42 protein-coding genes and 1 pseudogene are annotated in these 46,447 nt (G+C 62.1%); 19 read left to right on the top strand and 24 right to left on the bottom strand.

The annotated features are described in order from the left end of the window. The 3 genes and pseudogenes from ACIOMR_RS25965 to ACIOMR_RS25955 all read right to left on the bottom strand — a co-directional run. Positions 1–270 (bottom strand): annotated as a pseudogene (locus tag ACIOMR_RS25965) (thiazole synthase); the annotation flags it as partial. Between the two features lie 65 nt (positions 271–335). Further along, the gene (thiS, locus tag ACIOMR_RS25960; protein WP_008434168.1) at positions 336–536 is read right to left on the bottom strand and encodes a sulfur carrier protein ThiS; all 201 of its coding nucleotides are present in this window, start codon (positions 534–536) and stop codon (positions 336–338) included. A gap of 71 nt (positions 537–607) precedes the next feature. Next, positions 608–985, bottom strand: a complete 378-nt coding sequence (locus ACIOMR_RS25955) for a DUF423 domain-containing protein (protein ID WP_003213781.1) — start codon at positions 983–985, stop codon at positions 608–610. Between the two features lie 74 nt (positions 986–1,059). Here ACIOMR_RS25955 and mtgA point away from each other — a divergent pair, with 74 nt between their 5' ends. Continuing rightward, the gene (mtgA, locus tag ACIOMR_RS25950) at positions 1,060–1,782 is read left to right on the top strand and encodes a monofunctional biosynthetic peptidoglycan transglycosylase (RefSeq protein WP_102370102.1); all 723 of its coding nucleotides are present in this window, start codon (positions 1,060–1,062) and stop codon (positions 1,780–1,782) included. 135 nt (positions 1,783–1,917) lie between these two features. On the opposite strand, the gene rpoH is transcribed toward mtgA, so the two are convergent. From rpoH to ftsY, 4 genes are all read right to left on the bottom strand, one after another. Then, positions 1,918–2,772 carry an RNA polymerase sigma factor RpoH gene (gene rpoH / locus ACIOMR_RS25945; protein WP_003176698.1) on the bottom strand — a complete coding sequence of 285 codons (855 nt, stop codon included), beginning with the start codon at positions 2,770–2,772 and terminating at the stop codon, positions 1,918–1,920. A 129-nt stretch (positions 2,773–2,901) separates the two neighbouring features. Further along, entirely contained in the window at positions 2,902–3,924 is a 1,023-nt protein-coding gene (gene ftsX / locus ACIOMR_RS25940) for a permease-like cell division protein FtsX (RefSeq protein ID WP_003213783.1), read from the bottom strand. After that, the gene (gene ftsE, locus ACIOMR_RS25935; protein ID WP_003213784.1) at positions 3,921–4,592 is read right to left on the bottom strand and encodes a cell division ATP-binding protein FtsE; all 672 of its coding nucleotides are present in this window, start codon (positions 4,590–4,592) and stop codon (positions 3,921–3,923) included. Before ftsE ends, ftsX begins: the two co-directional genes overlap by 4 nt. Further along, entirely contained in the window at positions 4,589–6,016 is a 1,428-nt protein-coding gene (gene ftsY, locus ACIOMR_RS25930; RefSeq protein WP_401197124.1) for a signal recognition particle-docking protein FtsY, read from the bottom strand. Before ftsY ends, ftsE begins: the two co-directional genes overlap by 4 nt. Before the next feature lie 232 nt (positions 6,017–6,248). Here ftsY and ACIOMR_RS25925 point away from each other — a divergent pair, with 232 nt between their 5' ends. The 4 genes from ACIOMR_RS25925 to ACIOMR_RS25910 all read left to right on the top strand — a co-directional run bounded on the left by ACIOMR_RS25925 (position 6,249) and on the right by ACIOMR_RS25910 (position 10,818). Beyond that, positions 6,249–7,604 (top strand): pitrilysin family protein, encoded by a 1,356-nt coding sequence (locus ACIOMR_RS25925; protein ID WP_226475463.1) that lies wholly within the window; start codon positions 6,249–6,251, stop codon positions 7,602–7,604. After that, positions 7,597–9,087 carry a pitrilysin family protein gene (locus ACIOMR_RS25920; RefSeq protein ID WP_178966234.1) on the top strand — a complete coding sequence of 497 codons (1,491 nt, stop codon included), beginning with the start codon at positions 7,597–7,599 and terminating at the stop codon, positions 9,085–9,087. The genes ACIOMR_RS25925 and ACIOMR_RS25920 overlap by 8 nt, the downstream gene beginning before the upstream one ends. Further along, the gene (rsmD, locus tag ACIOMR_RS25915; protein WP_003213788.1) at positions 9,087–9,692 is read left to right on the top strand and encodes a 16S rRNA (guanine(966)-N(2))-methyltransferase RsmD; all 606 of its coding nucleotides are present in this window, start codon (positions 9,087–9,089) and stop codon (positions 9,690–9,692) included. The genes ACIOMR_RS25920 and rsmD overlap by 1 nt, the downstream gene beginning before the upstream one ends. A 130-nt stretch (positions 9,693–9,822) precedes the next feature. Then, entirely contained in the window at positions 9,823–10,818 is a 996-nt protein-coding gene (locus ACIOMR_RS25910; RefSeq protein ID WP_401197119.1) for a hydrolase, read from the top strand. A gap of 47 nt (positions 10,819–10,865) precedes the next feature. Here the strand turns inward: ACIOMR_RS25910 and ACIOMR_RS25905 are convergent, their stop codons facing one another. Together ACIOMR_RS25905 and ACIOMR_RS25900 are read right to left on the bottom strand one after the other, a co-directional pair. Further along, positions 10,866–11,720, bottom strand: coding sequence for a sulfurtransferase (locus tag ACIOMR_RS25905; protein WP_087693253.1), 855 nt, complete (start codon positions 11,718–11,720; stop codon positions 10,866–10,868). Between the two features lie 39 nt (positions 11,721–11,759). Beyond that, a complete protein-coding gene (locus ACIOMR_RS25900; protein ID WP_003213791.1) occupies positions 11,760–12,431 on the bottom strand; it encodes a TetR/AcrR family transcriptional regulator in 672 nt (223 codons plus the stop codon). A 147-nt stretch (positions 12,432–12,578) separates the two neighbouring features. Here ACIOMR_RS25900 and ACIOMR_RS25895 point away from each other — a divergent pair, with 147 nt between their 5' ends. The 5 genes from ACIOMR_RS25895 to ACIOMR_RS25875 all read left to right on the top strand — a co-directional run bounded on the left by ACIOMR_RS25895 (position 12,579) and on the right by ACIOMR_RS25875 (position 17,299). Beyond that, entirely contained in the window at positions 12,579–14,006 is a 1,428-nt protein-coding gene (locus tag ACIOMR_RS25895; RefSeq protein ID WP_177035301.1) for a coniferyl aldehyde dehydrogenase, read from the top strand. A gap of 28 nt (positions 14,007–14,034) precedes the next feature. Next, positions 14,035–14,580 (top strand): twin-arginine translocation pathway signal protein, encoded by a 546-nt coding sequence (locus ACIOMR_RS25890; RefSeq protein ID WP_401197114.1) that lies wholly within the window; start codon positions 14,035–14,037, stop codon positions 14,578–14,580. A 33-nt stretch (positions 14,581–14,613) separates the two neighbouring features. Continuing rightward, positions 14,614–16,209, top strand: a complete 1,596-nt coding sequence (locus ACIOMR_RS25885; RefSeq protein WP_003213795.1) for a GMC family oxidoreductase — start codon at positions 14,614–14,616, stop codon at positions 16,207–16,209. Between the two features lie 114 nt (positions 16,210–16,323). Then, positions 16,324–16,803, top strand: coding sequence for a pantetheine-phosphate adenylyltransferase (gene coaD / locus ACIOMR_RS25880; protein ID WP_003176711.1), 480 nt, complete (start codon positions 16,324–16,326; stop codon positions 16,801–16,803). 244 nt (positions 16,804–17,047) lie between these two features. Further along, positions 17,048–17,299, top strand: coding sequence for a YfhL family 4Fe-4S dicluster ferredoxin (locus ACIOMR_RS25875; RefSeq protein ID WP_003213796.1), 252 nt, complete (start codon positions 17,048–17,050; stop codon positions 17,297–17,299). Positions 17,300–17,432: 133 nt separating this feature from the next. Here ACIOMR_RS25875 and mutM read toward each other — a convergent pair whose 3' ends face one another. Then, positions 17,433–18,245, bottom strand: a complete 813-nt coding sequence (gene mutM / locus ACIOMR_RS25870; RefSeq protein WP_008438968.1) for a bifunctional DNA-formamidopyrimidine glycosylase/DNA-(apurinic or apyrimidinic site) lyase — start codon at positions 18,243–18,245, stop codon at positions 17,433–17,435. A gap of 21 nt (positions 18,246–18,266) precedes the next feature. Continuing rightward, complete coding sequence (locus ACIOMR_RS25865) at positions 18,267–19,079, bottom strand: HDOD domain-containing protein (protein WP_177009126.1); 813 nt, start codon at positions 19,077–19,079, stop codon at positions 18,267–18,269. A 209-nt stretch (positions 19,080–19,288) separates the two neighbouring features. Between ACIOMR_RS25865 and ACIOMR_RS25860 the strand changes: the two genes are divergently transcribed. The 4 genes from ACIOMR_RS25860 to ilvD all read left to right on the top strand — a co-directional run bounded on the left by ACIOMR_RS25860 (position 19,289) and on the right by ilvD (position 24,763). Next, positions 19,289–20,485, top strand: coding sequence for a class I SAM-dependent rRNA methyltransferase (locus ACIOMR_RS25860; protein WP_003213799.1), 1,197 nt, complete (start codon positions 19,289–19,291; stop codon positions 20,483–20,485). A gap of 232 nt (positions 20,486–20,717) precedes the next feature. Continuing rightward, the gene (locus tag ACIOMR_RS25855; protein WP_003213800.1) at positions 20,718–21,914 is read left to right on the top strand and encodes an MFS transporter; all 1,197 of its coding nucleotides are present in this window, start codon (positions 20,718–20,720) and stop codon (positions 21,912–21,914) included. Positions 21,915–22,132: 218 nt separating this feature from the next. Continuing rightward, positions 22,133–22,591, top strand: coding sequence for an REP-associated tyrosine transposase (locus ACIOMR_RS25850; protein WP_003213801.1), 459 nt, complete (start codon positions 22,133–22,135; stop codon positions 22,589–22,591). A gap of 330 nt (positions 22,592–22,921) precedes the next feature. Then, positions 22,922–24,763 (top strand): dihydroxy-acid dehydratase, encoded by a 1,842-nt coding sequence (ilvD, locus tag ACIOMR_RS25845; protein WP_401197107.1) that lies wholly within the window; start codon positions 22,922–22,924, stop codon positions 24,761–24,763. Between the two features lie 193 nt (positions 24,764–24,956). Here the strand turns inward: ilvD and ACIOMR_RS25840 are convergent, their stop codons facing one another. Continuing rightward, positions 24,957–26,015 carry a phosphorylcholine phosphatase gene (locus tag ACIOMR_RS25840; protein WP_003213803.1) on the bottom strand — a complete coding sequence of 353 codons (1,059 nt, stop codon included), beginning with the start codon at positions 26,013–26,015 and terminating at the stop codon, positions 24,957–24,959. A 241-nt stretch (positions 26,016–26,256) separates the two neighbouring features. Between ACIOMR_RS25840 and ACIOMR_RS25835 the strand changes: the two genes are divergently transcribed. Then, positions 26,257–27,648, top strand: a complete 1,392-nt coding sequence (locus ACIOMR_RS25835) for an L-cystine transporter (RefSeq protein WP_003213804.1) — start codon at positions 26,257–26,259, stop codon at positions 27,646–27,648. A 94-nt stretch (positions 27,649–27,742) separates the two neighbouring features. On the opposite strand, the gene ACIOMR_RS25830 is transcribed toward ACIOMR_RS25835, so the two are convergent. Further along, complete coding sequence (locus tag ACIOMR_RS25830) at positions 27,743–28,255, bottom strand: dihydrofolate reductase (protein ID WP_401197104.1); 513 nt, start codon at positions 28,253–28,255, stop codon at positions 27,743–27,745. Positions 28,256–28,345: 90 nt separating this feature from the next. Here ACIOMR_RS25830 and ACIOMR_RS25825 point away from each other — a divergent pair, with 90 nt between their 5' ends. Both ACIOMR_RS25825 and ACIOMR_RS25820 read left to right on the top strand, forming a co-directional pair. Next, on the top strand, positions 28,346–29,725 hold the full coding sequence (locus tag ACIOMR_RS25825) for a DUF2868 domain-containing protein (RefSeq protein WP_401197101.1): 1,380 nt from the start codon (positions 28,346–28,348) through the stop codon (positions 29,723–29,725). Further along, on the top strand, positions 29,718–31,091 hold the full coding sequence (locus ACIOMR_RS25820) for a DUF3482 domain-containing protein (protein ID WP_134327481.1): 1,374 nt from the start codon (positions 29,718–29,720) through the stop codon (positions 31,089–31,091). The genes ACIOMR_RS25825 and ACIOMR_RS25820 overlap by 8 nt, the downstream gene beginning before the upstream one ends. On the opposite strand, the gene ACIOMR_RS25815 is transcribed toward ACIOMR_RS25820, so the two are convergent. From ACIOMR_RS25815 to ACIOMR_RS25785, 7 genes are all read right to left on the bottom strand, one after another. Beyond that, the gene (locus tag ACIOMR_RS25815; RefSeq protein WP_401197098.1) at positions 31,088–31,642 is read right to left on the bottom strand and encodes a phosphonate degradation HD-domain oxygenase; all 555 of its coding nucleotides are present in this window, start codon (positions 31,640–31,642) and stop codon (positions 31,088–31,090) included. The genes ACIOMR_RS25820 and ACIOMR_RS25815 overlap by 4 nt on opposite strands. After that, positions 31,642–32,766, bottom strand: a complete 1,125-nt coding sequence (locus ACIOMR_RS25810; protein WP_401197095.1) for a TIGR03364 family FAD-dependent oxidoreductase — start codon at positions 32,764–32,766, stop codon at positions 31,642–31,644. The genes ACIOMR_RS25815 and ACIOMR_RS25810 overlap by 1 nt, the downstream gene beginning before the upstream one ends. Positions 32,767–32,891: 125 nt before the next feature. Further along, positions 32,892–33,908 carry a putative 2-aminoethylphosphonate ABC transporter substrate-binding protein gene (locus ACIOMR_RS25805; protein ID WP_003213811.1) on the bottom strand — a complete coding sequence of 339 codons (1,017 nt, stop codon included), beginning with the start codon at positions 33,906–33,908 and terminating at the stop codon, positions 32,892–32,894. A gap of 23 nt (positions 33,909–33,931) precedes the next feature. Beyond that, on the bottom strand, positions 33,932–35,656 hold the full coding sequence (locus ACIOMR_RS25800; protein ID WP_401197092.1) for a putative 2-aminoethylphosphonate ABC transporter permease subunit: 1,725 nt from the start codon (positions 35,654–35,656) through the stop codon (positions 33,932–33,934). Position 35,657: 1 nt separating this feature from the next. Next, the gene (locus ACIOMR_RS25795; protein ID WP_134327485.1) at positions 35,658–36,722 is read right to left on the bottom strand and encodes a putative 2-aminoethylphosphonate ABC transporter ATP-binding protein; all 1,065 of its coding nucleotides are present in this window, start codon (positions 36,720–36,722) and stop codon (positions 35,658–35,660) included. Between the two features lie 225 nt (positions 36,723–36,947). Continuing rightward, positions 36,948–37,811: a LysR family transcriptional regulator gene (locus ACIOMR_RS25790; RefSeq protein WP_008438952.1), complete on the bottom strand. Its 864-nt coding sequence runs from the start codon at positions 37,809–37,811 to the stop codon at positions 36,948–36,950. Between the two features lie 16 nt (positions 37,812–37,827). After that, on the bottom strand, positions 37,828–40,098 hold the full coding sequence (locus ACIOMR_RS25785) for a heavy metal translocating P-type ATPase (protein ID WP_003213817.1): 2,271 nt from the start codon (positions 40,096–40,098) through the stop codon (positions 37,828–37,830). Positions 40,099–40,183: 85 nt separating this feature from the next. Here ACIOMR_RS25785 and cadR point away from each other — a divergent pair, with 85 nt between their 5' ends. After that, positions 40,184–40,633 carry a Cd(II)/Pb(II)-responsive transcriptional regulator gene (cadR, locus tag ACIOMR_RS25780; RefSeq protein ID WP_017476559.1) on the top strand — a complete coding sequence of 150 codons (450 nt, stop codon included), beginning with the start codon at positions 40,184–40,186 and terminating at the stop codon, positions 40,631–40,633. Between the two features lie 124 nt (positions 40,634–40,757). On the opposite strand, the gene ACIOMR_RS25775 is transcribed toward cadR, so the two are convergent. From ACIOMR_RS25775 to ACIOMR_RS25765, 3 genes are all read right to left on the bottom strand, one after another. Then, complete coding sequence (locus ACIOMR_RS25775) at positions 40,758–41,591, bottom strand: thymidylate synthase (protein WP_003213821.1); 834 nt, start codon at positions 41,589–41,591, stop codon at positions 40,758–40,760. Between the two features lie 51 nt (positions 41,592–41,642). Next, the gene (lgt, locus tag ACIOMR_RS25770; RefSeq protein ID WP_003213823.1) at positions 41,643–42,455 is read right to left on the bottom strand and encodes a prolipoprotein diacylglyceryl transferase; all 813 of its coding nucleotides are present in this window, start codon (positions 42,453–42,455) and stop codon (positions 41,643–41,645) included. Between the two features lie 66 nt (positions 42,456–42,521). Further along, positions 42,522–43,304, bottom strand: coding sequence for a sulfite exporter TauE/SafE family protein (locus ACIOMR_RS25765; protein WP_003213825.1), 783 nt, complete (start codon positions 43,302–43,304; stop codon positions 42,522–42,524). Positions 43,305–43,393: 89 nt separating this feature from the next. Between ACIOMR_RS25765 and ACIOMR_RS25760 the strand changes: the two genes are divergently transcribed. Beyond that, positions 43,394–44,140 carry an NRDE family protein gene (locus ACIOMR_RS25760; protein ID WP_401197086.1) on the top strand — a complete coding sequence of 249 codons (747 nt, stop codon included), beginning with the start codon at positions 43,394–43,396 and terminating at the stop codon, positions 44,138–44,140. A gap of 137 nt (positions 44,141–44,277) precedes the next feature. Here ACIOMR_RS25760 and ptsP read toward each other — a convergent pair. Next, positions 44,278–46,447: phosphoenolpyruvate--protein phosphotransferase (ptsP, locus tag ACIOMR_RS25755; RefSeq protein ID WP_401197083.1), on the bottom strand; the 2,170-nt coding region annotated here is incomplete at its 5' end.

Below are 46,447 nucleotides of genomic sequence, written 5' to 3'. Positions count from 1 at the left end.
GCGCACTGATTCGATGGCGTCGTAGCAACCGGCGGTGTTCGGCAGGAAGGTGTAGCGATCCGGCGACAGCACTTCGAGCAGGTTCGGCTCGCCCTCGATCTGGCCGAGGTTGGTGCGGCGCACGGCGAAAGTAACGATCTCGGCGCCCGAGGCTTCGATGGCCAGGCGGGTTTCTTCCATGTCGCGGTACTTGCCGGTGCCGACCAGCAGACGCGACTGGAAGGTACGACCGGCCAGGACGAAAGGCTTGTCGCTACGAACGATGCTCATGGGAAATCCTCGAGTTGGGGTGAGGTTCTGCAGAATGCGGGTTGGCGCCCTGGAGCGCCGGACGGCTAGCCGCCGCCGATGGCGTGGACCACTTCGACCTGGTCACCCTCGGTGAGCGCGGTCTCGACGTGCTGGCTACGCGGGACGATATCCTGGTTGAGCTCCACTGCGACGCGGCGTCCGGTCAAGTCCAGACGGGTCAGCAGGGCCGCAACGGTTTCACCGTCGGGCAGTTCAAAGGGTTCGCCGTTCAACTGAATGCGCATGCCACGGGCCGCCATCGTTTTTAGGGGCCAGCATTCTAGCGTGATTGGCGTTGCTGGCCCAAGCCCCTTGGTCAGGCAGCCTGTAGACGCCACGCCGCCAAACCGAGGAAGAACCAGCCCAGCAGGAACGCCAGGCCACCAAACGGGGTGATGATGCCGAGCTTGCTGATGCCGGTCATGGTCAGCACATACAGGCTGCCGGAGAACAGCAGGATGCCCACGGCAAAGGACACCCCCGCCCACGTCACCAGCCTGCCCGGAATGTGCGCCGCCAACAGTGCCACGCCGAACAGCGCCAGGGTGTGCACCAACTGGTAGGTCACGCCGGTGTGGAAAATCGCCAGGTACTCGGCGCTCAGGCGGTTTTTCAGGCCGTGGGCGGCAAACGCGCCCAGGGCGACGCCGGTGAAACCGAAAAAGGCAGCCAGCATCAGAAAGCCACGCAACATGAGGAACTCCAGTCAGACTCAGGGGGCAGGGTCTGTATAATGGCCCGCTCAACGGGTTCGGCCAAGCCATCTCTATGCTGCGTCTCCTCTTCAAGCGTTTTCTCAAAGCCCTCAAGTGGTTTGCCATCGGCAGCGTGCTGCTGGTGCTGCTGTTCCGTTTCGTGCCACCACCGGGCACTGCGCTGATGGTTGAGCGCAAGGTCGAGTCCTGGGTCGACGGCGAGCCGATTGACGTACAGCGCACGTGGGTGCCGTGGGATCAGATCTCCGACGAACTGAAAGTGGCGGTGATGGCGGGCGAAGACCAGCGCTTCCCGCAACATTGGGGTTTTGATTTCGACGCGATCCAGGCGGCGTTGCTGCATAACGAGCGCGGCGGTTCGATTCGCGGCGCCAGCACCTTGAGCCAGCAGGTGTCGAAGAATCTGTTTTTGTGGACCGGCCGCAGCTATTTCCGCAAAGGCCTGGAAGCCTGGTTTACCGGGCTGATCGAGATTCTCTGGCCCAAGCAGCGAATTCTTGAGGTGTACCTCAACAGCGTGGAGTGGGATGAAGGCGTGTTCGGCGCCGAAGCGGCGGCGCGGCATCACTTTGGCGTGAGCGCCAAGGCGCTGACCCGCCAGCAGGCCAGCTACCTGGCGGCGGTGCTGCCTAATCCGCGGGTGTGGAGTGCCAGCCATCCAACGTCGTATGTCGCGCGACGGGCGGCGTGGATTCGGCAGCAGATGAGTCAGTTGGGTGGCGACAGCTATTTGAATGAGCTGAACAACTCGCGCAAGGCGCCCTGGGCTGACTGACACCCCACAAAACAAATGTGGGAGCGGGCTTGCTCGCGAAAGCGGTGTGCCAGTCAATACCTTAGGTGACTGATCCACCGCTTTCGCGAGCAAGCCCGCTCCCACATTTCGATCGCGTTGTCCTAGCTACCTGTGTCAGGCGGCGATCGACAGTTTCAGCTTGTTCATCGCACTCTTCTCGAGCTGACGAATCCGCTCGGCCGACACGTTGTACTTCTGCGCCAGGTCGTGCAGCGTGGCTTTTTCTTCTGCCAACCAGCGCTGGTAGAGAATGTCACGGCTGCGGTCGTCCAGCACTTCCAGCGCTTCGTGCAGGTTGTGATTGGAGTTGTCGCTCCAGTCGGCATCTTCCAGCTGACGCGCCGGGTCGTACCGGTGGTCTTCCAGGTAGTTGGCCGGCGATTGGAAGGCGCTGTCGTCGTCCGCTTCGGCGGCCGGGTCGAAGGCCATGTCATGGCCGGTCAGGCGACTTTCCATCTCGCGCACTTCACGTGGCTCTACGCCGAGGCTTTCGGCCACGCGATGCACTTCTTCGTTGTTCAGCCACGCCAGGCGTTTCTTCTGGCTACGCAGGTTGAAGAACAGTTTGCGCTGGGCCTTGGTGGTCGCGACTTTCACGATGCGCCAGTTGCGCAGGATGAATTCGTGAATTTCCGCCTTGATCCAGTGCACAGCAAACGACACCAGGCGCACACCCATTTCCGGGTTGAAGCGCTTCACAGCTTTCATCAGGCCAACGTTGCCTTCCTGAATCAGGTCAGCCTGGGCCAGGCCGTAGCCGCTATAGCTACGGGCGATATGTACGACAAAACGCAGGTGGGCGAGCACCATCTGCCGAGCCGCCCCCAAATCCTGCTCATAGTAGAGACTCTCGGCCAGTTCACGCTCCTGCTCGGGCGTCAGCAATGGAATGCTGTTGACCGTGTGCACATAGGCCTCCAGGTTCGCACCCGGGACCAGAGCATAAGCAGGTTGCAAAGAAGTGGTCATACGAAAAAACCTCCGACTCACATAACTCGTGCAGTTCAGCACTGCGAAAATTGACCGGGAACCGTAGGACAAGTTCCCTAAACCACTGATACGGTCAATACAAACGAAACCACATTACCCTGACATTAACTACTTCGGTGCCAGCTCACGTAAATGCCGTGCGACCGCAATCCAAGCACCGATATACCCCAAGAGCACTGCCCCAAGCAACAATGACAGACCATCGGCTGCCGGCACGCCGGCCAGGGCAAAATCGCTGCCGTACAAACCGGCAAGCCCCACCACCGCATCGTTCAGCCAGTTCAGGCCAAAAGCCAGTACGCCCCAGGACAAAATTCCCGCACCGAAGCCATAAAGCGCGCCCATGTACAGGAAAGGCCGACGCACATAGCTGTCCGTGCCGCCGACGAGTTTAATCACTTCTATCTCGGTGCGGCGGTTTTCAATATGAAGACGAATGGTATTGCCTATCACCAAAAGTAATGCAGACACCAGCAACACCGTCAGGCCGAACACAAACCGGTCGCCCAGCTTGAGAATCGCGGCCAACCGCTCTACCCAGACTAGATCAAGTTGTGCCTGTTGGACCTTCGGCAGCTCTGCGAGTTTTTGTCGCAGGGCTTCCAGGGTGGTCTTGTCGACCTCGTTCGGGGTGACCAGCACCACGCCAGGCAGCGGGTTTTGCGGCAACTCCTTGAGCGCCTCGCCCAGGCCGGACTGTTGCTGGAACTCTTCCAGGGCTTGATCGCGGCTGATGTACTCAGCCTCGGCCACACCCGGAATGCCCTTGATCTGGTCGCGCAGGGACTCACCGTCCTGGGCGCTGGCATCCAGGTTCAGGTACAGGGAAATCTGCGCCGCCCGCTGCCACGAACCGCCAAGGCGCTCGACATTGTTCAGCAGCAATGACAAGCCCATGGGCAGGCTCAAGGCCACGGCCATGACCAGGCAGGTAAAAAAGCTGCCGATCGGCTGCTTGCCGAGGCGGCGCAGGCTGTCTACCAGGCTGGCACGGTGGCTTTCGATCCAGGCATGCACCAGGGTGCCGAAATCCGGGCCATCGTCTTCGTCGCGTTTTTTCTTCTGTGGCTGCGGGTCGGCCGCCTTTGGCGCGACGCGCTCGGAAACCTTCGGGCTGCGTGTTGCACTCATACCCCAGCCTCCCCGTCACCGATCAGGCGGCCGCGTTGCAGGGTCAGCATGCGGTGGCGCATGCGGGCGATCAGCGCCAGGTCGTGACTGGCGATCAGCACGCTGGTGCCCAGGCGGTTGATGTCTTCGAACACGCCCATGATTTCTGCGGCCAGGCGCGGGTCGAGATTACCGGTGGGTTCGTCCGCCAGCAGCAAGGCCGGGCGATGGACGATGGCGCGGGCGATGCCGACGCGCTGTTGCTGGCCGGTGGACAGGTCGCCTGGGTACAGGTCGGTCTTGTCCGACAGCGCCACGCGCTCCAGGGCCGAATCCACGCGCTTGACGATTTCGGCCTTGGACAGACCGAGAATCTGCAACGGCAAGGCGATGTTGTTGAACACCGTGCGATCGAACAGCAACTGGTGGTTCTGGAACACCACGCCGATCTGGCGACGCAGGAATGGAATCTGTGCGTTGCTGATGGTTGCCAGGTCCTGGCCCGCCAGCAGCAGTTTGCCGGTGGTTGGGCGCTCCATGGCCAGCAGCAGGCGCAACAAGGTACTTTTACCGGCACCCGAATGGCCGGTCACAAACAAGAATTCGCCGCGACGCACCCGGAAACTCAGCTCATGCAAGCCGACATGCCCGTTGGCGTAGCGTTTACCGACCTGTTCGAAACGAATCATGAACGCTCCCGCTCGGCAAACAGTGCCTGTACAAAGGGTTCGGCTTCAAAAGTGCGCAGGTCGTCGATGCCTTCACCGACGCCGATGTAACGAATCGGCAACCCGAACTGCTTCGCCAGGGCGAAGATCACACCGCCCTTGGCCGTGCCGTCGAGCTTAGTCAATGCCAGGCCGGTCAGCTGGACCGTCTGGTGGAATTGTTTGGCCTGGCTGATGGCGTTCTGGCCGGTACCGGCGTCCAGCACCAGCAACACCTCGTGGGGCGCGTCGGCATCGAGCTTGCCGATCACGCGGCGAACTTTCTTCAGCTCTTCCATCAGGTTGTCTTTGGTGTGCAAGCGACCGGCGGTATCGGCGATCAGCACATCAATGTTGCGCGCTTTGGCGGCCTGCACCGCATCGAAGATCACCGAAGCCGAATCGGCGCCGGTGTGCTGGGCGATGACCGGGATCTTGTTGCGCTCGCCCCAGACCTGCAATTGCTCCACGGCGGCGGCACGGAAGGTGTCACCGGCGGCGAGCATGACTTTCTTGCCTTCCAGTTGCAGCTTCTTCGCCAGCTTGCCGATGGTGGTGGTCTTGCCGGCGCCGTTGACGCCAACCACCAGGATCACAAACGGCTTTTTCTGCGTATTGATGATCAGCGGCGCTTCCACCGGCTTGAGCATGTTGGCCAGCTCGGCCTGCAGCGACTTGTAGAGCGCATCGGCGTCGGTCAGCTGCTTGCGCGCGACCTTCTGGGTCAGGCTCTGGATGATCACGGCGGTGGCTTCGACGCCCACGTCGGCGGTCAGCAGGCGGGTTTCGATGTCCTCCAGCAGCTCGTCATCGATGGTCTTTTTGCCGAGGAACAGGCTGGCCATGCCTTCGCCGATGCTGGCGCTGGTCTTGCTCAGGCCTTGCTTGAGGCGGGCAAAGAAACCGGTCTTGCCGGTTTCGGCAGGAACAGCAGGCTCTTCGATGACTGCTGGCGCGGCGACGGCGACCGGAACAGGTTTGGCGACCACCGGTGCAAGCACCTCAACCACTGGCGGCGCCTGGACCACAACGGGCGCAGGCTCCACGAGGGCCGGAATCGGCGGAGCCACATGCTCGGCCAGCTCGTCTTCAACCAGTGCTACAGGCTCTTCTGCCACCGGCAACACCAGCCATGGCTTGTGCTCTGGCTCTGGCTCTGGCTCTGGCTCTGGCGCAGGTTCTGGCTCAACCACCGGCTGCAACACCGGCTCGGCCATCGGCAACACCACCGGGGCCGGTGTTTCGGCAACCGGTTCGGCTTCTACTATGGATTCGGGGATCGGTTCAGCTTGAACCTGCGGCTGTTCGACGACGGTTTCCTGCGGCTTTTTGCGCAGCCATCCGAACAGGCCTTTTTTCTCGCCAGCCGCAGCTGGGGTCTTCTTGTCGTCGTTGGAACCAAACATGGAGACGGCTATCTCAAGGTAGCGACGCGCCAGGGGGCGTGCCGGTAAATAAAATTCGATGCGTAACAGACTGTTTTTTAGCCAGCTCGTTCATGCGCAACATTTTGTAAGGCCTAAATAGAGCCTTAACAAGACAGCCATAGTGGCCGTCCCTAGGTCGGACCAGTATCCTAGCACCTCCTCGCCCGCCGACGCTAAGACCAAGCGGGCAGCCCAACAGGTTTAAAAACGAATGAATGCTCTAGCCCGCCGCGCCGCAGGCCTGCTGCTCAGCACAGTTTGTCTGCCCCTTTCAGCTTTGGCTGCCGACCCACAACCCACCCACGAATTCACCCTGGACAACGGCCTCAAGGTCGTCGTGCGCGAAGACCATCGCGCCCCGGTGGTGGTTTCCCAGGTCTGGTACAAGGTTGGCTCCAGCTATGAAACCCCGGGCCAGACCGGTTTGTCCCACGCCCTGGAACACATGATGTTCAAGGGCAGCGCCAAGGTCGGCCCCGGCGAGGCTTCGTTGATCCTGCGTGACCTGGGCGCCGAAGAAAACGCTTTCACCAGCGACGACTACACCGCCTACTACCAGGTGCTGGCCCGTGACCGCCTGGGCGTCGCCTTCGAGCTGGAAGCCGACCGCATGGCCAGCCTGCGCCTGCCGGCCGACGAGTTCAGCCGCGAGATCGAGGTGATCAAGGAAGAGCGCCGGATGCGCACCGACGACAACCCGATGTCCAAGGCCTATGAGCGCTTCAAGGCCATGGCCTACCCGGCCAGCGGCTACCACACGCCGACCATCGGCTGGATGGCCGACCTGGACCGCATGAAGGTTGAAGAACTGCGCCACTGGTACCAATCCTGGTACGTGCCGAACAACGCCACCCTGGTAGTGGTGGGCGACGTAACCCCGGATGAAGTCAAAACCCTGGCCCAGCGCTATTTCGGCCCGATCCCCAAGCGCGACGTCCCCCCGGCGAAAATCCCGCTGGAGCTGGCCGAGCCCGGTGAGCGCCTGCTGACTCTGCATGTACAGACCAAACTGCCGAGCGTGATCCTTGGTTTCAACGTGCCGAGCCTGGCCACCGCTGAAGACAAACGCTCGGTCAACGCCCTGCGCCTGATCTCGGCCCTGCTGGACGGCGGCTACAGCGCGCGCATCTCGACACAACTGGAGCGCGGCGAAGAGCTGGTGTCCGGCGGCTCGTCGAGCTACGACGCCTACACCCGCGGTGACAGCCTGTTCACCCTGACTGCCACACCGAACCTGCAAAAGAAAAAGACCGTGGCCCAGGCTGAAGCCGGCCTTTGGCGCCTGCTGGATGAGCTGAAGGCCAAACCACCGAGCGCTGAAGAACTGGAGCGTATCCGCGCCCAGGTCATCGCCGGGGTGGTTTACCAGCGCGACTCGATCACCAGCCAGGCCACTGCCATCGGTTCCCTGGAGACGGTGGGCCTGTCCTGGAAACTCATGGACACCGAGCTGGCCGAGCTGCAAAGCGTCACCGCCGAAGATATCCAGAAAGCTGCACGCACCTATTTCACCCGCGAACGTCTCAGCGTCGCCCATGTCTTGCCTGAGGAGACCGCTCATGAGTGAACGTAAAAACAACCGCCTGGTGCTGCCCGGCCTGATCGTTGTGACTTTGGCTGCGGCCTGCGCGGTGTATTTGCTGCGCCCCAGCGAATCCGTCGCCAGCCAGGCGCTGGAGCAGGCCAAGTCCGCCAACAAGCTGCAATCCCTGGCCGAGCTGGACGACAAGGCGCCGACCAACCGCAAGCTCGACGTGCAAACCTGGACCACCGCCGAAGGCGCCAAGGTGCTGTTCGTCGAAGCCCATGAACTGCCGATGTTCGACATGCGCATCCTGTTCGCCGCCGGCAGCAGCCAGGACGGCGCAACACCAGGCCTGGCGCTGTTGACCAACGCAATGCTCAACGAAGGCGTGCCGGGCAAGGACGTCAGCCAGATTGCCGCCGGTTTCGACGGCCTGGGTGCCGATTTCAGCAATGGCGCCTACCGCGACATGGCGCTGGTTTCCCTGCGCAGCCTGAGCGCCAGCGACAAGCGTGACGCCGCCCTGTCACTGTTTGACGACGTGATCGGCAAGCCGACCTTCCCGGCAGACTCCCTGGCGCGCATCAAGAACCAGCTGCTGGCCGGCTTTGAATACCAGAAACAGAATCCCGGCAAACTGGCGAGCATCGAGCTGTTCAAGCAGCTCTATGGCGACCACCCTTACGCCCATCCGAGCGAAGGCAACGCCGAGAGCGTGCCGAAGGTGACTCTCGCGCAATTGAAGGACTTCCACGCCAAGGCCTACGCCGCCGGCAACGCAGTGATTTCTGTAGTCGGCGATCTGACCCGTGCCGAAGCCGAAGCCATGACCGCCAAGGTTTCCGCGTCCCTGCCAAAAGGCCCGGCGCTGACGAAAATCGCCCAACCGGTCGAGCCCAAGGCTGGCACCACGCACATCGAGTTCCCGTCCAAGCAGACAACCCTGCTGCTGGCGCAACTGGGTATCGACCGTGCCGACCCGGATTACGCCGCGCTGTCACTGGGTAACCAGATTCTCGGCGGCGGTGGCTTCGGCACCCGTTTGATGAGCGAAGTGCGCGAGAAACGCGGCCTGACCTACGGCGTATACTCCGGCTTCTCGCCGATGCAGGTACGCGGCCCGTTCATGATCAACCTGCAAACCCGCGCCGAAATGAGCGCCGGCACGCTGCGATTGGTGCAGGACGTACTCGCCGACTACCTCAAGACCGGCCCGACACAGAAAGAACTCGATGACGCCAAGCGCGAACTGGCCGGCAGCTTCCCGCTGTCCACCGCGAGCAACGCCGATATCGTCGGGCAGCTGGGCGCCATGGGTTTCTACAACCTGCCGCTGAGCTACCTGGAAGATTTCATGAAACAATCCCAGGCGCTGACCGTTGACCAGGTCAAAGCTGCTTTGAACAAACATTTGAGTGCCGACAAGATGGTCATCGTGACCGCCGGCCCGACGATTGCGCAAAAGCCACTACCGCCCCCCACTGATAAACCCGCCGAGCAACCGCTCGGGGTTCCGGAGCATTAATGGCCCGTCCATCCCGTCCCAAAAAACCTGTCCACAACGTTCACAACGGTGTGGGCCAACTGCGCATCATCGGCGGAGAGTGGGGCAGCCGTAAGCTGAGCTTCCCTGATGTCGTGGGCCTGCGCCCGACGCCAGACCGCGTGCGTGAAACCCTGTTCAACTGGCTCGCGCCGTATATCGCCGGGGCCAAGGTGCTGGACCCGTTCGCGGGTAGCGGCGCGTTGTTCCTTGAAAGCCTGTCCCGTGGCGCTGCCTTGGGCCAGGCGCTGGATGCCAGCAACGTGGCGGTTGCCAGCCTCAAGGAACACCTGGGCACCCTGCGTTGCACCACGGGGCAAGTGCAGACGGCTGATGCGCTGCGCTACCTGGAAACCCAGGAAGCCCGCGAGTTTGACGTGGTGTTCCTCGATCCGCCGTTTAATCAGAACCTGCTGCCGACCGTTTGCGCGTTGCTGGAAGAGCGCCAGTGGTTGGCACCGGATGCCTGGATCTACACTGAAAGCGAAACCGCACCGTCCACACTCGGTCTGCCGGGCACCTGGCGCCTGCACCGCGAGCAGAAATCCGGGCGGGTGTATTACGCGTTGTGGCAACGCACCGTGTAGGAGCGAGCTTGCTCGCGAAGATCGTTAACGATGACGCGGGAAACCAGGGGAACGCGGTGATCTTGAGTTTTTCGCGAGCAAGCTCGCTCCTACAATGATTGGAGCAAGCCCATTCGGCACCGAGAATTTCATGACTCCGCCCCTCGACCCCTTCTCCCCCGCCTTCGGCCTCGGCAACCCGCACCTGCAAACGCTGTGGGGACCGCTGTGGCGCAAAACCACCCACATCGAACGCCAGCGCGAACGGCTGTGGCTGGCAGACGGCGACTTTCTCGACCTCGACTGGCACGGGCCCCATGAGGCAACCACCCCGTTGGTGCTGGTCCTGCATGGCCTGACCGGCTCGTCTAACTCGCCCTATGTAGCCGGCCTGCAAAAAGCCCTGGCGGCTCAAGGCTGGGCCAGCGTGGCACTGAACTGGCGTGGCTGTTCCGGCGAACCCAACCTGCTCGCCCGCAGCTACCATTCCGGCGCCAGTGAAGACCTGGCCGAAACCATCGCTCACCTGCGGGCCAAGCGCCCGTTGGCGCCGCTGTATGCGGTGGGGTATTCACTGGGCGGCAATGTGCTGCTCAAGTACTTGGGCGAAACCGGCGAAGCCTGCGGGCTGCAAGGCGCGGCCGCCGTGTCGGTACCGTTTCGCCTGGATCAGTGCGCCGATCGCATTGGCCTGGGCTTTTCTCGGGTTTATCAGAAGCATTTCATGCGCGAAATGCTGGCCTATATCCGCGTCAAACAAAGCCGGTTTCTCAAGGATGGCCGCGAGGCAGGCCTGAAAACCCTCGCCGACCTGGGCTCGCTGGAGAAGATGCGCACGTTCTGGGACTTTGACGGCCGCGTCACCGCGCCGCTGCACGGGTTCCTCAGTGCCGAGGACTACTACCGCCGCGCCTCCAGCCGCTACTACCTCGGGGGCATTCGCACACCAACCCTGATCATCCAGGCCGCGGACGACCCGTTCGTGTTCGCCCACAGCCTGCCCGAGGCCAGCGAACTGTCGGATTGCACCGAGTTCGAACTGCTGGCCAAGGGCGGGCATGTCGGGTTTGTGGATGGCTCGCTGAAACAGCCAACTTACTACCTGGAACGAAGAATCCCGGAGTGGCTACTGACACAACGCCGATAAAAATGTGGGAGCTCCCACACTTTGGCTCAGACCGGGTCAGGCAGACCTCAGTCGCCTGTTGCAACTTCCCGCTTTGGATCAGTGATCCACTCGCTCCACGACCCCGCGTACAACTTGCCCAACGGGTAACCCGCCAGGCACAGCGCAAACAGGTTGTGGCAGGCAGTCACGCCCGAGCCGCAGTAGGCCACCAGGTCATCCGGCGAGCGGTCTTGCAGCTTGGCGGCGAAGCGTTGCTTGAGCTGGTCCGCCGGCAGGAAACGGCCGTCGCTGCCCAGGTTTTCATTGAATGCGGCACATTGCGCGCCGGGGATATGCCCGGCAACCGGGTCGATCGGCTCCACTTCACCACGAAAACGCGGCTGGGCGCGGGCGTCGATCAGGGTCAGGCCGGGCTGGCCAAGGCGTTTCTGCAGGTGTTCGGCGTCCAGTTGCAAGTGGTTGTCCGGCGTGCCGCTGAAGGTGCCGGGCTCGATCACCGGCGCATCCAGGCTCAACGGGAAGCCCGCCGCGTGCCAGGCTTTCAGGCCGCCATCGAGGATGAACACACCGTCGCGCTTGCCCAGCCAGGCCAGCAGCCACCAGGCACGGGCGGCATAGGCACCGGGGCCGTCGTCATACAAAACGATATCGCTGTCGGCGTTAACGCCCCATGCCCGCAGTTGCCGGATAAACGCATCCGGCGCCGGCAACGGATGGCGACCGGTCACGCCCTTGATTATCGGCCCGCTGAGGTGGCGCTCCAGGTCGGCATACTGCGCCCCTTCGATATGCCCTTCGGCGTAGCTGCACAGGCCGTAGTCCGGGTCTTCCAGGGCAAAGCGGCAATCGAGGATCACCAGCCCGCCGGACTTCTGGCGCTCGGCCAGTTGCTGGGGGCTGATCAGTTGGGCAAGCGGCATGACTGACTCCTGTGGCTAGGTTAGCGTTCGGGAAACATCCTACTTCACTTCTTCCAGCGCCTGATTCAACGGCACGTAAAACTCTTTAAACAGCGCATCCACCGCGTCCTTGGCCTTGGGGGTGATAAACCCGGCTTCCAGCACCAGCACCTGGTACACACCGCGCTTGATGGCCTCAGCGCTCAGGTGCGTGGACTTTTCATTGGTGGTGCACAGGAAGCGCACCCATGAGGTGAGGATGATCCAGGCGTTGAGGGTCAGGGCTTCGGTTTGTACCGGGTCCATGTTCAGGATGCCGGCATCGACAAAACCCTGGTAGATGGCTGCGCCCTGGATCAGGCAACGCTGGGAGAACCGCCGATAGCCGGTGGCCAGCTCCGGGTCGCTTTCCAGCAGGTGTTCGAGGTCACGGTGCAGGAAGCGGTAGCGCCACATGCCGGCCAGCACCGCCTGCAGGTAGAAGCGCTTATCTTCCACGGTCACCGCACGGCCCTGGGGCGGGCGCAGGAAGCTGTCCACCAACGCTTCGTACTCACGAAACAGCACTGCGATAATCGCCTGCTTGTTGGGGAAGTGGTAGTACAGGTTGCCCGGGGAAATTTCCATATGGGCGGCGATATGGTTGGTGCTGACACTGCGCTCGCCCTGCTGGTTAAACAGCTCCAGGCTGGTTTGCACAATGCGCTCGCTGGTCTTTACTCGTGGTGCCATGGGAAATCAACTTCTAGACCCGTGATGGCGGCATCTTACGGACTATCCTTGTCGGGATAAATCGGCACGTATGTGCAATGTTATTTGACAATTTAGAGCAATAACTCTAAAAACTGAAGCATTCCAATAACAATCGGGAACTTCGCCATGTCTGCCAACGTTGCCTACCTGCAAGATTCCCAGGCGCTGGACCAGCTCCAGGAACTGTTCGACGCCCAACGTCGGGCCTACGCCGCCAACCCGATGCCGCCGGCCGCCCAGCGCCAGCAATGGCTCAAGGCCTTGCGCGAGCTGCTGAGTGACGAGCGCCAGGCGCTGATCAACGCCATCAGCAGTGATTTCAGCCACCGCAGCGCCGACGAAACCCTGTTCGCCGAACTGATGCCCAGCCTGCATGGCATTCACTACGCCAGCAAACACCTCAAGGGTTGGATGAAACCTTCCCGCCGCGCTGTAGGCATTGCCTTCCAGCCCGCGTCCGCCAAGGTCATCTATCAACCCCTGGGTGTGGTCGGGGTGATCGTGCCCTGGAACTACCCGTTGTACCTGGCCATCGGTCCGCTGGTGGGTGCATTGGCGGCCGGCAACCGGGTGATGCTCAAGCTCAGCGAATCCACCCCCGCCACCGGCCAGTTGCTCAAGACGCTGCTGGCGAAGATCTTCCCCGAGGACCTGGTGTGCGTGGTGCTCGGCGAGGCTGAAGTGGGCATGGCGTTTTCCAAGCTGCGCTTCGACCACCTGCTGTTCACCGGCGCCACCAGCATCGGCAAGCACGTGATGCGCGCGGCGGCCGAACACCTGACGCCGGTCACCCTGGAACTGGGCGGCAAATCACCGGCGATTGTTTCCGCCGACGTGCCGCTCAAGGACGCCGCCGAACGCATCGCCTTCGGCAAGGCGCTGAATGCCGGGCAAACCTGCGTGGCGCCGGACTACGTGCTGGTGCCGGAAGACCGTGTAGACGGCTTCGTCGAGGCCTACAGCAAGGCGGTTCGCGGGTTCTATCCGACCCTGGCCGACAACCCGGACTACACCGCCATCATCAACGAACGACAGTTGGCCCGGCTCAACGGCTACGTGAAAGACGCCACCGACAAGGGTGCCACCCTGGTCCCGCTGTACGACCAGGGCCAGGACCGCCGCATGGCCCACAGCCTGCTGCTGAATGTCAGCGACGAGATGACCGTGATGCAGGACGAAATCTTCGGCCCGGTGCTGCCGATCGTGCCGTATCGCGGCCTCGACCAGGCCTTTGCCTACATCAATCAGCGCCCTCGCCCACTGGCGCTGTATTACTTCGGCTACAACAAGGCGGAACAGAACCGCGTACTGCACGAAACCCATTCCGGCGGCGTGTGCCTGAACGACACGTTGCTGCACGTAGCCCAGGACGACATGCCCTTCGGCGGCATCGGCCCGTCGGGCATGGGCCATTACCACGGCCATGAAGGTTTCCTGACGTTCAGCAAGGCCAAGGGCGTGCTGATCAAGCAACGCCTGAACGCGGCCAAGCTGATTTACCCGCCCTATGGCAAATCCATCCAGAAGTTGATCCAGAAGCTGTTCGTCCGCTAACAAACCCATCACCGGGATAACAATAAGAATGAACCCTAGCCTGACTGAATCACCCGCGCTGTCACGGCGCGGTGTCTTGAAACTCGGCCTGTGCGCCAGCGCCTTCCTGGCCACCGCCGGGCTGGGCGCCAGCCTCAGCGGCTGCTCCAGCAGCACCCCGGCCAGCGGCTTTGCGATGTTGCGCAGCAGTGACCTGCCATTTTTGCGGGCAGTGATCCCGGTGCTGCTGGAGGGCGTGGCCAGCGCCGAGGTGGTGGTGGCCGGCATCAACGACACCCTGAAAAAGCTCGACTTCAGCCTGCAACACCTGTCGCCCGAGATGTTCAAGCTGACCCAGCAACTGTTCGACGTATTGGGCATGGCCGTCACCCGTGGGCCGCTGACCGGGGTGTGGGGCAGCTGGGAAAACGCCAGCGCCGAGCAGATCCGCAACTTCCTGCACCGCTGGGAAAACAGCTACCTGAACCTGCTGCGCATGGGCCAGGGCTCGTTGCTCAAACTGGTGATCATGGCCTGGTATTTCCGCCCCGAGTCCTGGGCGCATTGCGGCTACCCCGGCCCACCGAAAATCTGATTCGCATCCCGATAAAAACAAGAGACGACCCTGATGCCCGTACCTGATCTGTTCCGCGATGGCATGGCCCGCGGCTGGAAAACCCACAATGGCGCCGCCCTCGACCAGGACCTGACCCTGGAAGCCGACGTCGCGATCATCGGCAGCGGCGCCGGCGGCGGCACCACCGCCGAAATCCTCAGCGCCGCCGGCTACAAGGTGCTGCTCATCGAAGAAGGCCCGTTGAAGACCAGCAACGACTTCAAGCTGCTGGAAGACGAGGCCTACGCCAGCCTCTACCAGGAAGGCATCGGCCGCATGAGCAAGGACGGCGCTATCACCATCCTGCAGGGCCGCGCGGTCGGCGGCACCACGCTGATCAACTGGACCTCCAGCTTCCGCACCCCGGACCCGACCCTCGCCCACTGGGCCAGCGAGTACGCGGTCAAGGGCCACAGCAGCGCCGAAATGGCGCCCTGGTTCGAAAAAATGGAACAACGCCTGGGCATCGCGCCTTGGGCCATGCCGCCGAATGCCAACAATGACGTGATCCGCAAGGGCTGCGAAAAGCTTGGCTACAGCTGGCACGTGATCCCGCGCAATGTGCGCGGCTGTTTCAACCTGGGGTATTGCGGCATGGGTTGCCCGGTCAACGCCAAGCAATCAATGCTGGTGACCACCATTCCGTCCACCCTGGAGAAAGGCGGCGAGCTGCTGTACCTGGCCCGTGCCGAACGCCTGAAGTTCAGCGGCGACACCATCACCAGCCTCGAATGCGTGGCCATGGATCAGTATTGCGTGGCACCCACCGGCCGCAAGATCACAGTCAAAGCCAAGCATTACGTACTGGCCGGCGGCGGCATCAACAGCCCGGCGCTGCTGCTGCGCTCGGACGCACCCGATCCCCACTCGCGCCTGGGCAAGCGAACCTTTTTACACCTGGTGAATTTTTCCGCAGGGTTGTTCGACGAGGTGATCAACCCGTTCTACGGCGCGCCGCAGTCGATTTATTCCGATCACTTCCAATGGCAGGACGGCACTACCGGCAAAATGTCCTACAAGCTCGAAGTACCGCCACTGCATCCGGGCCTGGCCAGCACCTTGCTCGGCGGCTACGGCACGCAGAACGCGCTGGACATGGGTCAACTGCCGAAAACCCACGCCATGCTGGCGCTGCTGCGGGACGGCTTCCACCCCGACAGCCCGGGTGGCACAGTCGAATTACGCGGCGATGGCACACCGGTGCTCGATTATCAGGTTTCGCCCTACGCCTGGGACGGCCTGCGCCGGGCATTCCACAGCATGGCGGAAATTCAGTTTGCCGGCGGCGCCAAGTCGGTGATGCCGCTACACGGCGATGCGCGCTACGTGAACACCTTGGCTGAAGCCCGCAGCATGATCGACGGGTTGAACCTCGAATTGCACCGAACCCGGCTCGGCAGCGCTCATGTAATGGGCGGTTGCGCGATGGGGGAAGAACCGAAAAACGCCGTGGCCGACAGCCTTGGGCGCCATCATCAACTGCGCAACTTGTCGATCCACGATGGCTCGCTATTCCCCACCAGCATTGGCGCTAACCCGCAGTTATCGGTGTATGGATTGACGGCGCAACTGGCGACGGCATTGGCCGAACGTCTGAAAACGGCCTGAAAAAACCGGGTATTCGCGGTGTCTATAGTGCTTTCTTCTGAATAAGTTGACTTGGCCGACCGGGATGGCTGCGATACCATCCGGTTCCCCAACGGACTCCGCCAGGACGACGCGATGAACCGAGTGTTGTACCCAGGTACCTTCGACCCAATCACCAAGGGCCATGGCGATCTGGTCGAACGCGCCTCGCGCTTGTTCGACCATGTGATTATCGCGGTCGCTGCCAGCCCCAAGAAAAACCCGCTGTTTCCCCTGGAACAGCGCGTGGAGCTGGCCCGTGAGGTCACCAAGCATCTGCCCAACGTTGAAGTGGTCGGCTTCTCGACGCTGCTGGCGCACTTCGCCAAGGAACAGAACGCCAATGTGTTCCTGCGCGGCCTGCGGGCGGTGTCGGATTTCGAATACGAATTCCAGCTGGCCAACATGAACCGCCAACTGGCGCCGGACGTGGAAAGCCTGTTTCTTACGCCTTCGGAACGTTATTCGTTCATTTCCTCGACGTTGGTCCGGGAAATCGCGGCGTTGGGCGGGGATATCACCAAGTTCGTGCACCCGGCTGTGGCGGATGCTCTCACCCTGCGATTCAAGAAATAATCCCGGACTTTGGGCTTATTGTGGCGAGGGGCTTGTCTGTGGCGAGGGGGCTTGTCCCCCGTTGGGCTGCGAAGCAGCCCCAATAAAGACGCCGCGTAGTTTCAGGTAAAACCCGTTCGCCTGATTCGGGGCCGCTTCGCGCCCCAACGGGGGACAAGCCCCCTCGCCACAGGGGCGCCAATGCGGCACAATTGCGCGCATTAGTTTTCAGATGCCTTGGCTGACAGCCCTGGCAGGAGTTTCCATGTCCCTGATCATCACCGACGATTGCATCAACTGCGACGTCTGCGAACCCGAGTGCCCGAACGCTGCCATTTCCCAGGGTGAAGAGATCTATGTGATCGACCCCAACCTGTGCACCCAGTGTGTCGGCCACTACGACGAACCCCAGTGCCAGCAGGTTTGCCCGGTGGATTGCATTCCGCTGGACGAGGCTCATCCGGAAACGGAAGAGCAACTGATGGAGAAGTACCGGTTGATTACCGGGAAGGCCTAAGTCCCTTGGCGCTTCATTAAGCCCCTTCGCGAGCAAGCCTGCTCCCACATTCGGCCGAGTTCCACCTTTGGAATGCAGTCGAATGTGGGAGCGGGCTTGCTCGCGAAGAGGCCATCAGCAGCACCACAAATCGTCAGCTCTGACACTTCGGGCAAAACACACTCGCCCGCTGCCCCAGCATCACGTTGCGCAACTCAGTCCCACAGACCTTGCACGCCTCGCCACCACGGCCATAGACGAACAATTCCTGCTGGAAATACCCCGGCTGCCCGTCGCCGCCGATAAAGTCCCGCAACGTGGTGCCGCCGCGCTCGATGGCCGCCGCCAGGATGCGTTTGATCTCAATCGCCAGCTTCAGGTAACGCCCACGGGAAATGCCCTTGGCTTCCCGACGCGGATCAATCCCAGCGGCAAACAGCGCTTCCGTCGCATAGATATTGCCTACGCCCACCACCACTGCGTTATCCATGATGAACGGCTTCACCGCCATCGAGCGTCCACGGGACAGCTGGAATAGCCGCTCGCCGTCGAACAGGTCGGTCAACGGCTCCGGCCCCAGGCGGATCAGCAGCTCGTGGTTCAGCGGGTCGAGGCTCCAGAGCATCGCGCCAAAGCGTCGCGGGTCGGTGTAGCGCAGGGCCAGGCCCGACTCCAGTTCTATATCCACATGCTCATGCTTGGCCGCCGGGCTGCCGGCTTCCACAAGGCGCAGGTTGCCCGACATCCCCAAGTGGCTGATCAGCGTGCCGACCTCGGCATTGATCAACAAATACTTGGCCCGCCGCTCCACCAGCACGATGCGTTGCCCGGACAGCCGCACATCCAGGTCTTCCGGGATCGGCCAGCGCAGGCGCCGCTCACGCACCACCACACGGCTGACCCGCTGGCCTTCCAGGTGCGGCGCAATTCCGCGCCGGGTGGTTTCGACTTCCGGTAACTCGGGCATGTGTACCTCTTGGAAAAAGGGTTAGTGCGCGCCCAGCTCGCGGATCGACAACTTCAAACTCTCGAAGTCGTAGTCCGACAGGCCGATATGGTCCAGCACCAGCGGGCCGATGGCGTTCCACTCATGGTCATCCATCTGGTTGCCCAGCACGCGGTACGACGCACAAATGTGCTCGGCCATTTTCAGGATCGCCAGCAGGTTTTTCAGCTGCGGCTTGTGGTTGGACTCGTCGCTGAAAATCGCCAGGGCATTGTGGTGATTGGCGATGGCATCGGTCACATGTTCCGGCAGGCGCCAGGATTTGGCGGTGTAGTAACCCACCACGGCATGGTTGGTGTTGAACGCCTGGTTCTCGGTGTCGACCACACGGCACTCCGGGCCGGCGTTGGCATAGGCCTCTTCCAGCACACTCATGTAGTTCGGGAAACGCTTGAGCATCAACGGCACGCCACAATCGTGGAACAGCCCCAATGCGTAGGCTTCATCGACCGCCTGGCTGCCGGTGCGCTTGGCCAGGGCCAGGCAGGTCATGGCCACGTCCTGGGCGGTGTCCCAGAAACGGTTGAGGGTGACGATGGTGTCGTCGCTCATCTCGCCCTTGATCGACTGCGCGTTGATCAGGTTGACGATGGAGCGGCTGCCCAGCAGGTTCACCGCGCGCTGGATCGAGACGATCTTGTTGCTCAGACCGTAATACGGCGAATTGACGATCTTCAGCAGCGAGCCGGAGAGGCCCGGGTCCTGGGCGATCAACCGGGCGATCACTTCCAGGTCCGGATCGGGCATGTACTGCTCCATCTGCAAATCCACCATGATTTGCGGTTGAGGCGGCACGCTGATGCCTTGGAGGCTCTGTTGGATCTGTTCGGCGGATAGCTCTTGGGACATAGGGGGCACACTCTGGACTAGGCGGCGATTCTAACCTTTATGGCAACCAGGCTGACACCTCAAAAACCCGAACTGAACCGCTTCCACATGTCCGGCGGCGCCGCCAAGTACTGCACAACACGGTATACTCCCGCTCTTTTTTCCGGAGCGACGTCATGTCCCTGCCAAGCCTGCGTCTCAAAGCCAACGCCGATCGTCGTTTGCGCAACGGCCACCTGTGGGTCTACAGCAACGAAATCGATGTGGCCGCCACACCTCTTCACGGCTTCCAGGCAGGCGACCAGGCGATCCTGGAAGCAGCCGGCGGCAAGACCCTCGGCATCGTGGCCATGAGCCCGAACAACCTGATCTGCGCCCGCCTGCTGTCCCGCGACATCAAGTTGCCGCTGGACAAGTCGCTGCTGGTGCACCGCATCAACGTCGCCCTGTCCCTGCGTGACCGCCTGTTCGACAAGCCGTTCTACCGCCTGGTGTACGGCGATTCCGACTTGTTGCCAGGCCTGGTGGTCGACCGTTTCGGCGACATCCTGGTGGTGCAGATCGCTTCGGCGACCATGGAAGCCCACAAGGAAGACGTGATTGCCGCACTGACCCAAGTGCTCAAGCCAAGCGGCATCCTGTTCAAGAACGACTCCGCCGCGCGTGATGCCGAAGGCCTCAACCGCTACGTCGAAACCGTGTTCGGCCTGGTGCCGGAGTGGGTGGCACTGGAAGAAAACGGCGTGAAGTTCGAAGCGCCGGTGATCCAGGGCCAGAAGACCGGCTGGTTCTACGACCACCGCATGAACCGCGCTCGCCTGGCTCCGTATGCCAAAGGCAAACGCGTACTCGACCTGTACAGCTACATCGGCGGCTGGGGCGTGCAAGCGGCCGCCTTCGGTGCCAGTGAAGTGTTCTGCGTCGACGCCTCCGCCTTCGCCCTCGACGGCGTGGAGCGCAACGCGGCACTGAACGGCGTTGCCGAGAAAATGACCTGCATCGAAGGCGACGTGTTCGAAGCCCTCAAAGAGCTGAAAGCCAGCGAAGAGCGTTTCGACGTGATCGTGGCCGACCCGCCTGCCTTCATCAAGCGCAAGAAAGACATGAAAAACGGCGAAGGCGCCTACCGCCGCCTGAACGAGCAAGCCATGCGCCTGCTCAGCAAGGACGGCATCCTGGTCAGCGCTTCGTGCTCGATGCACTTGCCGGAAGACGACCTGCAAAACATCCTGCTGACCAGCGCCCGTCACCTGGATCGCAATATCCAGATGCTGGAACGCGGCGGCCAGGGCCCGGACCACCCGGTGCACCCGGCGATTGCCGAGACCCGGTATATCAAGAGCATTACTTGCCGGTTGTTGCCGAATAGCTAACGCCCAATTGGAACCGGATCAACTGTAGGAGCGAGCTTGCTCGCGAAAGACGAATAGACAACACGGGCTACCTGATAGCGCTGCGTTATCGTTGACGTTCTTCGCGAGCAAGCTCGCTCCTACAGCGGCAACACACACCATCATGGGCTTGGCCTCCCACAACACTTTTGATTGAATTCCCCGTTTCGCAGACTAGTATCGGTTTCTGGTTTTACTCCGGAAAATAAAAACAATGTCTGAGTCCTCTTATTCGCCACCCCATGGCGACGTAAAACGCCAACAACGCTCGCGCTTCATCCTCATCACCTGCATCTCGCTGATCAGCTTCTTCCCGATCAATATCCTGCTGCCCTCCTTTCCAGCCCTGGCCGCGAAGTTCGATACCTCAACTGCTGAGGTCGCCTTATCCATCAGCCTGTTCACTCTGGTTTTTGCGATTTCCCAACTGATCGCCGGCCCGCTTTCAGATAAATTCGGGCGCAAGGAAGTGCTGCTGGGGTGCATCGTGGTTTCCACCCTAGGCTCGATCGGCTGCGCACTGGCGGCGAATTACCCGAGTTTCCTGCTGTTTCGCGCCGTCCAGGCCATCGGCTGTGGCTTTTTTGTGCTCGGCCATGCGCTGGTTGAAGACCTTTTCGAAGAGCAGGATCGCGCCCGCATCCGCATCTACTACATGACCCTGAGCGGATCGTTCGTTGCGCTGTCGCCGCTGCTCGGCTCCTGGCTGCAAACCACATTTGATTGGCAGGGCAGCTTTTATGGATTTGCGGTGATGGCGCTAGGCATGTTTATCCATGCCTGGCTGATATTGCCGTCCAAGGCGGCCAGCCCTGAAAGAGCCCCTGTTTCGATCATCGCCACGCTGAAATCCATCGCAAGCAACCGGGACTTCATCCGTTACTGGTGGATCGCCGCGTTGGTATTCGCGTGTTACTTCGCCTTGATCAGCGTGACACCGCTGATTTTCATGGATGAGTTGAAGCTGTCCGAATACCAGTACGCGGTAGTGCTGATGGTGTATGGCGTTGCCTACCTGCTGGGCGGCGTTGCAGCAACTGCACTGCAGAAACATATCTCCCTCACGCGACAAATCAACCTCGGGCTGGGCCTGCTGGGGATCGCAGGCGTATTGCTGACGCTGGTGATCAGCTATGAGGCCATGACCACCATCACCCTGCTGATCCCGATGCTGATCAGCGCCCTGGCCGTGACCCTGGTTCGCCCCGCCGCGATTTCCGCGGCCATGTTGCTGTTCTCCAGCAGCGCCGGCACCGCCGCGTCGGCCGGCAACAGCATCATGTTCATCACCGCCGCCGTCAGCAGCGCCGCGCTCGCCCAAGCCGGAGACAACTTGCTGATGACCATCGCCATCAGCTTCATCGTGCTCAGCGTTTGGGGCGTAGTGACGAACATCAGAGTCGGACGCTAACGCTCTCCCACTCCCACTCCCACTGTAGGAGCGAGCTTGCTCGCGAAAAACATATAGGCGACACGGGCCACCTGATAGCGCTGCGTTATCGTTGACGTTCTTCGCGAGCAAGCTCGCTCCTACAGAAGGCATGACATATTCAGAACCAGTGTTTAAACGCCAATAGACACTGTTGCCTCCTACCGTCTCTCTTCTACCCACACGAAGAGGACGAAGGAATGTCCACCCAGCAAAACGCCCATCGGCTGCGTAAAGGCCGCTATTCGGAATCCGGCCGCATTTACCTGCTCACCGCCGTCACCCATCAACGACAGCTGGTCTTCCAGGACTGGCGCATTGGTCGCCTGCTTGTTCGCGAATTCAGAAAGGCTCAGGACGACGGCGAGGCGACCTCACTGGCCTGGGTCGTGATGCCGGACCATTTCCATTGGCTGGTGGAATTGCACAACGGCGATTTGCCGAGACTGATGCGGATTACCAAGTCGCGAAGTGCCCACGCCATTAACAAAGCGAGGAGTTGCCACGGGACACTTTGGCAAAAGGGCTACTTTGATCGGGCGCTACGCCGGGAAGATGACCTGAAAGCAACAGCTCGATACATCGTCGCCAATCCATTAAGAGCAGGGCTGGTTGAGCGTATCGGCGACTATCCGCTCTGGGACGCCATGTGGCTGTGAAATACGCAACCCTGTAGGAGCGAGCTTGCTCGCGAAAAACCAACAGACGACACGGACCACCTGATAGCGCTGCGTTACCGTTGACGTTTTTCGCGAGCAAGCTCGCTCCTACAGGTAGACGGCCATTCCCTCCGGCCGCCAGCGGTGTAGAATCGGACCTATTCATCGCCAGTCATCCCCCGGCGGGTTTATGAGCTCGAGGCCCAAGCAAGCGGCGATCCCGCGACGCGAGTGGCAACTTCCGGACACACGGCCATTTTTCGGGTGTTCCAGTCGTCAATTAGAAGCTCACTCCCCTTTAGTACTTGATTAGCCGCCCGGAGTGCTCCAATGCCTGATTACCGCTCGAAAACATCCACCCACGGCCGCAACATGGCCGGCGCCCGCGCACTGTGGCGCGCCACGGGGATGAAAGATGACGACTTCAAGAAGCCGATCATCGCGATTGCCAACTCGTTCACCCAGTTCGTACCCGGCCACGTCCACCTCAAGGACCTGGGCCAACTGGTCGCCCGCGAGATCGAACGCGCCGGCGGTGTAGCGAAAGAATTCAACACCATCGCCGTGGATGACGGCATCGCCATGGGCCATGACGGCATGCTGTATTCCCTGCCGAGCCGCGAGATCATCGCCGACTCCGTGGAATACATGGTCAACGCCCACTGCGCCGACGCCATCGTGTGCATCTCCAACTGCGACAAGATCACCCCCGGCATGCTGATGGCCGCCCTGCGCCTGAACATCCCGGTGATCTTCGTCTCCGGCGGCCCGATGGAAGCCGGCAAGACCAAGCTCGCCTCCCACGGCCTCGACCTGGTGGATGCCATGGTCATCGCCGCCGATTCCAGCGCTTCTGACGAGAAGGTCGCGGAATACGAGCGCAGCGCCTGCCCGACCTGCGGTTCGTGCTCCGGCATGTTCACCGCCAACTCGATGAACTGCCTGGTGGAAGCCTTAGGGCTCGCCTTGCCGGGCAACGGCTCGACACTGGCCACCCACAGCGACCGCGAGCAACTGTTCCTGCAGGCCGGCCGCACCATCGTCGAGCTGTGCAAGCGCTACTACACCGAGAACGATGAGTCGGTGTTGCCGCGCAACATCGCCAACTTCAAGGCGTTCGAAAACGCCATGACCCTGGACATCGCCATGGGCGGTTCCACCAACACCATCTTGCACTTGCTGGCCGCCGCGCAAGAAGCCGAGATCGACTTCGACCTGCGGGACATCGACCGCCTGTCGCGCAACGTGCCGCAACTGTGCAAAGTCGCGCCGAACATCCAGAAGTACCACATGGAAGACGTGCACCGCGCCGGCGGGATCTTCTCGATCCTCGGCTCCCTGGCCCGTGGCGGCCTGTTGCACACCGACCTGCCGACCGTGCACAGCAAATCCCTGGCCGAAGGCATCGCCAAGTGGGACATCACCCAGACCACTGACGAAGCCGTGCATCACTTCTTCAAGGCAGGCCCGGCCGGCATCCCGACGCAGACCGCGTTCAGCCAGTCGACCCGTTGGGAAACCCTCGACGACGACCGTGAAAACGGCTGCATCCGCAGTGTCGAGCATGCCTATTCGAAAGAGGGCGGCCTGGCCGTGCTGTACGGCAACATCGCCCTCGATGGCTGCGTGGTGAAAACCGCCGGTGTCGACGAGTCGATCCACGTGTTCGAAGGCCGCGCCAAGATCTACGAAAGCCAGGACAGCTCGGTACGCGGCATCCTCGCTGACGAAGTGAAGGAAGGCGACATCGTCATCATCCGTTACGAAGGCCCGAAAGGCGGCCCGGGCATGCAAGAGATGCTGTACCCGACGTCGTACCTGAAATCCAAGGGCCTGGGCAAAGCCTGCGCCTTGCTGACCGACGGCCGTTTTTCCGGCGGGACCTCGGGCCTGTCCATCGGCCACGCTTCGCCGGAAGCTGCTGCGGGCGGCGCCATCGGCCTGGTGCAGGATGGCGACAAGGTGCTGATCGACATTCCGAACCGCTCGATCAACCTGTTGATCAGCGATGAAGAACTGGCGGCACGCCGGGTCGAGCAGGACAAGAAAGGCTGGAAGCCGGTGGAGAAGCGTCCGCGCAAAGTCACCACCGCCTTGAAGGCTTACGCCCTGCTGGCCACCAGTGCCGACAAGGGTGCTGTGCGTAACAAGGCGATGCTTGACGGTCTGTAAACCTCGCCCATAAAAATGCCCCGCCATGTGCGGGGCATTTTTTTGTCTGGAGATAATTCCCCAAACAAAGAAGATCAACTGTGGGAGCGGGCTTGCTCGCGAATTGCGGTGTGCCAGTTACTGAATAAGCTGGCTGATCCACCGCCTTCGCGAGCAAGCCCGCTCCCACATTTTTGACCGAGTCCAGCCGTACTTACTGAATCTCGTCCGGCTTGACGATCACCCAGTTTTTATCCGCCGTCACCGGCAACCCTTCCTTGGCCTGGGCCGCAGCGTGCTTGGCCATCATGCCGTTGAGCTGGGTCATGTATTTGTCTTTACGGTTGATCCACAGGTGGATGCCGCCCTTGGCCACGTCCACGTCATGGAACAGCATGTAGCCGTCACTGGTCGGCGTGTCGCCACCGACGATCACCGGTTTTTTCCACTCGTCGATATAGGTCAGGATCGCTGCGTGCTTGCCGGCCATCCAGGTGGCCGGGGTCCACAGGTACGGGGTCAGCTCCAGGCCGAGGTTGGCCTTCTCGTCATACTTGCCGGCGGCAATCTGCTTGCGGGCGGTGGTCAGCTCGCCGGTCTTGCGGTCCTTGAGCAAGGTGCTCACGCCGATGACGTTCTCGGGTTTGACGTTGTAGCCGTACTTCGGATCGGCCGCGACCATGCGCACCAGTTCCTCGGACGCGGCGGTCATCACGTAGACCTCGATGCCGTTTTCCATCAGCTTGTTGAACAGCTCAGCCTGGCCGGTGAAGACCTTCGGCGGCTGCACTTCCATGTTCTTGACCACGTCACCGTCGTAATAGGTGACCGGCACCGGCTTGCCCGACGCCATCATCTCGTCGACGTAGCCCTTGAGTTCCTTGAGGGTGAAGCCGGAGAAAATCTGCGCGACCCACGGGTAGCAGACCATGTCGTCGACTTCGCAGAGGCGGTAGTAGTAACTGAAGAGGCTTTCCTTGTGGTCAGCGGTGTCTTTGAACGGGATCAGCTTCAGGGAAGGGTCCATGGTGTCGCGGGTGATCAGGCCCTTGTTTTCCAGGTACGGCAGCAACGACTCTTCAAGGTCGTAGCGGTAACTGGTGTTGTCCATGTCGAACACCGCGAAGTTGCCCTTGTTGGCATTGGCGGCAATCATCGTGTCCAGTTGCTTGGCGGCAGCCGCCGGCCAGTGTTTCAACTCGGTGGCGGCAAAGGCCTGGCTCGCAAGGCCCAGGCACAGCGCGGCGGCAAACAGTTTCGGCGCTAGCTTCATGTGCGTTTTCTCCCTGAGTGAAAGACATCGACGCTAACAAATCTGTATGACAGTTATCGCCCGAGCGCGACCGCTTTCGTCGTGATCGCGCCAATGCCATACGCCTGCGCGTCATCCGCTTATTCCAAAAACGACAGTCACCATGCGATAACGTTATTAAATCAATATATTTCAAGCTGTTAGGCTTGCCGGTTCGCAATCGCAGGCTCCTGCGATTGGCTGCCTTCTCAACGGAGCTTCAATGAATCTGCCCCTGATTCTCAACTTACTGGTGTTCGTGGCCCTGCTGCTGGGCCTGGCACAAACCCGTCGAACCAACTGGAGCCTCGCCAAGAAGGTCTTGTTTGCGTTGGTACTCGGCGTGATCTTCGGTGTGGTGCTGCACGCGATCTACGGTGCCGGCAACCCGGTGCTCAAGGCCTCGATCGGCTGGTTCGACCTGGTCGGCAACGGTTACGTGCAGTTGCTGCAAATGATCGTGATCCCGCTGGTGTTCGCCTCGATCCTCAGCGCCGTGGCCCGTCTGCATAACGCCTCGTCCCTGGGCAAGATCAGCTTCCTGACCATCGGCACGCTGCTGTTCACCACGGCGATTGCGGCGCTGATCGGTATCGGCCTGACCAACCTGTTCGGCCTCACCGCAGAAGGCCTGGTGGCCGGCACCCAGGAAATGGCGCGCCTGCAAGTGATCCAGAGTGATTACGCGGGCAAGGTCGCCGACCTGAATATCCCGCAACTGCTGCTGTCGTTCATCCCGCAGAACCCGTTCGCCGACCTGGCCCGGGCCAAGCCGACGTCGATCATCAGTGTGGTGATCTTCGCTGCATTCCTTGGGGTTGCCGCGCTGCAACTGCTCAAGGATGACGTGGAAAAAGGCCAGAAAGTCCTCAACGCCATCGACACCCTGCAAGCCTGGGTGATGCGCCTGGTGCGCCTGGTGATGAAGCTGACCCCGTACGGCGTATTGGCGCTGATGACCAAAGTGGTCGCCAGCTCCAACCTGCAAGACATCATCAAGCTCGGCAGTTTTGTGGTGGTGTCATACCTGGCCCTGGGCCTGATGTTTGTGGTGCACGGCCTGCTGCTGTCGCTGGCCGGGATCAACCCGCTGCGGTTCTTCCGCAAGGTCTGGCCGGTACTGACGTTTGCCTTCACCAGCCGCTCCAGCGCCGCGAGCATCCCGCTGAGCATTGAAGCGCAGACCCGTCGCTTGGGGATTCCGCAGTCCATCGCCGGTTTTGCCGCCTCGTTTGGCGCGACGATTGGCCAGAACGGTTGCGCGGGTCTTTACCCAGCGATGCTGGCGGTGATGGTTGCGCCGACCGTGGGTATCAACCCGCTGGACCCGCTGTGGATCGCAACACTGGTGGCGATTGTGACCTTGAGTTCGGCCGGTGTGGCGGGCGTGGGCGGCGGTGCGACGTTTGCCGCGCTGATCGTGCTGCCGGCGATGGGCTTGCCGGTGTCACTGGTGGCGCTGCTGATTTCGGTTGAGCCGCTGATCGACATGGGCCGTACGGCATTGAACGTGAACGGTTCGATGACGGCGGGGGCGATTACCAGCCAGATCATGCAGCAGACGGATAAAGAGCTGCTCAATGCCGATGAGCATGCGGAACTGGCGCAGGCCTGACAGACCGCTATCGCAGGCAAGCCAGCTCCCACATTGAACCGGTTTTTTCAGTAATACTCGGTCAACTGTGGGAGCTGGCTTGCCTGCGATGCTCTTAGGCTTTTTCCCAGACTTCGAAGTTGTACGCCGGCTTGTCACCCTCAGCCGGATTCTCGACATTCGACACCAGCTTCCACTGGTTCAAATCAAACTCGGGAAACCACGCATCCCCGTCCGGGCTCAACGCCACCCGCGTCAAATACAGGCGATCCGCCTGCTCCAGCCCCTGGGCATACAACTGCGCGCCGCCGATCAGCATCAGCTCATCCACGCCCTGCGCCTTGGCCCATTCCTCAGCCCGCTCCACGGCCGCGTCCAGTGACGGAAAAACTTCCGCACCTTCCAGCGCCAGATCGGTCTGACGGCTGACCACAATGTTCAACCGGCCCGGCAACGGTCGCCCCAGGGAATCCCAGGTCTTGCGCCCCATGATGATCGGCTTGCCCAAGGTGGCGGCCTTGAAATATTTGAAATCCCCCGGCAAATGCCAGGGCATGCTGTTGTCGACGCCGATCACACGGTTTTCACCGAGGGCTGCGATCAGGCTTAAAGGGAGAGTTTTTTTCATGGCGACGAGAATACCAGAGCCGCGCGCGGCATACCCCAACCGGCGTTCCAGCGGTTATGCTCCAGACTCACTGGCTCAACAGGATGGCGCGTGACAGCTCTGAACCCCCTGCAAACACTCTGGCTGACCGAGACCGTGCGCCTGCGCGAGGAACACGCGGGCGCCCTGGAAGACCAGGAAGCCAATCGCCTGGCCCGCAACACCGGCGGCGACCTGCCCACGCGCATTCAAAACCGTGCGCTGTGGCTGGCCGAACGCGATGGCCTGACCGCCGCCCTGACCCGCTGGCTGCAAGGCGCGCGCCTGGCGCTGATCCTGCTGGCGGCAGTCGCCATTATCAGCGGCGCCGGCCTGGCGTTTGCCGCGCTGGGCAACGGGTTGGCGCCGGTCAATGTGTTCTGGGCCCTGGGCAGCCTGCTGGGTTTGAACCTGATCCTGTTGTTGAGCTGGGCCCTGGGCCTGCTGTTTGCCGGCGAACACGGCGCCAGTCTTGGCCGCCTGTGGTTATGGCTCAGCGAAAAACTCGCCCGCGACGCCAAGGCCGCGCAACTGGCGCCCGCCCTGCTGCTGTTGCTGCAACGGCGCAAGCTCAATCGCTGGGCCGTCGGTGTGCTGGTCAACAGCCTGTGGCTGCTGGCCCTGCTCAGCGCCCTGGTGATCCTGCTGACGCTGTTGGCCACCCGGCGCTACGGTTTTGTGTGGGAAACCACCATCCTGCGGGCCGACACCTTTGTCGCCGTGACCCAAACCCTCGGCGCCCTGCCCGCCTTGCTCGGCTTCAATGTGCCCACTGTCGAGATGATCCGCGCCAGCGGCGATGCCGCCCTGAATATCGAAAGCGCCCTCCAGGCCTGGGCCGCCTGGCTGGTGGGCGTGCTGCTGGTATACGGCATCCTGCCGCGGCTGATCCTTGCGTTGCTGTGCCTGTGGCGTTGGAAACGTGGGCGCGCCGCCTTGAGCCTCGACCTTAACCTGCCCGGCTACAGCCAACTGCGTGAACGTCTGATGCCCAGCAGCGAACGGCTTGGGGTCAATGATGCGGCGCCCGAACAGTTGCACCACGTAACCGGCGGCGTCAGTGAACTGGAAAGCGACGGCGCCCTGCTGGTGGCCATCGAGCTGGACGACCAGCGCCCATGGCCGCCGAAGCTCCCGGCCAGCGTCAAGGACGCCGGCATCCTCGACAGCCGTGAATCCCGCAACAAGCTGCTGGAGCAACTCACCCGCTTCCCGCCCGCGCGCCTGGCCATCGCCTGCGACCCACGCCGCTCGCCGGATCGCGGCAGCCTTGCGCTGATTGCCGAACTGGCCCGCAGCGCCACCGCCACTCGGGTCTGGCTGCTGCAAGCGCCCGCCGGCCAAGCCCTGGATGCTGAGCGCCTGGGTGATTGGCATACAGCATTGCAACAGTTGGAGATCCCGTTCGCCGATTGCGCGCCGCTCACTTGGCTGGAGACCGGTCATGACTAAGCCCCTGAAACTTGCGGTGGTCGGCCACACCAACGTCGGCAAGACCTCGTTGCTGCGCACGCTCACGCGAGACGTCGGCTTTGGTGAAGTCTCCCATCGTCCCAGCACCACCCGGCATGTCGAAGGTGCGCGCTTGTCGGTGGACGGCGAAGCCTTGCTGGAGCTGTACGACACGCCGGGCCTGGAAGATGCCATCGCCCTGCTCGATTACCTCGAACGCCTGGACCGCCCCGGCGAACGCCTCGACGGCCCGGCACGGCTGGCGCGTTTTCTGGAAGGCAGCGAGGCCCGGCAACGCTTCGAACAGGAAGCCAAGGTGCTGCGCCAACTGCTCGCCTCGGATGCGGGCTTGTATGTGATTGATGCAAGGGAGCCGGTGCTGGCCAAGTACCGCGATGAGCTGCAAGTGCTCGCCAGTTGCGGCAAACCGTTGCTGCCAGTGCTCAATTTTGTCAGCAGCGCCGACCACCGCGAGCCGGACTGGCGCGAAGCCCTCGCCCGCCTCGGCCTGCATGCGCTGGTGCGTTTTGACAGCGTAGCGCCGCCGGAAGACGGCGAGCGCCGGCTCTATGAAAGCCTCGCCCTGCTGCTGGAAAACTCCCGTGGGCAACTGGAACGGCTGATCCTTGATCAGGAAGCCCAGCGCCAGGCCCGCCAGCAAAGTGCGGCGCGGCTGATCGCCGAACTGCTGATCGACTGCGCCGCCTGCCGCCGCAGCGTGGTCAGCGAAGCCGAAGTGGAACAGCAGGCCATCAGCGAACTGCGCAAAGCCGTGCGCCAGCGCGAACAGCGTTGCGTGGAAGCCTTGCTCAAGCTGTTCGGCTTCCGCCCGCAGGACGCCGCCGCCAGCGATTTACCGCTGCTGGACGGGCGCTGGGGCGATGACCTGTTCAACCCCGAGACCCTCAAGCAACTGGGCGTGCGGGTCGGTGGCGGTATCGCAGCCGGCGCGGCGGCCGGTGCAGGTGTGGATCTACTCGTAGGCGGCCTGACCCTCGGCGCCGCCGCCCTCGCCGGAGCCATCGCGGGAGGCGCGCTGCAAACTGCCCGCAGTTATGGCAGCCGCCTGCTGGGCAAGATCAAGGGCCAGCGCGAGCTGACCGTCGACGACAGCGTGCTGCGCCTGTTGGCCCTGCGCCAGCGGCAACTGCTCAAGGCCCTGAACCTGCGGGGGCATGCGGCGATCCACAGCATCAAGGTCGACACACCCCAGGACAAGACCTGGCGCGAAGGCAAATTGCCCGAAGCCCTGAACAAGGCCCGCGCCCATCCGCAATGGTCATCCCTCAACCCGCACCCCAAATTGAGCCAGGCCGAACGCCAGGAACAGATCGAAGCCCTGGCCCAGCGCCTGGACGAGACCTAAGCCGCCAACAACTGCCGGGCCTTGGACTTCAGCACTTCAAGGTCCAGCACCGGCACGTGCATTTCCTTGGCTTGTTCATCCCAGTGACGCATGCGCAGGCTGACGGCGCACAACGGGTCCTGCTCGAACGCTTGGGCTTCCTCGGCGGTCATCACGCCGCCCTGGTAACCCAGGGTGCGGCGGCTGGCCTCGCTCAACCGCGCATAGTAGTCCGGCTGGCTGAAGGTCAGATAACGCTTGGCCTGCACGTGGTATTCCACCAGTTTTGCCATCCGCTCGCTGAAGCCTGCGCGGCGCAGATAATCGGCGCCCAGCCGTTCATGGCTGACCACACCATAACCGCCCATGTTCTCGCCACCTTGGCCGCAGATATGCCCGATATCGTGGAAGAACGCTGCCAGCACCACTTCATCATCGAAGCCTTCAGCCATGGCCAACTGCGCGGCCTGGGACATGTGTTCGATCTGCGAGACCGGCTCGCCAATGTAATCGGCGGTGCCGTGTTGTTCGTACAGGCCGAAGACCTCGGCGATTGCCTGCTCTGCTTTCATCACGCACTCCCCCACAGCTCAGTGATATTGCGCTCGGCCATCGCCGGCCCGACGCTCATGCCCACGCCGGTGTGCATCAACGCCGCGCTCACCCCCGGCGCCGCCCGCGTGAACGAAAACGGCCCCGGCCCACGGGAACCATAGACGCCCTGCCAGCGCTCCACGACCTGGATCTTGCAGCCCAGGGTATGTTCGGCCAGTTCGATCATCCAGTTGTCCACCTGTTCGGCGTTGAACGGTGAAGGATCGCTGCCGTAATGGTGGGAATCCCCGATGATCAGTTCGCCATAGGGTGTCGGGCTGATCAGCAGGTGAATACCGTTTTCATGCAGGTGCGGTACATCCCGCAGGATTTCGGCCTGTACCGGCGCGGCTTCCGGCAAATCGGCGAAGGCGCCGTAGTGCACGCAGCTGAGGCCGGTCAGCAGCGCGTGTTGCAGGTTCAACTCCACCACTGGCCGGGCGCGCAGCATTTGCAGGCGGCAGATTTGCGGGTTGAGTTCGGCAATCTCCTCGGCCAGCAGCGTCTGGTAGTCGTGACCGGAGCAGACAATGATCTGCTCGCCGCGAAAGGAGCCGGCAGTGGTGTGCACCTGGCCGGGTTCGATGTCGCGCACCAGGGTGGAGAAATGAAACTCCACGCTCAGTTCGCGGCTCAGGTAGTTGATCAGCGCCGGGATAGCCTCGCGCGAATACAGTTGTTGATCATCCAGGCCGTGAAGCGCAGCGCGGTGATGGGCGAACTGGCCACCGTACAGCTCGTGCAGGGCGGCGCCTTGCAGCAACTTGACGCGATAACCGTGTTCTTGCGCGCGACCGGCGCAGAAGGCTTCAAGCAAGTGCTCTTCGGCTTCTGTGCGGGCGAACAAATAAGAGCCGTTGCGCTTGAGCTGGATGCCGGCGAGTTGCGCCCACTGGCCCCAGATTTCGCGGCTTTCCCGCGCCAGGTCGAGCATCGGCCCGGGCGGCTGGCCGGTGACCAGTGCCTGGCCGAAGTTGCGCACGGAAGCACCCAGCGGGGTGGCGCTGCGCTCGAAGACCTTGACCTTGAGGCCGCGTTTGGCAGCGGCAAAGGCATGGGACAGGCCGAGGATGCCGGCGCCGATGATCAGCAGTTGTGTCATGAAGACCTCTCGTTCCCACGCTCCGCGTGGGAATGCATCCTGTGACGCTCCGCGTCACGACTACAAAAGCGGACGCAGAGCGTCCAGAGCCGCGTTCCCACGCAGCGCGTGGGAACGATCGGTGGTTATTGTTTTTCCGACTTGCCGTCATAGCGCTTGCGCCATTCGGTCAGGATGCTGTCGCGGTTTTTCGACGCCCAGGCAAAGTCATTCTTGATCAACCGCTGCTCGTAGTCCGCCGGCAATTCGGTCTGCGGCTTGGCGATACCCGGCTGGGCCAGTACCGCGAAGTTTTCCTTGTACAGCTCCATCGCCGCGGGGCTGGCGGAGAAGTCGGCGAGTTTCTGTGCCGCGTCTGCGTGGGCAGTGCCCTTGATCACGGCAGTGGCTTCGATATCCCAGCCCAGGCCTTCTTTCGGCAGGATGATGTCCAGCGGTGCGCCCTGGCGCTTCAGCTGAACGGCCGGGTATTCGAAGGAAATGCCGATCGGGAATTCGCCCGAGGCCGCCAGCTTGCAGGGCTTGGAACCGGAGTGAACGTACTGGCCGATGTTCTGGTGCAGGTCGTCCATGTACTGCCAGCCCTGCTTCTCGCCGAAGGTCTGCAACCAGGCGCTCACATCCAGGAAGCCAGTGCCGGACGAGGCCGGGTTGGGCATCACGATCTTGCCCTTGTACTCAGGCTTGGTCAGGTCCTGCCAGCTCACCGGCTTGCTCAGGCCCTGCTTTTCGGCTTCGACGGTGTTGAAGCAAATGGTCGCAGCCCACACGTCCATGCCGACCCAGGCCGGCGGGTTGGCGGCGTCGCGGTAGTTCGCACCGATCTTGCTCAAATCTGCCGGTGCGTAGTTTTGCAGCATGCCCTGCTGATCGAGGATCGCCAGGCTGGAAGCGGCCAGGCCCCAGACCACATCAGCCTGCGGGCGGGCTTTTTCGGCAAGCAGCTTGGCGGTGATGATGCCGGTGGAATCGCGCACCCATTTGATCTCGATGTCCGGGTTAACCTTTTCAAAGGCCTGTTTGTAGGTCTTCAATTGCTCGGCTTCGAGGGCCGTGTACACGGTCAACTCGGTCTTGGCGGCAAAGGCATTCAGGCTGAACGCAGTGAGCACAGCAGCGGCTAACGCCAGGGGCTTGAACATGGTGCAGTTCCTTTATGGGTGAATTATTGACCGGGCGCGGTTTGGCGCCAGGCATGGGAGCGGCGCAACAAGCCGCGTGAGGCCCACGCCAGCAGCAAGGACACGCCCGCCGAGGTGAACAGGATCAGGGTCGACATGGCCGCCGCACCGCCGACGTTGCCGGCGTCGTCCATGTTCAGTACGGCGACGGCGGCGAGGATGGTGTCGGGGCTGTAGAGGAAGATCGCGGCGGAGACGGTGGTCATCGCCGAGACGAACAGGTAGCGCACGATGTCCAGCAGCGCCGGCAGGCAGATCGGCACGGTGACCCGCAGGTAATGGCGGTACAGCGGCGCCTTCAGCGACAGCGCGGCGGCTTCGAATTCCGCGTCCAGTTGGCGCAGGGCCGTGGTGGCGGTCATTTGGGCGGTGGTCAAATAGTGAGCAATGGTGCACACCACCAGCAACGTCATGGTGCCGTAGAGCACATGCAGCGGGTTGCCGTTGAGGTTGAAAAAGAACACGTAGCCCAAGCCGAGCACCAACCCCGGCACCGCCATCGGCACGAAGCTGAGCATGCGCAGCGCCAGGTTCAGGCCCTTCTGGCCCCTGGTTTTTTCCATCAGGTAGGCGCCGGTGAAGATCAGCACGCTGCCGATCAACGCGGTGCACAGGGCCATGGTGATGCTGTTGCGGTAGGCCAGCCAGCCGCCGCCGGCCGTGTCTTCGAACTGGTAGTGGGCCAGGGACAGCGACAGGTTGTAGGGCCAGAATTTCACCAGGGATGAGTAGACCGCCATGCCGAACACCAGCAGCAGGATCGCGCAGATCAGCAGGACGATGGCCAGGTAGCAGCCATCCCGCAGTTTCGACGGCGCCGGCTGGAACACCTGGGCGCGGCCGCTCATGGAGTCGCCATGGCGGCGGCGCAACCAGGCGTCGACACCGAAGCTGAACAGCGCCGGCAGCAGCAGGACCATGCCGATCAAGGCGCCCCGCCCGAATTGCTGCTGGCCGACCACAGCTTTGTAGGCTTCCAGCGCCAGTACTTGATAGTCGCCACCGACTACCACGGGCACGCCAAAGTCAGTGATGGTCAGAGTGAACACCAGGCAAAACGCGGCAAACACGGCCTGGCGCGTCGCCGGCCAGGTGATGCTGCGAAACGCCCGGGCGGGACTCGCGCCCATGCTCGATGCGGCGTCAAACAAACGTGCATCCGCCAGGGAAAGCGCCGATAACAGGATCATCAAGGCATGGGGAAAGGTGTAGATCACTTCACCAAGGACAATGCCCCAGAAGCCATAGATGTTGTCCGACAGCAGCCCGCGCAGCATGCCCTGGTTACCGAACAGGTAGACCAGCGCAATCCCGGGCAACATCGACGGCGCCATCAACGGCAGCAGCGACATGCCGCGCCAGATCGCCTTGCCCGGAATAAGCGTGCGTTGCAAAGCGTAGGCAAACAGATAAGCCAGTGGTACGACGATGGCGGCAACGCTGCCGGAAACCATCAGGCTGTTACCGAGCAACCAGTGGAAATTGTCGCTGGTGACCAACTCCCGCGCCGCCACCAGGCCACCGCCCTGCCCGGCTTCACTGCTGAAGCCGCGCCAGAAGATCGCCAGCAGCGGCAGCAGTACCGCAACGCCCAGCAGGCACAGCCAGAGCAGCTTGCCGCCGACTACAAAAATACGGTCGCCGAGTTCGGCACGGGAAACCTGACGAGCCACGTTATCGGGTATCGGCAGAGTCATATCGCGGGCCATCTCAGGCAAACACCTGCAGGCTGCGCGGGGGCAGCGCGACCCAGATGTCCTGGGCGCCAAGGCGCGGCATGGCTTCCGGGGCCAATTCGGCCAGCAGCGGATGGCCGGGCAGTTGGTCCAGCTCAAAGCTCATGCGGCAGCGGTTGCCGAGGAAGGTGATCTCGCGGACCTTGGCCGGGAACAGGTTTTCTTCATGCACCGGCGGGTTGACGCTGATGGCTTCCGGGCGGCAGAACAGACGGCCCGATTTTGCGGCACCGGAGTTTTCCGCCAGGCGCATATTCATCCCGCCGACCTGGGCGTGGCTGGCGCTGTTGCGGCTGAACGGCAGCCAGTTGCCCTGGCCGACAAACTCGGCCACGAACGGTGTGGCCGGGCGGTCGTAGATTTCCTGGGGCGTGGCGTACTGCTCGACCTTGCCGTTGTTCATCACAGCGATACGGTCGGCCATCAGCATGGCCTCGTCCTGGTTGTGGGTGACCATCAGGGTGGTGATGCCCAGGCGGCGCTGCAGTTGGCGCAGCTCGGTGCACAGATGCTCGCGCACCCGGGCGTCGAGGGCCGACATGGGTTCGTCCAGCAGCAGCAAGGACGGCGCCGGCGCCAGGGCGCGAGCCAGTGCCACACGCTGTTGTTGGCCGCCGGAAAGTTGGCCGGGGTATTTCTTTTCGCTGCCCACCAGGCCTACGAGTTCCAGCATCTGCCCGACGCGCTTGCGCACTTCATCGCGGCCACTGCCGGTGAGGCCGTAGCCGATGTTCGCTTCGACGGTGAGATTGGGAAACAGCGCGTAGGACTGGAACAGAATGCCGTAGTCCCGAGCCTGGGGTGCCAGTAGGGAAACATCGCGGTCGCCGAGGTACAACTCGCCGCTGTCCTGGCGCTCCAGGCCGGCGATGCAGCGTAGCAAGGTGGTCTTGCCGCAGCCCGACGGGCCCAGCAGGCACACCAGTTCGCCAGCGGCGACGTCCAGGGACACATTATCCAGCGCGGTGAAGGCGCCGAAGCGTTTCTGTACACCGCGCACCTTCATTGGCGCGCCGGGATTAGTCATGGCTGTGTTCATGGAGGCACCTCATCAAACTGATGAAGGTCATCCTAGGCAGGCAATGCGTCCCTCTTGTGGCAGAAAGGCAAAACGTGGCGATAGTGGTATTGGTGGATTTGGGTTGTGCCAACAGATTGTTCCTACGCTCTGCGTGGGAATACATCCTGTGACGCTCCGCGTCACGACCTTAAGAGCGGACGCGGAGCGTCCAGGCCAGCATTCCCACGCAGAGCGTGGGAACGATCAGAGCGGCGACATTTCCTGCGCCAACCCCAGGAACGCCGCCGGCAACCGGGCGCCCTTTCGCTCTTTGAGGCAGTACAAATACTCGGGAATCTGCGGGGCATTCTCGATGGTCAGCACACGCAGTTGCGGATCGTGGGGCACTTCCTGCCGGGCAATGATGCTGATGCCGATATTGCGCAACACCGCCTCACGGATCGATTCCCGGCTGCCGATCTCCAGCAACGGCCCGTAACTCACGCCGGCGCCCTGCAACATCTCTTCGGTCAATCGACGGGTGGTCGACCCCGGCTCGCGCATCAGCAAGGTATGCCCGGCCAGCGCGGTCAGCGGTACATGTTCAAGTACCGCCAGCGGATGATTGCGATGCACCGCCAGCACCAGCGGGTCCATGCCCAGTACCCGCCGGATCAGGCGCGGGTCTTCAAGCAATTGGGATGAGGCAGCGACGTCGACGCGGTAGTCATCCAGCGCTTCCAGCACCTGCTGGGAGTTGCCGATCTCCACCGAAACCTCGACCTGCGGCAGCCGCTCGCGGAAGGTCTTGACCAGGTCGAGGATGTAATAAGGTGCCGTCGCGGCAATCCTCAAGGCTCCTTGTACCTGGCCACTGTTGCGCAGGAAAAACTCGATGTCCGCTTCCTGCTGCAACAGCGCCTTGACCATCGGCAACAGCCGCGCGCCTTCGTCGCTGACGGTCAGGCGGCGCCCGCCACGGTAGAACAATTCCACCGAGTACTGGCTTTCCAGGTGACGAATCTGGGTGGTCACCGTGGGCTGGCTGAGCCCGAGCTTTTTCGCCGCCTGGGTAATGCTGCCCAGGCGGGCGACCATGTAAAACGCCTTCAGCTCGGCACTCAGCACACCACCCTCTCATCGACTATTTGCGCAGCAGGCGCAGACCATTGAATACCACCAGCAGGCTCACGCCCATGTCGGCGAACACCGCCATCCACATGGTGGCCATCCCAAGGAAGGTCACCGCGAGGAAGATCGCCTTGATCACCAGGGCCAGGGCGATGTTCTGCTTGAGGATACTCGACGTTTGCCGCGACAGCCGAATGAATGCTGGAATCTTGCGCAGGTCGTCGTCCATCAGGGCCACGTCGGCGGTCTCGATGGCGGTATCGGTACCCGCAGCAGCCATGGCAAACCCGATCTCGGAACGGGCCAGCGCCGGGGCGTCGTTGATGCCGTCGCCGACCATGCCGACCCGGTGGCCCTTGGCGTAGAGCGCTTCGATGGCTTGCAGTTTGTCGGTGGGCAACAAGTCGCCCTGGGCCTGGTCGATACCCACCTGATCGGCGATCGCCTTGGCCGTGTGGGTGTTGTCGCCGGTCAGCATCAGGGTCTTGATGCCCAGGTCATGCAACTGCTGGATGGCTTCGCGGCTGGTGTCCTTCACGGTGTCGGCCACGGCGAACAGCGCCAGCGGGCCGGACTTGTCCAGCAGCAGGACCACGGACTTGCCTTGTTTTTCCAGGGCGAAGAGCTTCTTCTCCAGGGCCGGCGAGCACAGGTTCAGCTCTTCCACCAGACGGTGGTTGCCCAGGTAGTAGACCTCGCCATTGATTTCACCCTTCACACCGCGACCGGTCAGGGCCTCGAAGTTATCCACCGTGTGAACGGCGAGATTCTTATCCACAGCCGCGTTGGCGATGGCCAGGGACACCGGGTGATCGGAACGCCCGGCCAGACTGGCGGCCAGGGCCGGCGCGCTGTCTTCCATGTTCGGGAACAGCGCCAGGTAATCGGTTTGCACCGGCTTGCCGTGGGTGATGGTGCCCGTCTTGTCGAGGGCCAGGTAGTCGAGTTTGTAGCCACCCTCCAGGTACACACCGCCCTTGATCAGGATGCCTTTGCGCGCCGCGGCGGCCAGGCCGCTGACGATAGTCACCGGGGTGGAAATCACCAGTGCACATGGGCACGCGACCACCAGCAATACCAGTGCGCGGTAGACCCATTCAAACCACACACCGCCCATGAACAGCGGCGGAATCAACGCCACACCCAGGGCAAAGATGAACACCGCCGGGGTGTAGACCTTGGCGAAGGTGTCGACAAAACGCTGGGTTGGCGCGCGGGCGCCCTGGGCCTGTTCCACGGCGTGGATGATCCGCGCCAGGGTGGAGTTGTTGGCGGCTGCAGTGACTTTGTATTCCAGGGAGCCGGCCTGGTTGATGGTGCCGGCGAAGACTTTGTCGCCCACGGTCTTTTCGATCGGCAGGCTTTCACCGGTAATCGGCGCCTGGTCGATGGTGGACTGGCCGGAGGTGACTTCACCGTCCAGGCCAATGCGCTCGCCGGGACGAACCCGCACGATGGCGCCCAGTTCAATGACTTTAACCTCCTGTTCAACCCAACTGCCATCGGCCTGACGGACCGTGGCCTGTTCCGGCGTCATCTGCATCAAGCCGCTGATGGCGTTACGTGCGCGGTCCAGGGACTTGGCCTCGATCAACTCGGCGACGGTGAACAGGAACATCACCATCGCCGCTTCCGGCCACTGGCCGATCAGGATCGCGCCGGTGACGGCGATGCTCATCAGGGCGTTGATGTTCAGGTTGAGGTTTTTCAGGGCGATCCAGCCCTTTTTGTAGGTGGTGAGGCCGCCGCTGAAGATCGAGATCAGCGCGACCAGGGCAATCACCCACGTCGGGGCTGCGTTGGTGAAGTGCAGCACTTCAGCACCCAGCGCGCCCACGCCGGACACAGCCAGCGGCCACCAGTGCTTCTTCGCCGGCGGCTCAGCCGGGGCGACGCCTTCTTCGATGGGGTCCGCCTGCATGCCCAGGGACTTGATGGCGTCGATGATCGGCGCGGTCGTCGGCAGGTCGTGGGTGACGCCGAGAATGCGGTTGATCAGGTTGAATTCCAGCTGCTGCACACCCGCAAGCTTGCCCAGTTTGTTCTGGATCAGCGTCTGCTCGGTGGGGCAGTCCATGGCTTCGATGCGGAAGGTGCTCAGCCGCGAGCCCGCTGTCGGGGCTTCGGTCAGCTTCACCAGCGCCGGCGCGGCCTTGCTGGAACAGCAGGAATCGCCATGGCTGCCATGGTCGTGCTTCTGCACAGGTTTGAGCTTGGGGCCGTGATCGTGCGCGTGGTCATGATCATGGTCGTGCTTGTGCGGGGTGTGGATGGAATCGCTCATTCTGTCGCGTCCGTAAAGGTGCCTGTTGCCAAGTAAAGACCCTGTAGCCACTATAGGGTCAAGCATCCTTTAGGAGATTGCTGCGATGAAGATCGGCGAATTGGCAAAATTGACGGATTGCCAGGTGGAAACCATCCGTTATTACGAGAAAGAAGGCCTGCTGCCGCCGCCTGCGCGCAGTGACGGTAATTACCGGCTGTACACCCAGGCGCACACCGAACGGCTGGTGTTTATCCGCAACTGCCGCAGCCTGGACATGACCCTTGAGGAAATTCGCAGCCTGCTGGGCCTGCGTGACAGTCCTCAGGACCAGTGCGAAAGCGTGAATGCATTGATTGACGAGCATATCCACCACGTCAAGGCGCGGATCGACGGGCTGCTGGCGTTGCAGGAACAGTTGCTCGACCTGCGCCAGCGCTGTGGCGGCGGGCCGGATCTGGATCAGTGCGGGATTTTGCAGCGGCTGGAAGTCAGCGGGAGTGTCGCGGCCAGCGAGGCTGAGCCATCACATGTGGGCAGAAGCCACGGGCATTGAATGTGTACACAAAAAAATGTGGGAGCGGGCTTGCTCGCGAAAGCGGAGTGTCAGCCACTGAATGTGTTTCTGATACACCGTATTCGCGAGCAAGCCCGCTCCCACATTTGGACCGAGATCGCTTTTAGATCGCTACATCGGCCTTGATGCTCGGATCAGCGTCATAGCCCACGATTTCAAAATCTTCGAATTTGTAATCGTAGATCGACGCGGGTTTGCGCTTGATCACCAGTTCCGGCAGCTTCTTCGGCGTGCGCGCCAGCTGGGTCTGGATCTGTTCCATGTGGTTGCTGTAGGCGTGGGTGTCGCCCGTGGTGACGATGATCTCGTGAGGGATCAGGTCGCACTGCTGGGCCAGCATATGGGTGAGCAACGCCAGGGCCGCGGTGTTGTACGGCAGGCCGAGGAATACATCTGAGCTGCGGATGTACAACTGCATCGACAGATGACCGTCATGCACAAACGCCTGGTACAGCAGGTGGCAAGGTGGCAGCGCTTGCTTGCCGTCCCGGGCGTTCTGCTGCGGGCTTTTGGTCTCGTCCGGCAGGTACTCGACGTTCCAGCCGTGAAACAGGATGCGGCGGCTGTTGGGGTTGGTCTTCAACGTCTCGACCATGTAGTCGATCTGGTTGATCTTGCCGCCGTCCTTGGTGGGCCAGGCGGTCCACTGCTCGCCGTAAACCGGGCCCAGGTCGCCGTCTTCGGTGGCCCATTCGTCCCAGATACGCACGCCATTTTCGTTCAGCCACTTGATGTTGGTGTTGCCACTCAACATCCAGATCAATTCGTTGGCGATGCTTTTGAAGTGAAGCTTCTTGGTGGTCAGCAGCGGGAAGCCGTCGGCCAAGCTATGCCGAAACTGACGGGCAAACACGGCCTTGGTGCCGGTGCCGGTGCGGTCGCCCTTGGTCAGGCCATTGGTCACGACATCGTTCAGTAGTTCGAGATATTGCTTCATGTGTATACCTGTATCGTTGAAGCCGGGACCCTCGGGCCCCGGCGTTCGAATTTAAAGCGCGGTGTTCTTGATGCCTTGCGGGCGATTGTAAGCCCACCACAGCAGGCCCAGGCCGGCGATGATCATCGGCAGGCTGAGAATCTGACCCATGGTCACCCAGCCCCACGCCAGGTAGCCCAGTTGCGCATCCGGCACCCGTACGAACTCGACGATAAAGCGGAAGATCCCGTAGAACAACGCGAACATCCCCGAAACGGCCATGGTTGGGCGTGGCTTGCGCGAGAAGATGTAGAGGATCAGGAACAGCGCCACGCCTTCCAGGGCGAACTGGTACAGCTGCGAGGGGTGGCGCGGCAATTGCGCCGGGTCGCTGAACGGCGGGAACACCATGGCCCACGGCACGTCAGTCGGCTTGCCCCACAGCTCGGCGTTGATGAAGTTGCCGATGCGCCCGGCACCCAGGCCAATCGGCACGAACGGCGCGACGAAGTCCATCAGCTGGAAGAACGACTTACCGTTACGCCGGCCAAACCACCAGGCGGCGATCATCACCCCCACAAACCCGCCGTGGAACGCCATGCCGCCCTTCCACACCTCGAAGATCAGCGTCGGGTTGGCGATGTAGGCTGGCAGGTCGTAGAACAGCACATAACCCAGGCGTCCGCCGACGATGACCCCCATCGACATCCAGAACACCATGTCGGAGAGCTTCTCCTTGGTCCAGGTCGGGTCGAAACGGTTCAGGCGCCGGGAAGCCAGCAGCCAGGCACCGCCGATGCCGATCAGGTACATCAACCCGTACCAGTGGATTTGCAGCGGACCGATGGCCACGGCCACCGGGTTGATCTGCGGGTAAGGCAGCATTGCGACTCCTCGTTAAATCAATAGTCATGGCGCATCGGACCATGCCGGTGCGCGATTAAGCCTGCGTTACAGCAAAAAATTCAGCCCTACGCAAAACAGCAGCCCGGCAAACAGCCGCTTGAGCAAGCGCGGCGACAGCCGGTGCGCCAGGCGCGCGCCAAAACGGGCCGCCACCATGCTGGTCAGGGCGATGCCCAGCAGCGCCGGCAAGTACACAAAACCGAGACTATGATCGGGCAGCAGCGGATCATGCCAGCCCAGAATCATGAAACTTAACGCACTGGCCAGGGCGATCGGCAAGCCGCAGGCCGACGAAGTGGCCACTGCCTGCTGCATCGGCACGCTGCGCCAGGTCAGGAACGGCACGGTCAACGAACCGCCGCCGGTGCCGAAAATTGCCGACGACCAGCCGATCACGCCACCCGCCAGGGTCAGGCCGAGCTTGCCCGGCACCTGGCGGCTGGCCTTGGGCTTGAGCTCCAGAGTCATCTGCACGGCGATCACCAGGGCGAACACACCGATGATCTTCTGTAGATGCGGCCCGGAGATCGCCTCGGCGGTCAGCGCGCCAACGCCCGCGCCCAGCAGGATACCCACGGCCATCCATACGAAGATCGGCCAGCGCACGGCGCCGCGCCGATGATGCTCACGCACCGCATTCACCGACGTGAAGATAATAGACGCCAGGGACGTGCCGACAGCGAGGTGGGTCAGCACCGCGGGATCGAAGCCCTGCAAGGTGAAGCTGAACACCAGCACCGGCACAATAATGATGCCGCCGCCCACGCCGAACAGCCCGGCGAGCATGCCCGCGCAGGATCCCAGCAGCAAATACAGCAGAAATTCCATGGGAGCCCCCGAAAACAGACCGGCATGTTAACGGATGCAAAGCACAGGGTTCTATGGGTAGAGTGGGCAAAACACAAAGGGATCGCCTTATGTGCCTGATTGTTTTCGCCTGGCGGCCGGGCCACGCCCAGCCGCTGATCGTCGCGGCCAACCGTGATGAATTTTATGCCCGGCCCAGTTTGCCGTTGGCCCAGTGGCTGGATGCGCCCCATGTTTACGCCGGGCGCGACCAGGAAGCCGGCGGGACCTGGCTGGGGGTCGGGACGGATGGGCGCTTTGCGGCGCTGACCAATATTCGTGACCCGCACCAGCCGCCGGCCCGCAAGTCGCGGGGTGAGTTGGTGGCGCGCTTTCTCAGCGGTTCGCTGTCGATTGACGACTATTTGGCCGACGTTAATGGCAGATCGATTGAATATGCCGGGTTTAACCTGCTGGTCGGGACACGGGACGAGCTTTGGCATTACAACGCCAAGGAATCTGCGCCGACACCATTGGTGGCGGGGGTTTATGGGTTATCCAATGCCGGCCTGGATACGCCGTGGCCGAAGTTGTTGAAGGCCAAGGCGGCGCTGACAGAAGTGCTGGACGATCCGCAGCCTGAAGCCTTGCTGGGGATTTTGAGCGACCCGCAGACGGCGCCGTTTGCTGACTTGCCGGACACCGGCGTGGGCTTGGCGACGGAGAGTTTGCTGTCGAGTGTGTTTATTGCCAGCCCCAGTTACGGGACGCGGGCGAGCACGGCGCTGATTGTGAATGCCGACGGGACGCGGCATATCGTGGAGCGCAGTTTTGGGCCCTATGGCGGACAGTTGGGTGAAGTTGAACTCAAAATCTGAACCTCACGCAAACCAAATGTGGGAGCGGGCTTGCTCGCGAAGGCGGCGTGTCAGCCAATACATAAGCTGACTGATGCACCGCTTTCGCGAGCAAGCCCGCTCCCACATTTCGATTGGGGACAGGCTCTGAAATCCGGTTAGAGGCTCTTTGCAGACGCCGGGTTGATCATCCGCGCCAACCCAAGGTTCTTCAGCGCCAATTGCAGCGAGCTGTGGATAACTTGCGGGTTGTCGATAGTCATCAACTCCGCCAGCAGCTCCTTGGCCCGGCTCAGGTTGATCTGGCGCAGCATCCATTTCACCTTCGGCAAGTTGGTGGCGTTCATCGACAGGCTGTCAAAGCCCATCGCCATCAACAGCACAGCCGCCGCCGGGTCACCGGCCATCTCGCCGCAGATACTCACCTGCTTGCCTTCGGCATGGGCGTCGCGCACCACGTTCTGCAAGGCTTGCAGCACCGCCGGGTGCAGGTAGTCGTAGAGGTCGGCCACCCGCGGGTTGTTGCGGTCCACGGCCAGCAGGTACTGGGTCAGGTCGTTGGAGCCCACCGACAGGAAGTCCACCTGCCGTGCCAGCTCCTTGGCCTGGTACACCGCCGCCGGAATCTCGATCATCACGCCAATCGGCGGCATCGGCACGTCGGCGCCTTCGTCGCGCACTTCGCCCCAGGCCCGGTGGATCAGGTGCAGGGCTTCCTCCAGCTCGTGGGTGCCGGAGATCATCGGGAGCAGGATGCGCAGGTTGTTCAGGCCTTCGCTGGCCTTGAGCATCGCGCGGGTCTGGACGAGGAAGATTTCAGGATGGTCGAGGGTAACGCGAATACCGCGCCAGCCAAGGAAGGGGTTGTCTTCCTTGATGGGGAAATACGACAGTGACTTGTCGCCGCCAATGTCCAGGCTGCGCATGGTCACCGGTAACGGATGGAAGGCGGACAATTGCTCGCGATAAATCGCCAGCTGCTCCTTCTCACTCGGAAAACGCTGGTTGATCATGAACGGCACTTCGGTGCGGTACAGGCCCACCCCTTCGGCGCCGCGCTGTTGTGCACGTGCCACGTCCGCCAGCAGGCCGGTGTTGACCAGCAGCGGTACGCGGTGGCCGTCGAGGGTCACGCACGGCAGTTCCCGCAGGGCGTCGAGGCCCTGGGACAGTTGGCGTTCTTCTTCCACCACTTCGGCGTATTGCTTGCGCAGCACTTCGCTGGGGTTGGTGTAGACCTCGCCGTGGTAGCCGTCGACGATCATTTCGATGCCGTCGACCTTGGAATACGGCAGGTCCACCAGACCCATCACCGTCGGAATGCCCATGGCCCGAGCCAGGATCGCGACGTGGGAGTTGCCCGAACCCAGTACCGAGACCAGGCCCACCAGTTTGCCTTCCGGCACTTCGCCGAGCATGGTGGCGGTCAGTTCTTCACTGATCAGGATGGTGTTGTCGGGGTACACCAACGTGGTCGAGCGCTCTTCCTGCAGGTAGGCCAGCAGACGGCGACCGAGGTCCTTCACGTCCGAGGCGCGCTCGCGCAGGTAGGCGTCGTCCATCAATTCAAAACGGTTGACGTGATCGGTGACCACCTGGCGCAGCGCGCCCTGGGCCCACTGGCCGGTCTTGATCACGTCCTTGACTTCGCTGCCCAGGGACGCGTCGTCGAGCATCATCAGGTACACGTCGAACAACGCCCGCTCTTCAGGCCGCAGCTGGGTGGCCAGCTTGGTCGAGAGGGTGCGCATGTCATTGCGCACGCCTTCGAGGGCGGTCTTGAACAGGATGATTTCAGCGTCGATGTCGGTGACGGTCTTGTCCGGCACCACGTCCAGGTCGGCGGGCGGCAGCATGACCACGGCGGTACCGACAGCAGCACCCGGCGAACCCGGCACGCCGACGAACTTGGCTTCCTGGATGCCCTTGCCCTGGCGTCCCAGGCCGCGAATCGAACCGGTGGCCTCGGCGTGGGCGATAACCCCGGCGAGCTGCGCGCTCATGGTCACAAGGAAGGCTTCTTCACCTTCGTCGAACTGGCGGCGTTCTTTCTGCTGGATGACCAACACGCCGACAACGCGGCGGTGGTGAATGATCGGCGCACCGAGGAACGAGGCGTAGCGCTCTTCACCGGTTTCGGCAAAGTAGCGATAACGCGGGTGATCGGCCGCGTTTTCGAGGTTCAGGGGTTCTTCACGCGTCCCCACCAGGCCCACCAGACCTTCATTGGGCGCCATGCTGACCTTGCCGATGGAGCGCTTGTTCAAGCCCTCGGTGGCCATCAGGACAAAACGGTTGGACTCGGGGTCCAGCAGGTAAACCGAGCAG

The organism is Pseudomonas sp. NPDC087814 (assembly GCF_044742865.1).
Taxonomy (GTDB): domain Bacteria; phylum Pseudomonadota; class Gammaproteobacteria; order Pseudomonadales; family Pseudomonadaceae; genus Aquipseudomonas.
The sequence above is the reverse complement of the archived record's forward strand: the minus strand, read 5'-3'. Positions and strand labels throughout refer to the sequence as shown.

Bases quoted from the DNA above. Each gene is read 5' to 3' on its own strand.
- ACIOMR_RS25785 (WP_003213817.1), bottom strand. From the start codon at position 40,098: ATGAGCGATTCCATCCACACCCCGCACAAGCACGACCATGATCATGAC.
- ilvD (WP_401197107.1), top strand. From the start codon at position 22,922: ATGCCTGATTACCGCTCGAAAACATCCACCCACGGCCGCAACATGGCC.
- ACIOMR_RS25805 (WP_003213811.1), bottom strand. From the start codon at position 33,908: ATGTTCAAGCCCCTGGCGTTAGCCGCTGCTGTGCTCACTGCGTTCAGC.
- ftsX (WP_003213783.1), bottom strand. From the start codon at position 3,924: ATGAGTGCAACACGCAGCCCGAAGGTTTCCGAGCGCGTCGCGCCAAAG.
- ACIOMR_RS25925 (WP_226475463.1), top strand. From the start codon at position 6,249: ATGAATGCTCTAGCCCGCCGCGCCGCAGGCCTGCTGCTCAGCACAGTT.
- ACIOMR_RS25795 (WP_134327485.1), bottom strand. From the start codon at position 36,722: ATGAACACAGCCATGACTAATCCCGGCGCGCCAATGAAGGTGCGCGGT.
- ACIOMR_RS25920 (WP_178966234.1), top strand. From the start codon at position 7,597: ATGAGTGAACGTAAAAACAACCGCCTGGTGCTGCCCGGCCTGATCGTT.
- ACIOMR_RS25885 (WP_003213795.1), top strand. From the start codon at position 14,614: ATGCCCGTACCTGATCTGTTCCGCGATGGCATGGCCCGCGGCTGGAAA.
- thiS (WP_008434168.1), bottom strand. From the start codon at position 536: ATGCGCATTCAGTTGAACGGCGAACCCTTTGAACTGCCCGACGGTGAA.
- ACIOMR_RS25900 (WP_003213791.1), bottom strand. From the start codon at position 12,431: ATGGCACCACGAGTAAAGACCAGCGAGCGCATTGTGCAAACCAGCCTG.
- ACIOMR_RS25890 (WP_401197114.1), top strand. From the start codon at position 14,035: ATGAACCCTAGCCTGACTGAATCACCCGCGCTGTCACGGCGCGGTGTC.
- ACIOMR_RS25955 (WP_003213781.1), bottom strand. From the start codon at position 985: ATGTTGCGTGGCTTTCTGATGCTGGCTGCCTTTTTCGGTTTCACCGGC.
- ACIOMR_RS25830 (WP_401197104.1), bottom strand. From the start codon at position 28,255: ATGAAAAAAACTCTCCCTTTAAGCCTGATCGCAGCCCTCGGTGAAAAC.
- mutM (WP_008438968.1), bottom strand. From the start codon at position 18,245: ATGCCCGAGTTACCGGAAGTCGAAACCACCCGGCGCGGAATTGCGCCG.
- rsmD (WP_003213788.1), top strand. From the start codon at position 9,087: ATGGCCCGTCCATCCCGTCCCAAAAAACCTGTCCACAACGTTCACAAC.
- ACIOMR_RS25760 (WP_401197086.1), top strand. From the start codon at position 43,394: ATGTGCCTGATTGTTTTCGCCTGGCGGCCGGGCCACGCCCAGCCGCTG.
- ACIOMR_RS25815 (WP_401197098.1), bottom strand. From the start codon at position 31,642: ATGAAAGCAGAGCAGGCAATCGCCGAGGTCTTCGGCCTGTACGAACAA.
- ACIOMR_RS25820 (WP_134327481.1), top strand. From the start codon at position 29,718: ATGACTAAGCCCCTGAAACTTGCGGTGGTCGGCCACACCAACGTCGGC.
- ACIOMR_RS25835 (WP_003213804.1), top strand. From the start codon at position 26,257: ATGAATCTGCCCCTGATTCTCAACTTACTGGTGTTCGTGGCCCTGCTG.
- ACIOMR_RS25860 (WP_003213799.1), top strand. From the start codon at position 19,289: ATGTCCCTGCCAAGCCTGCGTCTCAAAGCCAACGCCGATCGTCGTTTG.
- ftsY (WP_401197124.1), bottom strand. From the start codon at position 6,016: ATGTTTGGTTCCAACGACGACAAGAAGACCCCAGCTGCGGCTGGCGAG.
- ACIOMR_RS25910 (WP_401197119.1), top strand. From the start codon at position 9,823: ATGACTCCGCCCCTCGACCCCTTCTCCCCCGCCTTCGGCCTCGGCAAC.
- ftsE (WP_003213784.1), bottom strand. From the start codon at position 4,592: ATGATTCGTTTCGAACAGGTCGGTAAACGCTACGCCAACGGGCATGTC.
- coaD (WP_003176711.1), top strand. From the start codon at position 16,324: ATGAACCGAGTGTTGTACCCAGGTACCTTCGACCCAATCACCAAGGGC.
- ACIOMR_RS25800 (WP_401197092.1), bottom strand. From the start codon at position 35,656: ATGGCCCGCGATATGACTCTGCCGATACCCGATAACGTGGCTCGTCAG.
- ACIOMR_RS25840 (WP_003213803.1), bottom strand. From the start codon at position 26,015: ATGAAGCTAGCGCCGAAACTGTTTGCCGCCGCGCTGTGCCTGGGCCTT.
- ACIOMR_RS25765 (WP_003213825.1), bottom strand. From the start codon at position 43,304: ATGGAATTTCTGCTGTATTTGCTGCTGGGATCCTGCGCGGGCATGCTC.
- ACIOMR_RS25855 (WP_003213800.1), top strand. From the start codon at position 20,718: ATGTCTGAGTCCTCTTATTCGCCACCCCATGGCGACGTAAAACGCCAA.
- mtgA (WP_102370102.1), top strand. From the start codon at position 1,060: ATGCTGCGTCTCCTCTTCAAGCGTTTTCTCAAAGCCCTCAAGTGGTTT.
- ACIOMR_RS25850 (WP_003213801.1), top strand. From the start codon at position 22,133: ATGTCCACCCAGCAAAACGCCCATCGGCTGCGTAAAGGCCGCTATTCG.
- ACIOMR_RS25905 (WP_087693253.1), bottom strand. From the start codon at position 11,720: ATGCCGCTTGCCCAACTGATCAGCCCCCAGCAACTGGCCGAGCGCCAG.
- ACIOMR_RS25775 (WP_003213821.1), bottom strand. From the start codon at position 41,591: ATGAAGCAATATCTCGAACTACTGAACGATGTCGTGACCAATGGCCTG.
- cadR (WP_017476559.1), top strand. From the start codon at position 40,184: ATGAAGATCGGCGAATTGGCAAAATTGACGGATTGCCAGGTGGAAACC.
- rpoH (WP_003176698.1), bottom strand. From the start codon at position 2,772: ATGACCACTTCTTTGCAACCTGCTTATGCTCTGGTCCCGGGTGCGAAC.
- lgt (WP_003213823.1), bottom strand. From the start codon at position 42,455: ATGCTGCCTTACCCGCAGATCAACCCGGTGGCCGTGGCCATCGGTCCG.
- ACIOMR_RS25810 (WP_401197095.1), bottom strand. From the start codon at position 32,766: ATGACACAACTGCTGATCATCGGCGCCGGCATCCTCGGCCTGTCCCAT.
- ACIOMR_RS25875 (WP_003213796.1), top strand. From the start codon at position 17,048: ATGTCCCTGATCATCACCGACGATTGCATCAACTGCGACGTCTGCGAA.
- ACIOMR_RS25895 (WP_177035301.1), top strand. From the start codon at position 12,579: ATGTCTGCCAACGTTGCCTACCTGCAAGATTCCCAGGCGCTGGACCAG.